The organism is Paenibacillus sp. J53TS2, from assembly GCF_018403305.1.
Taxonomy (GTDB): Bacteria; Bacillota; Bacilli; order Paenibacillales; family Paenibacillaceae; genus Fontibacillus; species Fontibacillus rhizolycopersici.
Map to the genome: position 1 here is coordinate 288,121 of NZ_BOSK01000001.1, position 57,671 is coordinate 345,791.

Sequence of the window (57,671 nt, forward strand, 5' to 3'; positions counted from 1 at the left end):
CTTCTCTTTCATTAATTCCTTCGCCAGCAGGGGAATTTCCTTCAAGCCTTGCCCGCTTGCTGCGTCCGCCTCAACAGCCAAATAACCTTCCTGCTTAAAAAAAGCGATCCATTGCCTTGTGACCGATGGATCCGCCAAATCGGATTTATTCAACACGATCAAACGGGGTTTCCCCTGTAAAATTTCATCGATCATCGGATTGCGGCTGGACAAGGGCAGGCGTGCATCAAGCAGTTCAATCACTACGTCAATCAGCTTGAGCTTCTCTTGAATCTGCCGGCGTGCCTTGGTCATATGGCCGGGAAACCATTGAATTGTCATTTTCCTTCACCTCATCTATCCCAAGAACGCGCCTTGACCTCACTGTATGCCCATTCGCGCAGAACTCGTCTAGTGCCGAATGAACTGGAGGTCCGAGAGCGGCCAGAACACCAGGTCCGCCCGGCCTACGATATCTCCGTAAGGAACGTAGCCGATCCTCCGGCTGTCCGTACTGTTCGAACGGTTATCCCCCAGTACGAAGACATACCCCTCCGGAACCGTTCCGTCCGGAACTAGCTCATTCGGAAAATTCGCTTCCGTATTGTACAGCTCATTATTATTATGCTTCTCAATTACAGCATCTTTAATGTAAGTTTCATCCACAACCTGACCGTTTACGGTAATCGTATCCCCTTCGACTTGAACCGTATCCCCTGGAACGCCGATAACACGTTTAATGAAATCGCGTCCCTCGGATGGAACGTGAAAGACGATGACTTCGCCATGTTTGGGGCCGCGGATATCGTAAATGATTTTGTTCACGATGATACGTTCCCCGGTATGGAAATTCGGCTGCATCGACGGGCCGTCAACGATAAACGGAGCAAAGAAAAGCCAACGAATCAGGAGAACCAGCACAACGGCGATCGCTATAGCTTTCAGCCATTCCAGTGCCTCGCTTTTTTCCTTCTTGCCCGCAGGCGGCGCCTGCACCGTTTCCGGCCCGTCAGGTAGTTGTTCCGCTCGTCCAGAAGACGGCGAAACATCCGGATAGTCCTGTTGTTCTTGCTTCTCCATGGAACGTGACCTCTCCTTATCTCAAAATATGTACTCAAGAAAAAAGTAAAGGGGCTTGATTGGATCCAAGCCCCCTGTTCGTTAACGGAAAATTAACGACGTACTTCTTTAATTCTCGCTGCTTTACCGCGAAGTTCGCGAAGATAATACAACTTCGCACGACGCACTTTACCACGGCGAGCCACTTCGATTTTATCGAGTTTTGGGGAATGAAGCGGGAAAGTTCTTTCCACGCCTACACCGTTGGAAATTTTACGAACCGTAAAAGTTTCGCTGATTCCGCCGCCACGACGCTTGATCACAACACCTTCAAACAATTGGACACGTTCACGAGATCCCTCGATAACCTTAACGAACACTTTCAAAGTGTCCCCAGGACGAAAGCTCGGAATATCCTTGCGAAGCTGTTCTTGCGTAATCGCTTGTACGATATTCATCTAGGACTCCCTCCTTCCACTCAGGTGTTCATGCCTCTTCCGGAGAACCCCTTGTTCTCCTTCATCATCCGCAGCGGACCACCGAATTCACAACAAATTGAATTGTACCATAATACCTTAACCATAGCAAGGAAAATATACTAAGTAACAGGGTTAACCGCGCAACTTCACCTGTTTTTATCCTATCCCGATTTTTCCAAAAAAATGCCTCCAATCCCTTGGAGGCTTAAGTTCTAATCTTAAATTAATGCGATCGCCAGCAGCGTAAACAAGCTGAGCGTCAGGATCTCCTCGTTAGCGCCATAAGGCCCGTAGCCGTAACCGTAAGGCGGAATAAACGCCGAGGTTTGCGCCCGGCCCTTCGCTGATCTTTTCAAATAAACGTTATCCCGGTCAACCTTCACGACCGTGCCTTCATAAACTCCGCCATCCCGGGTTAATATGCGAACCTTCTTGTTCATGCAATGCAGGCAATTATAATAGGCCTCTACCATTCCCCTTGTTCCCCTTCCTATGCAAGCTACTGCATAGTATGAGAACGATGGACGAACGGTATGGGCGACTAGCGGTTAAATGAGGCAACCAACTCGCTTTCTTTCGCGGTCATCTCGACCCAAGCCGGCCGAAATCCGCTTTTTATCGCATTGCGCACCGATTTCAGATTAGACCAGGCTGCACAGTAGAAAGGAACCTTCCCACGCTCCAGAATCTCAACGGCCAAGCGGCTTGTCAAGGCTGCGGCAATCCCCTTTCGGCGATAGGAAGGTAAGACGTCAACCCCGATTTGCCACATCGATTCACCGTCCGCAGAGCATCCAGCCAATCCAATCAGCTTGTTCCCGTCGTAAGCCGCGACCGCCAAGACATCGAGATGTTTTCGCTTTTCGCATAGGGCATTGCTCCATTCCGCCGTATACAAATCGGCAAAATCGTCAGGTCCCAACAATCGCGTCACGAAGTCACATTCTCCTGCCATTAACATCTGGATATCCGGAAGGAAGTATTCGGCCATAAAGCAAATTCGCCGATTTCTTCGCTGTAGTTCATCGTTGAGCACATGTAAATTTGGAGTCTCAAAGCAATGCTCAATGGGGTACTTGTTAATATAGGACTCTACGACCTCACGGATCTCCGGATGAACGGAAGCCACAATGTTATTTCCGTAAGAAATCAAATTGCAGTAGAAGGGTAAGGTCAAATATTTCCTGGCCTTTGGATGCTCCGTGGATAACACAACCTTGTTTTCCTGTAGATAGAAGTCTTCTTTGCGGCAGTTCGCATCGATGGCGGATTGCTGCATGGCAATATCCAATATCTCTTGATTCGTCATAGACAGAAGCCCTCGATTCGTTCTTTGGTTCTTTGATTATACTTGCCGCGCACAAAAAAGAAACAGACAAATTTCACGCCCGAATTTGCCTGTTTCATCGGTTTGCTCTGGATCGGAGTAGCGGGATTCGAACCCACGGCCTCACCCACCCCAAGGGTGCGCGCTACCTGACTGCGCCATACCCCGATATAGAAGGTGTTTCCATTATAAGCCATAGGCGCGCACCCTCGCAAGAGTCAGACACCTGCCTAAATTCAATTCAAATTGCCGACAAATCCGATGTCATTGGATAAACATCTGGGTAATATTTTTTAAAGACAATAGGTGATTGGAGGAATTATTATGAAAAAAATAGTGTTAGTCATTGCCGCCTGCGCCTTATTAGGCTCGGCATCGGTGGCGGCAGCGGCGCCTACGGCGAAGGCGGTCAAAGCCACCATTAAGTATTTCAATTTCGTGGTGAATGGCCAGACCAAGCTCACTGCCGATGCGCTGGTCTTTAACGGAGCGACTTACGTGCCGATCCGGGATGCCGCAAGCTTGTTCAATTATGAAACGACCTATCATGCAGCCACCAAGTCCATCTCCTTCAGCTCCAAGAATGACTGGATCACGCTGTCCGAGCTGGTCGCTTCGAACGCGCGACTTTCGGCATCGCAATCTGATGATACCCCCAATGTATACGTCATCAGAGCAGGGAATGAGATCGCCTTCAGTCTGAATACCTCTACCCTTAAGGACGGGGAATTCACTTCCGTGATTACGAATGGATCCCATTTGATAAGTGTCAAGAAGGAGCTGGGATCCGTTCTTTTAAGCAAAAAGGACGTCATCGCTGCCGGATATATCGTCCAATAATGGGATACAGAAAAACCCTCGGTTTGAATACCGGGGGTTTTGATTTACCTGGAATTACTCTTCTGATTTAACCGTAGCTTCCTCCTGCAACACCTTCAGCCAGCGCTTGTCCTTCTCTGTCAATTCAAGTCCCTCCAGCAAATCCGGACGGCGCTGCCAGGTCCGGCGAAGCGCCTCTTGCCGCCGCCATTCGTCAACATTGGCATGATGTCCGCTGAGCAGGATCTCCGGCACCTTCCACCCGCGAAATTCAACCGGGCGGGTGTAATGCGGATATTCCAACAAACCGGTACTGAAGGAATCCGTCACCGCACTTGTTTCGTTGCCCAACACGCCGGGTAGGAGACGCGTTACACTATCGATTACGACCATCGCGGGAAGTTCACCGCCGGTCAGCACGTAATCCCCGATGGACAACTCATCCGTAACCAAATGTTCGCGAATTCGTTCGTCATAACCTTCATAATGTCCGCAAATAAAGACGAGATGATCTTCCTGGGCTAATTCCTCCGCTTTCTTCTGGGTAAACGTCTCCCCTTGCGGACACATCAGAATAATGCGTGGTGCACGTTTAGGCGCTACTTGTATTGAGGGTTCGAAAGCTTCTTCGCTGGCTGGCTGTCCAAGCAAATCCTCAACCGCACGGAAGATCGGTTCCGGCTTGAGCACCATCCCCCCGCCTCCGCCATAAGGGGTGTCATCAACGCTGCCGTGCTTATTACCCGCGTAATCCCGAAAGTTGATGGCATTTAACGAAACGATGCCCTTTTCGCGGGCTTTTCCAAGAATGCTGCTGCCGAATACGCCGGCGAACATTTCCGGGAACAGGGTCAACACATCCACCCTCATGCTACAACAGCCCTTCCATAATATGCACCTTGATGGTTTTCTCCTTCACGTTGACGTCCAAGACGACGTCATCGATCACCGGGAGCAGCAGCTGTTTGCCGCTTGGCAGCTTGGTCACCCAAACGTCGTTGGCACCTGGCCGTAAGATTTCCACGATTTGGCCCAGATCTTCACCCTCATCGCTCACAACCTGACAGCCGATGATTTCATGGAAATAATATTCGTTCTCCGGTAACTCTACGGATTCCGTCTTGGGTACTTTCAGCTCACGGCCCTTAAGCGGTTCTACCTCATTAATATGGGAAAATTCAGCGAATTTCACGATGTACATCTGTTTGTAAGGCCGGGCCGTTTGTACGGTAACCTCGAGCCTTTCCCCGGTTTCCGGATGAATGATCAGAAGCCGATTTTTCGGAGCAAAACGCACCTCCGGAAAGTCCGTCTGCAGCAGCACTCGAAGCTCCCCGCGAATCCCGTGCGTATTCACGATTTTGCCTACCGACAATAATGAATCCGACATATTAACCTCCCAATAGATTTATCCTGTCATTCTTGCAGCTGAACCATCCGTCCGAAGGATCCTTCTGCTTCAGCATGTACGAAAAAGGGCTAGGACAAACATCCTAACCCACTTTCGTCTACCATTATGAAGTTACCGATCAAGACATGATATCCACGGTGACCCGCTTATCCATCTTGACCGCTGCCGATGCTACGACCATGCGGAGCGCCTTGGCGATTCTCCCCTGCTTGCCGATGACCTTCCCTACATCGTCGGGATGTACGGAAAGTTCATAAACGATCAGGTGATCCTTCTCCACGACCTCCACACGCACGTCGTCCGGATGATCAACAAGAGCCTTCGCGATAACGCCGACTAATTGTTCCATATACGACCCTCCGAATCAGCAATTATTTCTGCTGTCTAAGTTCATGGAATTTCTTCATAACGCCTGCTTTGCTCAGCAGATTGCGAACGGTATCAGATGCTTGCGCACCATCTTGGAGCCATTTCAATGCTTTTTCTTCATCGATGTTGACTACTGCCGGTTGTGCAACCGGGTTATAGTAACCAATCTCCTCGATAAAACGGCCGTCACGCGGGGAACGAGAATTCGATACCACGATACGGTAGAAAGGAGCTTTATGAGCACCAATACGTTTCAAACGAATACGAACTGCCACGAAATTCACCTCCTTCAAAGAATGAACATTTTAGAATTAACGGAAAGGAAAACGCATCCCTTTGCCGGCTTTACCTAACTGCTTCATCATCTTGTTGCCTTTGCCTTTCGGCCCCATCATATCGGAGAACTGCTTCATCACGCGGCGCATTTCATCAAACTGCTTGATCAAGCGATTGACATCGGCGAGCGTGGTCCCGCTGCCTGCGGCAATCCGTTTGCGCCGGCTATGATTGATCATATCGGGATGTTGCTTCTCCTCTTTGGTCATCGAATGCACGATAGCTTCCACTCGGCCCATTTGCTTCTCGTCAACCTTGACGTTCTGCATCTGTTTCATCTTGCCCATACCCGGAATCATATCCATGAGCTGATCCAGCGGCCCAAGCTTCTTGACCTGATCCATTTGTTCCAGGAAATCATCGAACGTAAACTCCGCATTGCGCATTTTCCGTTCCATTTCCTTCGCTTTTTCCGTGTCGATGTTGGCCTGGGCTTTCTCGATCAGCGACAGCATGTCGCCCATGCCGAGAATCCGGGAAGCCATCCGCTCTGGATGGAACGGCTCCAGCGCATCAATCTTCTCGCCAAGCGCGGCGAATTTGATCGGACAGCCGGTTACGGCTTTGACCGACAACGCCGCACCGCCGCGGGTGTCCCCATCAAGCTTGGTCAGCACAACCCCGGTCAGGGTTAGCTGCTGGTTAAAGCTCTCCGCCACGTTCACCGCATCCTGACCGGTCATGGCGTCCACGACCAACAGGACTTCATCCGGCTTTGTTACCTCATGGATTTGCCGCAGCTCCTCCATCAGCTCTTCGTCAATGTGCAATCGGCCAGCGGTATCGATCAATAGGTAATCGTTGCCGTTGTCCTTGGCATGCTGCAGAGCCTGACGAGCGATTTCAACCGGGCTGTTGCCTTCCGGCAGCGTAAAGACTGGCACTTTGATCTGCTCGCCGAGTACCTGCAGCTGCTTGATCGCCGCGGGACGGTAAATGTCACCCGCTACGAGCAGCGGCCGATGATTCTCTTTCAGCAGCAGTTTGGCCAGCTTGGCCGAGGTCGTCGTCTTACCGGCCCCTTGCAGGCCTGCCATCATGACGACCGTTGGCGGCCGATTACTGCGGGCTAGCTTGGCTTGGCTACCGCCCATGAGCTCAGTCAGCTCTTTGTTGACGATATCGATGATGACCATGCCCGGCGTAAAGCTGTCCATGACCTCCTTGCCGACCGCCTTCTCCTTCACCTTGGCGATGAATTCCTTGACGACTTTAAAGTTGACGTCCGCTTCCAGCAAAGCAAGCCGAACCTCGCGCATCGCTTCGTTGACATCGTCCTCCGATACCTTGCCTTTGCCTCGAAGCTTGCTGAACACACTTTGCAAGCGGCTTGTCAATCCTTCAAATGCCATATGACAGTCACCCCCATTCATTAAGGTAGTTCAGAATGCTGACTTTTTGAACTTGATTTAGCTGTATATCGTCATCTTACAATTGCTCCGCCTCGCGAAGCAAATTTCTTGCCGTTTCTTTATGTAACGGGGACATGCCGCTGTCTTCCATAAGTTGCTCCAGCCGGGACAACACGCCGCTCCGCGCTTCGTGTTTCTTCAATAAACCCAGCTTCTCCTCATATGTTTCCAGCATGCCTTCAGCCCGTTTAATATGCTCATATACCGCCTGGCGGCTAATCTCGAACTCGGCGGCGATTTCGCCCAACGAGAAATCATCGAGAAAATAATATTTTAAGAAGGTCTGCTGTTTCTCCGTAAGCAGCACTTCATAGAAGTCAAACAAAAGGTTGATCCGGTTCGTCTTCTCAAGCCTATTCTCCTGACTCATCTGGGCACCCCCTCCGTCAAGGAAAAACACTTTACAGCGCATCAACTTTTCCTATGATACCGAATGCCGTAGTGGATGTCAAGCATTTTTCCTTAACATGTATACAATTGCCTACCTACTCCATCACTTTGGCAAAAAAGCCGCTTTCCGAATCCTCGGAAAGCGGCTTGAACGTCAATATCAATCCATTAATGATGGGGCAGCAGATAAAGCAAAATCGCAAAGAAGTGTGTCACACTGCCGCCAAGCACGAACAAATGCCAGATCGCGTGGTGGTACGGAAATCCTCGCCATACGTAGAAAACCGTGCCAAGCGTATACGCTAGCCCACCCGCAACCAGCAGGACGATCCCTTGATGTGGCATTGCCACGGTCAGCGGCCCCCAGGCGATGACGATCAACCAACCCATGATTAAGTAGAAGATCGTCGACATGAACAGGAATCTTTTGACGAAGAACGCTTTGAATACGACGCCCAGTAAAGCAATCCCCCAAACGGTTCCGAACAGGCTCCAGCCGAGCGGCCCTCGAACGGCCACCAGCATGAACGGCGTGTACGTTCCCGCGATGTAAATGTAAATGGAGGAATGGTCAAAAAACTCGAACAGGTCTTTCAATTTCCCTTCTTTGAAGCTGTGTACGAGGGTGGAACACAGGTACAGCAGCAGCATGCTCGCTCCGTATATAGTAAAGCTGACGACATGCCAAGCCGTGCCCTTCATGCTGGAAAAAACGATCAGCAATACTAATCCCGCCAAGCTGAGCAAGGCGCCGATCCCGTGAGTGATCGCATTGGCGATTTCCTCGCGACGGTCGTAAGTATGCGTATTGGCCATCCTGTCACCTCCTAAAATCTCTATATAGTCTGTCTTGCCGGGCGTCTGCCTAGGATCATCATACGATGGAGCACCGCCACATGTTACTACTACCGGTTTAAGCCTCTTCCGCCTCTTCCTCATCCGCGATCAAGCCGGCAAACAAGCCATGTACGAACTGCTGGGAATCGAAGGGTTGGAGGTCGTCCATCTTTTCGCCGAGTCCAACGAATTTTACCGGAAGGCTCAGCTCCTGGCGGATGGCAATGACGATCCCGCCTTTAGCGGTGCCGTCCAGCTTTGTGAGCACCAGACCGGTCACGCCGCTCTTCTCGCCAAACAGTTTGGCTTGACTCAGCGCGTTTTGTCCGGTGGTCGCGTCCAGCACCATCAAAACCTCATGCGGAGCGCCTGGAATTTCCCGCTGAATGACGCGGTAAATCTTGTTCAGCTCCTCCATCAAGTTGGACTTATTCTGCAAACGTCCTGCCGTATCGCACAGCAGGATGTCTGCCCCGCGCTGCTTGGCGGCCTGAACCGCGTCGAACATGACCGCCGCCGGATCGGAACCGGCCTGCTGCTTGATCACGTCAACCTGGGCCCGTTTGCCCCAGACCTCCAACTGCTCGATCGCGCCTGCGCGGAACGTGTCCCCAGCGGCCAGAATGACCTTCTTACCCTGTCGCTTATAATAATGGGCCAACTTGCCGATCGTTGTCGTTTTGCCAACGCCGTTGACGCCGACGAACAAAATGACGCTGATCCCGTCCGTATTCAAATGCATTTCGCTGTCTTCATCACCGCGTAGCAGCTCAGTCAGCTTCTCCGACAGCAACGGCTGCAGCTCCGAAGCTTCCTCGATGCGGCGTTGCTTCACTTCCGCCCGCAGATCGTCGATCAGCTTCAGCACGGTGTTCACGCCGACATCGGCTCCGATTAAAATTTCCTCCAGCTCTTCGAAAAATTCCTCATCGATCTTTTTGCGTCGAGTGACGAGCTCCGTCACTTTTTCAACAAAGCCCTTACGGCTTTTTTCGAGCCCGTCCCGGAATTGTTTGGTTACGGATTCCGTTTTGGATGCAATGCTTTCTTTCAGTTTCTTAAAGAAACTCATAGGGATTATTTCCTCCTTCATCACTTCGAACTCATTATCGCATACCGCGAAGATCCAAGCAATTTCCTGCAACCTCGGCGCGAAAAATAAAAACGTGGCAGGAGAGCCAAGCCATTACCTTGACTCCCAAGCCACCGTAATTTGAATTTGCCTTACGCCTTGCTTAAGCAATTTCGACCGTCTCTTCGTCCTCCAGCTTCACGGAGACGAGCTTGGACACGCCGCCTTCCTCCATGGTCACGCCGTATAGCACATCGGCTTCCTCCATCGTCCCTTTGCGGTGGGTAACCACGATAAACTGCGTCTGTTCGGAGAATTCGCGCAAATACTGGGCGAAACGAGCCACGTTGGCCTCGTCCAACGCGGCTTCGACTTCGTCGAGCACGCAGAAAGGGACGGGTTTCACCTGTAGAATGGCGAACAGCAGGGCCATTGCCGTCAAAGCCCGCTCTCCACCGGAGAGCAGCTGTAAGTTCTGCAGCTTCTTGCCCGGCGGTTGGGCGACCACATCGATCCCCGTATCGAGCAGATTGTCCGGATCAACCAGAATCAGGTCCGCCCGTCCACCGCCAAACAGCTTCGAGAAGACGATCACAAATTCGCGGCGAATGGCATCAAACGTCGTTTTAAAGCGTTTGGACATCTCCTCGTCCATCTCGCGGATGACCTGATACAAGGTGGTTTTCGCTTCAACGAGGTCATCTTTCTGTTCACTGAGGAACTGGTAACGCTCGGATACGCGGTTGTATTCCTCAATCGCACCGAGATTCACATCCCCAAGCAAGGTAATTTGCCGCTTCAGCTCCTTGACTTCCGTTTGGGTTTGCGGCACATCCTCCGGTACGGCATAACGCTGCTTAGCCAATTCATAGCTAAGCTCATAATCCTCAGACAACTTACGCAGGATATTGTCCAGCTCCACGTCGAGACGGTTCGCCTGGATTTCCGTCTGGCGCAGTTGCTCCTCCACGGCCTTCAGCCCAAGCCGCTGCTCCTTCGTTTCGCTTTCGCCTTCCTCCAGCTTCTTCACGAGCACGGCGCGCGAAGCCCGTTCCAGTTCGAGCTGCTCGCTAGCGCGTTCCTTCTTCAGCTTGAAATCGTTGAGCTCTTCCCGTTGCTTGACGGTCTGTTCCTCATTTTGCTGCAAGTCCACTTCGATCGATTGCAAAATCGTGCGATTTTGCCCCAACTCACGCTCCTGAACCTTGAACTCGTTCTCCGCGCGGCGCAGCTGCTCGCGCAGCGACTGGCACTCCTGATCCAGCTTGCCTTCCCGAACCTTCAGATCGGTCAGTAAATCCTGGAGTTCCTCCTTGGCCGACTCGCTTGCTTTACGTGCGAATTCGGCCGCCCGGATCGATTGCTGGACGGTTTGCTCTTCTTTCTCCAGCTCTACGAGACGTTCTTCCGCAGCTTTCTTCGTTGCCTCAAGCTCCTCGAGCTCCTTCAGGTAGTGGCCCTTCTCTTGACCATACAGCTCAAATTGCTCGGAAACGTGACGCCATTCATGATCAACCTGCTTCAGGTCACCAGCGCAAGATTGCTCCTCAACCCGCTTGGCATCGCCGGCTTCGCGCAGTCGCGTCAGCTCGCTTTCCGCCTTAGCCAGTTGGCTGCGAACGTCGGTTATCCCTTTGCGCAGCTTATCCAGCATCTCCTCGCTCTCGCGAATGTCGCTGGCAAGCTGGTCGAGCTGACGTTTACGTCCCAGCAGGTTGCTGTTCTTACGATGCTGAGAGCCCCCGGTCATCGAACCGCCGGCATTCACAACGTCGCCTTCCAACGTCACGATTCGGAAGCGATATTGCAGCCTTGCCGCCATCTTGTTCGCTCGTTCCAAATCGCTGGCAAAGACGACGTTGCCGAGCAGGCTGCCGACGATATCCGCATACCGCGGCTCATAACCGACCAGTTCTGCGCCGATTCCGACGAATCCGTCCGCCTCTTCCAACTGGCGCTTGTCCGCCGCGGAAATTTGGCGCGGACGGATGACGTCCAGTGGCAGAAATGTTGCACGGCCCAGTTGCCGCTGCTTCAGGAAAGCGATCGCCTGCCGCGATACGGCTTCGTTCTCCATGACGATATGCTGCATAGCGGCGCCCAGCGCCGTTTCTACGGCCAGCTCAAGCTTTTCCGGAACTCGGATCAATTCGGCGACCGCGCCATGCACTCCGGATAATGCCGATTTTTTCGACGCCTTCAGGACTTCCTTAACGCCAAGGACAAACCCGTCGTAGTCGTCCTCCATCTCCTTCATCGTATCGCGCCGGGAAACCAAACCCTCGCGTTTCTGCTCCCATTTGCGGATATTGCTTTGGCTCTCTTCAACGAGCTTCTGCAGCGAATTCACGCGCTCGCTTTCCTGGATGTACTGTCCCCGCACTTCGGCAATTTCCTTGCCCAGCTTATCCAGCACCTTCTCCAACTCGGCCTTGCTGCCCTTGAGTCTTTCCAGTTCATCCGTCCATTTGACGCCTTCCTCTTCGGCACGTTCCATCCGGCGTTTGACGCTGTCTTTCTGCTGTTCGGCATAATGGATCTCGTTGCGGGATTGCGCCATCCGATTCATGATGTCGAGAAGTTGGCCTTTCAAGCCTTCCTCCTGCACTTGGCTGATGCCGCCGGTCACGCCGATCAGCTTCGCCTCTTCGGCCGCCAGTTCATTGCGCAGCTCGCTAAGCTGCTGTTCTGCTGCGGCGAACTTGGCAGCCATCTGCTCCATTTCTTGCTGCCGCTGGGCGAACCGCTCTTCACTAACCTCCAGAGATTGGCGAAGCTGCTCGCGATTTTGAGTCAGGTTCTTGGCGCGTTCCTTCAAAACCTCGCCATAACCTTCGCTTTTTTCATAGCTTTCGCTATATTCAAGCAACTGTCCTTGCAACAGCTCAATTTGGTCCTCCACCTGTCGAAGCGCCAGACGATCGCTCTCCAGTTTGGCATCGTGCGCGGAGACGACGGTTGACAAGGCCAACTGCTCCTCCTGGAGTTTGGCTAGCTTGGCATTGGCCTCGCTCCACGAAGCGTGGATTTGCTCAATCTGATGCACATATAACGAAATCTCTTTATTTTTCAATTGCTCGCGCAATTCCTTGTATATGATCGCTTTCTCCGACTGCTCCTTCAGCGGTTCGATCTGATCCTCCAGCTCAACCACTAAATCATTGATGCGCAGCAGATTTTGCTCGGTTTCATCTAACTTGCGGCGGGCGTCACGCTTACGGCTCTTGTATTTCACGATCCCCGAAGCCTCTTCGAAAATACCGCGGCGATCCTCCGAGCGCGTACTCAGAATCTCTTCGATCCGGCCCTGCCCAATGATAGAGTAAGCTTCCTTCCCGATCCCCGTATCCATGAACAGCTCGGTAATATCCTTCAGCCGACAGGACTGTTTGTTGATGAAATATTCACTGTCCCCGCTGCGATGGACCCGCCGGGTGACCGTCACTTCACTGAAATCGAGCGGTAACGCCTGATCGGTGTTGTCCAGCGTTAGCGACACCTCGCTGAAATTTACCGCCTTGCGCGCGTCGCTGCCGGCAAAAATGATATCTTCCATTTTCCCGCCGCGCAAAGATTTGGCGCTTTGTTCCCCGAGCACCCAGCGGATGCCGTCGGAGATGTTGCTCTTACCGCTACCGTTCGGTCCAACCACGGCGGTAATGCCGCGGACGAATTCCATCTCCGTCTTATCGGCGAACGATTTGAAGCCCGCTAACTCTATCCGTTTCAAAAACATACGTTCACTATCACCTCTACCGACTATTGTAACATACCCAAAGCTCCGGCGGACAGGCAATCCGTCTCGTGCAGAAGCCCGGGATGACGCATCCTTTGCTCGCTTGAAATTCGATTTCTTTTTTGCTAGTGTGATAGAAAATCCAAACTCTTATATCGGTAAAAGGAGCGCCCTTGATGAGCACGAAGAAACATTCTCGCCTGCCCGGACTGCTCTTCTTCTTATGCCTTGGCCTCGGATCCCTGCTCTCGCCAGCACTGCCGTTGGCTGCCGCCCAGCAGACGCAAGTGCTGGCCTCCGCGAAAGTGACCCTCGACGGGCAGGAAATGGCCTGGACGACTTCGCCGCTGATCCATCGCGGCGTAACCTTTGTACCGCTGCGCGAAGCAGCCGAGCGCCTGGGCGCAGAAGTGAAGTGGAATTCCGCCAAGCACGCTGCCGAGTTGCGAGCTCACGGAGACACGATCTTGCACCGCTCCGGCACGAATCTGTTCACCGTCAACGGGGATCCCCTCCGGACGGGCGGCATATCGATCACTCGCGGTGGCGCTACCCTCGTACCGCTGCGCGCTTTAGCTGAGGTATTAAAGACAGACGTCGGTGTCGTTACAACGGATGGAACGATGCACGTTAACTTGACACCGGACCCTGCGTCGATCACCTCTCCCGAGGCGGAGGTGGCCGACCGCTATTTCATCGCTCAGCGGTATTCCGGCATCGCTCTGATTGCCAAAGGAGATCGGATCCTGCTGCGCAAAGGTTACGGACATGACGGCGAGAACCATCTCGTTCGCGCTGACCGCAAATCGCGAATCGCTTCCCTAACCAAATCGTTTACGGCGGCGGCTGTGATGAAGCTGGTGGAAGAAGGACGACTCCGCTTGGACGACACGTTGGCATCGTACTATCCCGATTTTCCTTCCGGAGACCGGATTACCATTCACCTCTTGTTGTCGCACCTATCCGGCATCAACCCCAACTTTCCGCGAGAACCGGGCCTATCCTTGCAGGAAACGATTGAGGCCATCCGGGCCAAACCATTGCGTGTTGAACCGAACAGCAAGTTTATATACAGCAACAGCGGTTACGTCTTGTTGGCTGGGATCATCGAGAAAGCGTCAGGGATGCGTTACGGGGACTATCTGAACCAAAACATTTGGGAGCCTCTGGGCCTGTCCGATACCGGGGAAGCGAAGCCCTCCGTGCCGGTCATCCAAGGATACGTCAGCGCTGGAGATCAGCTGTGGGCACCAGCTGGCCCTTATCTCTCCCAATCCGGCACCGGCACGCTGTATTCTACTGTCGACGACATGCTGACCTGGATCGCCTCATTCGAAACGGAGCAAGTGCTCCGCCAAGCGTCCATCGCGCAAATGTTTACCCCGTATTCAGAAAAAAACTACGGGTATGGCTGGATGATCCGCCAGGAAAACGGAATTACGCGTGTCTTTCACAATGGCAGCGGCACCGGTTACGCCACCGGGATGTCCCGGGAACTTGGCGGCGGGTACACCATCATCTTGCTTGGCAATCACTCTGGCATGGACACACTGACCCATATGACGGAAATCCGCAAGCGATTGCCTTAGTGGAAGAACTAGATTGCCCTAAGGTATGAATTGTTGAGTTAAGTTGAATTGAATTAATCTGCGGCGATTTTCCGCTAACGCTTGCCAGGATGCTTATTGAGTCAAAAAGAACGGTGTTTTGTAGTTAACGCTGGCTAGCAAGCTTATGGACACCCAATAACCCCTTTTCGGGTAAAAAACTTGCGGATAAGCTTTCCCCTCAGCGTTACAGATTGCTATCCTGAATAAATGGATCACTAGCAACGCGGATCAGCGTTAGAGCCCGCAGGAATCCCCTCTTTCAAAAAAAAGGTCGTCCCGCAAGGTCAGCAAGACCTTGGGGACGACCTTCTTATTTGAGCTATGACTACATGATTAACCCTCAGGCTGAGCGTCCTTGAGCAGATCCAACGCCACGGCAGCCGCCTGTTGCTCGGCTTCCTTCTTAGATCTTCCCGTTCCCTGACCAAGCGAACGACCTTCCATGCAAACCTCCGCAACGAATTCGCGTTCATGCGCCGGTCCCCGTTCTTCAACGATCCGGTATTCCAACGCGCCCATGCCGTGATGCTGCGTCAGCTCCTGCAACTCCGTCTTGAAGTCGCTGGTTGCCAGCTTGCCGTCCAGGGTCAATTTAGGAAATACGTGGCGATGAAGAAACGCAGTGACGGCTTCCAGGCCCTGGTCCAGGTATAAAGCACCGATAAAGGATTCAAATACGTCCGCAAGCAGCGCCGGACGGGTCCGTCCTCCCGTGAGCTCCTCGCCTTTGCCCAGCAGGACGTATTGCCCAAATTCCAAACTTTCGGCAAATTTGACGAGCGACGGCTCGCAGACGATGGCAGCGCGCAGCTTGGTTAACTCGCCTTCAGGACGATCCGGAAATAACCGATATAAATGCTCCGAAACGGTTAACTCGAGAACGGCGTCACCCAGAAATTCCAGGCGCTCGTTATCCTCATATTGACTGAAGCGATGCTCGTTCACGTATGACGCATGGGTGAAGGCTTGTTTCAGAAGCTGCCGATTTTGGAATGCCAGTTCAAGTTTATTCTGTAACTGCTTCAGATCTCCATTCACCAGACTTAACCCCTTACGCTTCGTATTTCTTCATAATGATCGTGGCGTTATGTCCACCGAATCCAAACGAATTGGACATCGCTACACGCACGTCCGCTCGTCTGGCTTCGTTCGGAACGTAATCCAGATCGCATTCCGGGTCCGGATGCTCCAAATTGATCGTCGGCGGAATGACGCCATGCCCCAGCGTAAGCCCGCAAATGACGCCTTCTACGCCGCCTGCAGCCCCAAGCAAATGGCCGGTCATCGATTTCGTCGAGCTGATGGCCACCTTATAGGCATGGTCGCCAAGCGCACGCTTGATCGCAATCGTCTCTGAGCGGTCCCCCACCGGTGTCGAAGTACCGTGGGCGTTGATATAATCCACTTCCTCCGGCGCGATGCCGGCATCGCGGATCGCCATCTTCATGCAACGCTCCGGACCGTTAGGGTCTGGCTCCGTCATATGATGGGCATCCCCGCTCAAACCGTAGCCAATAATTTCACCGTAAATTTTGGAACCGCGCTTCAGCGCATGCTCCAGCGATTCCAAGATCAGTACGCCGGCGCCTTCGCCCATGACGAAGCCGTCGCGTTCCATATCAAACGGCCGGCTGGCTTTTTCCGGTTCATCGTTGCGAGTCGACATCGCCCGCATCGAGCAAAATCCCGCCATGCCGGTCGGACGGATCGTTGCTTCCGCGCCGCCGCAAATCATCACATCGGCATCACCCCGCTGGATGAGCTTGTACGAATCGCCAATGGAATGAGTTCCGGTCGCGCACGCAGTCACCGCCGTCGTGTTCGGGCCCTTTGCCCCGAACAAGATGGATACATGGCCTGAGGCCATATTGGCAATCATCATAGGAATAAAAAATGGGCTGACGCGTTTCGGACCTTTCTCCAGCAAGATATTGTGCTGGTCTTCCCAAGTTCCGAGACCACCGATCCCCGAACCGATCATGACGCCTACCCGCTCCGGGTCGGCCTGCTCGGCGATATTGAGTCCGCTGTCCTTCATTGCGTTAACCGCCGCAGCGGCTGCAAATTGGACGAAGCGGTCCATTTTCCGCGCTTCCTTACGATCAACATAATCCTCAGGATTAAAATCCTTCACGGAAGCGGCTATTTGCGTAGGGTAATCACTGACGTCGAACGCTTCGACTCTCGATACACCGGATTTCCCCTGAATCAGGTTATTCCACAGCGTATCAAGGTCATGGCCAAGCGCCGTCACGACCCCCATTCCCGTAACTACTACTCTATGCTTCAAACACACTCACCTCGTATGGACTTCATGTGTACATCATTCTTGGACTTAAGCACGAATGCTTATAGAGGGTAAAGATGAGGAGAAGTCCCGCCTGCTATGTAGGAGGTACGGGACTTTGGGATGACAATTAGGTATGAGATTGTATGTAGTTTACAACTTCACCTACAGTCGTAATCTTCTCTGCATCTTCGTCGGAAATTTCCAGATCGAATTCATCTTCCAATTCCATCACTAATTCAACTACGTCAAGCGAATCCGCACCCAAGTCGTCTTTGAAAGACGCTTCTAGCGTCACTTCGGCTTCATCAGCGCCGAGGCGATCGACCACAATGCGTTTTACGCGATCTAATACATCGGACATCCGGTTCACCTCCTCTTTGGTATTATAAGAGATTTGAAGTTAAAATGCCATAGAAGCGAAAGGCGCGATTTACATATACATTCCGCCGTCCACGTGCAGCGTCTGTCCGGTCATATAGGCCGCGCTGTCCGAGGCGAGGAATAGTACCGCGCTTGCGATTTCCTCCGGCTGTCCCAAACGGGCCAACGGGATGTCCCCCAGCAATTTCTGGCGATATTCCTCCGGAAGCTCCCCCGTCATATCGGTTTCGATAAATCCGGGAGCGACGCAGTTCACGGTGATTCCGCGCGAAGCCAATTCACGGGCCGATGCTTTTGTCAGACCAATGACTCCGGCCTTAGCGGCGACGTAGTTCGCCTGACCCGCGTTGCCGAGCACGCCAACCACCGAAGAAATGTTGATAATCCGTCCCGAGCGTTGCTTCATCATCGGACGGGTCACGGCTTTGATCCCGTTAAATACGCCCTTCAGGTTCGTCTCGATGACTTGATCAAACTCTTCTTCCTTCATACGCATAATTAAATTATCTCTTGTAATTCCTGCGTTATTCACCAGAATATCGATCCGGCCCCACGCTTCGAGTACGGACTTCACCATTCCCTCGAATTGCTCACTGTTGCCTACATGCGCTTTGGCAGCGTAAGATTTCACACCCAGCGCCTCGATTTCGGAAACGACGCGGGCGGCGGCTTCTTCATTCCCCGCATAGTTCACGACGACGTCGGCTCCTGCCTCGGCCAAAGCCAGCGCAATACTGCGGCCGATCCCGCGGGAGGCCCCCGTCACCAAAGCGGTTTTGCCTTGAAGAGGTTTGCTCATCGGTTCATCTCCTTTCGCCTTGTTTATGAGACGCATCCAAATCAAAACTCCGTCTTGCGGTAACAAAATCTCATCGCCATTCCTTGAGCCCAAACGGCACCTTTGCGGCGAAGGTAAATCCAGGCCCTCTCGGCCAATATTAATTCAGGGCTGCAGCCGTCTGTTCCAAACTCTCCAAGCTGCTGACATTAAAGAGCCGTACGGATTTATCGATTTTCTTAATCAATCCCGTCAAGACGCTGCCGGGGCCGATCTCCACGAAAGTATCCACTCCCTGTGAGAGAAGCCAGCCCACGCTATCCTCCCATAGGACGGGAGAATAAACCTGGCGCACCAGCAAGTCCTTGATCTCCGCCCCATTTTGCACCGGCCGAGCCGTTACATTTGCCACGACCGGAACCTCAGCGTCTCGGAAAGAGGCAGCGGACAACCGATCGCCCAGCCGCTCGGCTGCCGTCTTCATGAGAGAGGAATGGAACGGTCCGCTCACTTCGAGCAGAATCGCCCGCTTGGCGCCGATCTCCTTCACTCGTTCAACCACAAGGTTAACCCCTTCTTGGCTTCCCGAAACAACGATCTGTCCCGGGCAATTGACATTAGCCAGCTCTACCAGAGCGCCGCCAGCGGTTATGTCTTCACACAGCTGTGCGAGCGCTTCGCGTTCGCCGCCGAGCACCGCAGCCATTGCACCTTGTCCGCCCGGCACGGCTTGTTCCATGTATTCACCGCGAGCCCGTACGAGCTTGACAGCATCCTCGAAGCTAAGCACGCCAGCGGCCGTCAGGGCGCTGTACTCGCCTAAGCTGTGGCCGGCGACATAGTCCGGTTTGAAGCCCTTCGCCGTAAACGCCTCGTACAGCGCGACGCTGGTCGTCAACAGAGCCGGTTGTGTATTGGCCGTTTGCTTCAGCTCGGTGTCTGGCCCTTCGAAGATCAAGCCGCTGAGCGAAAAACCAAGCTGCTCATCAGCCTTTTCGAAACGAGCCCGAGCAGCTGGCAATGCATCATATATATCCTTGCCCATTCCTACGCTTTGGGAACCCTGTCCCGGAAAAACAAAAGCGATTTTGCCCATCCTGTGCACTCCCTATCGAAAAAAATCAGGTTTATCGCTTACAAACGGTCGCGAGTGGCAACCCGTTGAAGATGTGTCTTACCACACCAGCACAGACGCTCCCCAGGTTAATCCACCCCCGAAGCCAACCAGCAGGATGGTGTCGCCTTCCTTCATCCGGCCATCCTCCGCCGCTTCCACCAGTGCCAGCGGAATAGAAGCTGCCGATGTATTCGCGTATTTATCCACGTTGATGACGCATTTATCCTCCGGCAGGTTTAAGCGTTGCATGGCCGATTGGATAATACGGATGTTCGCCTGATGAGGGACAAACAGGTCGATGTCTTCTTTGCTCTTCCCGGCTTTGCGGAGCACTTCCTCGGTTGCCGAGCCCATCACGCGAACGGCAAACTTGAATACTTCACGCCCGTTCATGTAGATATAATGCTTTCGGTCGGCTACGGTAGCTTCCGACGCTGGCAAACGTGAACCGCCCGCCTCCAGTTTCAGCAATTCGCCGCCGGCGCCTTCCGCGCCCAGATCGAAGGACAAGAATCCACGGCCCTCCGATACTTCTCCAATAATGACGGCCCCAGCTCCATCCCCGAACAAAACGCAGGTGTTCCGGTCCGAATAATCCGTGATCCGGGATAGCGTATCCGCTCCAATCACCAGCGCGTTCCGGTACATCCCCGTCTGGATAAACCCATTCGCCGTCGCCATTCCATACACGAACCCCGAGCAGGCGGCGGACAAATCGAAGGCTGCTGCTTTTTTCGCGCCAAGCTTATCCTGCAAAATGCAAGCCGTCGACGGAAACGCCGAATCCGGCGTTACGGTGGCTACAATAATCAGATCCAGCTCATCCGCCGTAAGGCCAGCGGACTTCAAGGCACGAACAGCCGCTTCATAAGCCAGATCGGAGGTTGCTTGCTCCGGCGCGGCAATATGCCGTTCTTTGATCCCCGTACGAGAAACGATCCACTCGTCGTTCGTATCCACTATTTTCTCCAAATCGGCATTCGTCAACACTTTCTCCGGCACGTATTTCCCGGTACCGATAATCCCTACCGAACGTAAATTATTCACTCTCGTCACTCACTTCCCGCTGATTTCCCGTGCTATGCTCTCCGTCAGTTGGCTTTGCAACGCTGTCCGCGCTTGGCGAACGGCATTCTTGATCGCGCCGCCGTCCGAGGACCCGTGTCCTTTTACGACCAGACCGCTAAGGCCAAGAAGGGGGGCGCCGCCATGTTCTTTATAATCCAGCGTCTTCTTCAAACCGCGCAGCGACGGCATCAGTACAGCCGCGGCCAGCTTGTTCTTCAGAGATTTCGAAAATTCCTTTTTTAGAATCGAAAACATTGTGCCCGCCGTACCTTCCAGCGATTTCAGCAAGATGTTACCGGCAAAGCCGTCGCACACGAGTACATCGCAAGCGCCGGTCAAGATATCCCGTGCCTCCACGTTTCCGACGAAATGAATCGGCAATGCCTCAAGGAGCGGATAAGCCGCTTTGGTCAGCTCATTTCCCTTCATCGCTTCCGTGCCGACATTAAGCAACCCCACTCGTGGCTTGGCGATTCCGTGAACCTTTTCCCGGTAAATGCTGCCCATTAACGCATATTGCGCAAGATGCTCCGGCTTGGCATCCATATTAGCGCCTAGATCAAGCGCCAGCACTCCGCGTTCGTCGACCGTCGGAATCATCGGCGCCAACGCCGGCCGTTCGATTCCTTCCATCCGTCCGACCACCAGCAAGCCCGTTGTCATCAGTGCCCCGGTGTTCCCGGCGGAGATCATCGCCTCGGCTTCCCCTTCGCGAACGAGCCGCCCGGCTACGACCATGGACGCGTCCTTTTTGCGGCGTACGGCTTTAACCGGCTCATCCTCCGCATCGATCACCTCGGAAGCGTGTTGTATCCGCAAATTCGCCGGAGCGTCTTGCAGCATCGGCGCAAGCACCTGCTCGTCGCCGACCAGAATGATTTCAGTGTCGCCCCATTCCTTGGCTGCGGCCAACGCGCCTTCGACCGTGCTTTTCGGCGCGTGGTCCCCGCCCATGGCATCAATGGCGATTCTCATGCTGACTTCCTCCTTCTGGATTGTCGTCTCCGGTGGACCGGTAGATGACGAAATTCCCCTGGAATACCATTTCTTCGCCTACGTAGGTAAACACCTCGACCTTAGCTTTGCCTTTGTGGCCGGAACTTGGCCTTACGTAAGCTTTCGCAATGCATTTCTCCCCCAGATGAACCGATCGAACAAACCGGATATCCGCAGAGAACGTCAAAGCGATTTCATCGTTAATTACGGCCACGGCCAAAGAATTGGCCTGCGCAAACACATGATGTCCCCGGGCGATTCCCGTCCGGGAGAACACGTGCTCCTCGCGGATTTCAAAGATGGAGATCCCGCTCTTGTCCAATTGCAGATCGACGATTTCCCCGATGACTTCATGCAGCGGCAAGGAACGAACCTGATCGTACGACCGTTCGGCCATCAGCTTCATCCGTTCCCGGAGTTCGGGGATGCCCAGCTCCATCCGGTCAAGCCGGATCGTCTGGATGCTGACCTTCAGCTGACGGGTGAGCTCTTGGTCCGTAATAAACGGATTCGTTTCTATCATTTGGACGAGTTGCTGCTGCCTCGCCCGCTTTGGCAAACGTTCGATGGGTATCTCCCCCCTGATGATTAACCAAACCATTATGAGTTATCTATAGATCAACGATTCATATATGTAAAATTTGGCGAAGTTCTTTAGAACCTGGTACTAAAATGTAGTATAAAGCATCCCGACCCAAAAGAAAAGCGAAATTGCCATAAACCTTGCGTGAAGCGAGACCACAGAAGGCAAAAAAAATAGCACCTCACCGAAATGAAGTACTACTTTGAGTTGAGTGCCTAAAGCTTATTGGCCAATAATTTCTCTCGATTTGTATGTTCCGCAAACTTTGCATACGTGGTGAGCAAGCTTCAATTCTCCGCATTGTTCACATTTTACCATGCCCGGCACAGCCAATTTGAAATGCGTGCGGCGTTTGTCGCGGCGCGTTTTGGACGTTCTCCGTTGAGGTACTGCCATGGTTCCCACCTCCTTATTCAAGTCAACCCTAACCGGGGCTTTATTCCTTGTTTACTTGCTTATTTTTGAAAAAATCGCCGAGCGCTGCGAGCCGCGGATCGATCACGTCCGTATTGCAGCCGCATTCCTGTTCGTTCAGAACGGTCCCGCAATTCGGGCAAAGCCCTTTGCAGGATTCCTGGCACAAAGCAGCATACGGAAGATGAAGCAACAGCGTTTCTTCCACATACGGCACCAAATCGACTTTGTCGTCGGCGACATATTGCAAGTCTTCGTCTTCTTCCTGCGTCTGCATGTCCGTCTCAGGAGCCTCGCCTTGTTTGAAGCTTTCTGCAAACTCCGCTTGTACGACCTGCTTCAGCGGCTTCAAGCACCGAGAACAAGTCATATCGAGCTCCGCCGTCAGCCTGCCCTTGACATCGACTACGTCTCCGCCAGCGGGTTCCGCCTGCAAATCGACTTGCAGCGGACTCATCGCGAGAATATCCCTGCGACCTTTGACAACACGGCTTACGTCCAAAGTCTGATGAATCTTCACCGGAGCTTCGGACGAGGTCACCTGACGCAAATTAATAAACATCAGCATCACTCCAAACAAACAAAAATTATTATACCGATTTTAAGTAAGTTTTGTCAACAATAAAGCTGTTCTTTCGGTGAAAATGCCGCTGACGGCTCCATCCTTTTAGCTCCGCTATCTTTTCATGGTATATTCATAGGTGAAGAATCCACCCAAATCCCTGGAAAATAAGGAGTAGAACCCTTTGAATATCGTTGGTATCATTGTCGAATATAATCCGCTGCATAACGGTCACGCCCATCATTTCGCTGAAGCCAAGCGGCTTACCGGCGCCGACGCGGTGATCGCCGTGATGAGCGGCGATTTCCTGCAGCGCGGCGAGCCGGCACTCGTCGACAAGTGGGCACGGGCGGAGATGGCTCTCCGCCTCGGAGTCGACGTCGTGCTGGAGCTGCCGGTCGCTTATGCGGCCCAGCCGGCCGAGTGGTTCGCATACGGCGCAGTGGCCTTATTGGATGCGACGGGGGTCACGACGCATCTATGCTTCGGCAGCGAAGCCGGCGCGCTTACGGCGCTGCGGCCGCTGGCCGAGCGGCTGGCCGCCGAGCCGCAGGCGCTGCAGGCGGCCATCGCGGAGGAGCTCGCCACCGGGGCGAGCTACCCCGCGGCCTACGCCGCCGCGGCCGCGCGCACGCTCGGCGGCGATGCCGCCGCAGCGCGATCGCTATTGGAGCAGCCCAACAACAGTTTGGGACTGCACTACCTGATCGCGCTGCGGCGGCTGGGCAGCGGCATCGCGCCGGCCACCGTCGGGCGCCGGGCCGCAGGGCACGGCGATGTCGCGCCGAAGGACGCGAACATCGCCAGCGCCACCGCCGTGCGGCGGCTGATCGCCGGCGGCGGCCTCGCCGCAGCCGCGCCGTATCTCCCGCCGTACACGGCGGAGATCCTCGCCCGCGAGTTCGCGGCGAGCCGCGGGCCCGTGACGTGGGAGAGCTTGGCCGCGCCGCTCTTCCACCAGCTGCTCCTGGCCGCGCCGGAGCAGCTTGCCGCCCTTCACGAGGTGACGGAAGGGCTGGAGTACCGGATCAAAAAAACGCTGCCCCGCCTATCCCAGCCAACGGTTGCCGAGCTGCTTACGCAGCTTAAAACCAAACGCTATACCCATACGAAGCTGCAGCGCATGCTTTTGCATATTCTCCTGCAGCATTCCCGCGAGCTGTTGGCACCCGAGGCGCTCGCTCAAGGCCCGGGTTATCTGCGAGTGCTTGGCTTCAGCGAAGCCGGACAACAGTTGCTAAAGCGGATGAAGCAAACGGCACGGCTGCCGATCATCACAAGAGCCGCCGAGCTCGATCACCCACAGTTGACCCTTGACATCCGGGCGGCTGCCGCCTATGCCAACGCGATGCCGCAGCGCCAGATGGACGAGCTGCTGCGCGAATATCGCCAGGCACCTCTACGTATAGAGGCGGATTGCCCTGGATTAGGAAGCCTTCGGCTCCAATGAAGCTAAATAATTCAGGGCGTCGTCCAGCTTTTTCACCGGTACCAGCTTCATCTTCGAGCCGATTTCCTCCGCTTTCGCTTTGGCGTCTTTATAGTTTGCCTCCGGCACGAAAAATATTTCCGCCTTCTCCCGGTCCGAAGCCACGATTTTGAACTGGACTCCGCCGATGGCCCCAACCGTCCCGTCTTCGGCAATCGTTCCGGTGCCGGCCACCCGGTAGCCATGACTCAAATCGCCTGGAGTCAGCTGATTGTAAATCTCAAGCGTGAACATCAGACCCGCGGAGGGACCGCCGATCCGCGTGTCTGCAAACTGCACTTCCTTGGCTTGATCGGCCGCCTGTACCTTGCGGAGCTCACCTACCGTCACGCCCAATCCGGCTTTACGTCCTCCGTCGGCCGCTTTGATCTCCACGAGTTCCACCTGCTGATCCAGGGATTTGCCTCCACGCTCCAGCTGGAGTTTCACCTGATCCCCGGGCTGATCGTCTTGCAGCAAGGCGCCGAGATCCTCAAATTGCTTCACCGGCTGACCGTTCACTTTCCGAATGATGTCCCCGGGATGGAAATCCCCTTTCGGCTGGCTTTCCTTAGATAAGCCGACGATAAATACGTACTCCGAGACGACGTCGTATTTAACGCCTGCCTTGTTGTAAGCGGCCAAGATCGCGTTCGACTGTGAGCTGCTCATATAATAGCGCTGCTGAGTTTCGTACTCCTCATCATTTCGGTCCGGTTCCTTGCGGACGATTTCGGCATGCTTGTTGAAGCGCGCAGTCGCCAGCATCCACACATTGGCGTAGCTGACCGAAACAGTCGTCAGCATAAACGTCCCTTTTTCCTCCGAATCCCCCGACTTAATCGAGACCATCGGTTTGATTTCCTCCGCCGTCCCCGGTTGATTGATCATGTACGGGGTTGACATGTACACGACGACATATACGATCACCGCGATCGTTAGGACGTACAGCCCCGATTTGATCGCTTTGGCTCTGGATTGCCGCATTCGGTTCTCCTCCCTTCCTGTACAGCGGCGGAAGAACCTTGTCTTCCGTCCGCATTCGTCTTTATGCGAGGCTTCGCTCCATGAAACGGGGTAGTCTGTCCTTAGCGGTTGATGCATAGCATGTACTATGCGCTGATTTGCTATCGGTCTTTATCTAATGACAAAGAAGGTGAATCTATACATATGAATTTCCGACGTTTGGCCACCAGCCCGTTGTCTACGTTGTTGACCGGATTTTTGGCCGTTTTAGTCGTTATTTGCGTCGTTTATGCCCCCGGAGAAGCGTTTAAAGCTTCCGGCGATGGCTTGGCGATCTGGTGGCGGATCGTCTTTCCGGCCCTGCTGCCGTTTGTCGTTCTCTCGCAAATGCTGCTAGCCGCCGGGTTCGCCCACGGATTGGGCACGCTGCTCGACCCTTTCACCCGCCGTGTCCTGGGACTGCCCGGATCTTTCGGCTGGGTGCTGCCGCTTGGGATGACCGCTGGCTTCCCCGCCGCGGCCGAAGCGGCCGTCACGCTGCATAAGCAAGGCAAGGTGACCGCGAGGGAAGCCGAGCGGCTCGCGGCTGCAGCCCATTTTTGCAGCCCGATGCTGCTCGTCGTGGTGATCGGCGCAGGCTTCGTAGGCAGGCCCGAATTCGGTCTGCTCCTGTTGGCAGTGCACTGGGCTGCGGGTCTGGCTGCGGGCCTTACGCTGCATTTGGTGTTTCCGGACCGCTCCGCGTCCACTGCGCCTACGGAAGCACACTCTGCAGCCAAGCCGCGCGTTCCCTTACTGCGCTTGGCCCTACGCCACATGGAGGAGGCTCGCCGCGAGGACGGCCGCAGCTTTGGCAAGCTGCTTGGCGACTCGGTAGCCTCCGGCGTCCAGACGCTGATGATCACCGGAGGATATATGCTTATTTTCGCAGTCGTCATCCACGTTATTCTGTTGGCACTCCCCGACCAAGCATTTGCGGTTGCCGTAAAGGGTGCACTGGAGGTCCATTTGGGTTCCTATTCGATTTCCGGATTGGCCCCGTCTCTTCCCCCGGCCCTTCTCGCTTCCCTGCTAGGAGCGGCGCTTGGGTGGAGCGGTTTGTGCGCTTATTTGCAGGTGCGAGCCATCCTTGGACCGGCTGGCATCGGCGAGCGAACGTTTCTACTGAATCGCCTTCTGCATGCGGCCTATGCTTATGTCCTTACCTTGCTGCTATGGAAACCGTTCACGCGCTGGGTCCCAGGTGTGCTCCCGGTTTTTGGCGGCAGCGAAAGGGTTCCCTCAGGAAGCGACACCCCGGCCGCCCTGCCTAACTGGCAGCAAGCGTTCGGGGTGATGGAATGGCAGCTATGGATGCTGACTTTGCTCACGTTTGGATTGTTGTCCATCGCGCTTCTATGGCGGCGTCAAGACGAGACCTAAGATCAGGCTCCTAACTTGGCCCTAGCTTCTCCTTGAACTTCTCACGCATCGCCCTCTCCACCTCTGGCGGAACGAGATCGCTGACATCCCCATGGAAGCTAGCGATCTCTTTAACGACACTGGAGCTTAAATAGGAATATTTCGGATGCGTCATCATAAAGATCGTCTCGACTTCACTGTTCAACTTATGATTGGTAGACGCCAACTGCAGTTCATATTCAAAATCGGTAACGGAGCGGATGCCCCGGACGATGACATGGGCCTTTTTATAATCCATGTAATTAACCAGCAGATCCCGAAAGCTGTCGATTTCCACGTTCGGCAAATGGCCGGTAACCTGTGTGAGCAGTTCTTTCCGCTCCTCGACCGTAAATAACGGCTTCTTGCTCAAATTGTTCAACACCGCCACAATCAGCCGATCAAACTGGCGCGAGGCCCGTTGGATAATATCCATATGCCCTTTCGTCACGGGATCAAAGCTGCCTGGATAAACCGCTACCCGCGGTTGCCGCTGTTCGTTCATGTTGTTGCTCCTCCTTGATCGTCGGTTTGAACCGCGTCCGTCTCGGAATCGTAGGTATAAATGGAAACGGCCGTTTCTCCGTATTCCGCTTTGCGTATCTGGTTAAAATGCCCAAACCGCTCAGGATAAGCATACGACGATTCGTATTCGAGCACGATCGTTGCCTGCGGTGCGAGCACCTGCAGCTCGTCCATTTGCTCCATCAGCGCATCCCCATTCTTCATGCGGTAAGGCGGATCCAGGAACACCAGATCGAACACCACATCTCGTTTCGCCAGGGCTTTAAGCGCCCTCTCGGCATCGTTTTTGTACACTTCGGCTATCGCTTCGAATCCAGTTGTCTTCAGGTTTTGACGGACCGTCTCCAAGCTCTTGAAGTCTTTATCGATGAAAACAGCCTTGTCCATGCCGCGGCTTAGGGCTTCGATCCCGAGACCTCCGGTACCCGCAAACAAGTCTAACGCTAGTCCCCCGTCAAAATAGGGCCCAATCATGCTGAATATCGCTTCTTTGACTTTGTCCGTCGTCGGCCTTGTCCCCATGCCGGGAACGGCCTTTAACGCTCTGCCCCGGGCAGTGCCCGAAATCACTCTCATTGGGTTTGTTCACACACCTTTATTATGCCTGGAAAATTCCTGTCGATATCGTACCATAATCCGCCTGGGATTGAAAAACGAAAAAAATCATACGAAATTTTGCGCACCTGAGGTATAAAACCCCACGTCCCGGACAAACTTAGATTATCGACATCACCAAATGTCGTAGACAACCGCGGAGAAGACTTACGTTTCCCCATAAGCTCTTCGTCCGGTTTCTCCTCTCCCATGATGGGCGTCCCGCAAGGGATGCCCGGACAAAAGCCCTTGTAGCTGTTATTTCTACGAGGGCTTTTGTCCTTTTTTTAGTTTCGCTAGAAGTTCCAGCGCTTCTTCTCCGGACGTGGCGGGCGCTGCCAGAAGTACTTCTGCTTCGGAGTATTGCGGGTTTGTAAGCTCAGGTGGAAGATCGGATTGCGGCATAAGCCAGACGAGGCGACCCATCCCTTCATCGTAATAGATCTGCCCGAGACGAATCAGGGTTTCCCCCTCATAACGACTAACCAGGAAACCACTTGCAAGATAGCAATCGGGATATACCTGTCCGTTGATCCGTATGGTACCTCTAAATAGATCGTCTCCCTGGTCATAGTAACCGTCCAGAGAAATTTGAATCGGCGGGCTGTACGTCGGGTCTTCCTCCAACCAAGCCACTCCCTCAAGGGTTTTCGTCATTTTAACCGGAGATACGTTTTCGATATACCACCACGTATACATCGCCGCCAGCAGTGCTAGCCCGGCAGTCGCAGGAATCCATAAACTCTTCCGAATCGAAATCCCTCCTTGACGCAGTCCCTTAATCTTCCAACCCATCGTACCACCGCAGCCGCTTGAAAACAACAGAATGGGGTATGCCGCGCCCCCAAATCCAGCTCACTAACTCTTCTTATCGAACAACCCCCGACGGTGCATCACGGTGATGATCCGGTAGAAGTCAACGCTGCCCTGCTCCGGGTTTTGCAGCAACGGCTCCTCCTTGCTGTAATTCACGGCCGCATTCACCGCCTCCTTAGCCCAAGCAGGAATGCCTGGACGAGTCCATTTCTCCAGATCGGCGATCTGTTTCGCCTGGGCAAGAACCGTTTCCTGAAGCGCGTCAAATTGCTTCCTCTCCTCCGCCGTCATCGGTTCATCTCCTTTCGCTTCATCATATTGAGTCAAGTTATAGGAATCCATGAAACGGATCAGTTTGTTCGCATACTGCGGGTCTGAGGCGTATCCCGCTGCGGCAACTGCCCGCGCCGCTTCAGCCCCAATCTTTCGAAGCACCCCGGTATACCGTTTAGCCGATAATAATCGGGCGTGGTCCGCAATGGATTCCGCCCAGGACGGGTACTTACGAAAAGCCGCGTTTACCGTTACCGCTCTTCCACCTCGGTATTCGGTTGTGGGCAGAATCAAGCTCCCTCCCGGACCGCTGCCCTTAATACCAAACAGATTATGAGCTTCGGTGGCTAATCGACTGGCTCCAAAGTTCGATTCCAAAGCCGCCTGGGCAATCGTCAGCGAGGCCGGAATGCCGCTTTCCTCCGCGCTGGCGACGGCAAGCGGAGCGATTTTCTCGATAAACTCGTTTTTGTCCATTCGCTTATCACCTCCACCTATAGTTTATGAACCCGTTCGGACGAGGGATTGGACCTTTACCTTCTCATCATCCGAAAGATGCATAGCCGAAAGTCCGGAGGGTACCCTAACCATGGTTTCACAACCTAACCTATCTTGAGGAGGTTTTTCATCTTATGTACAACAATGTCAGTCAACAAGTCCGTGAAATTGAACAAACGATGCGCCAATTGGAACAGCAAACCCGCCAAGCTACAATGATGTACCAACAAATGCTGCAGCAGGAGCAGCAAAACGCGATGCAGCTGGAGGAACTAGCTCAGCGCGAGCGCAGAGCGGTTCAAACGATTCAAACCGCCCTGCACGGGCATCAAACCGCAATGCAGCAGTTCCAACGTGTAGCGCAAATTGCCGGGCAACTGGAACATAGCGTGAACTCGATGTCCGGAATCGGAACCAGCTATACTCAGCCTAACGTCGGACAAACCTCCTATAGCACCCAAGGCATTGGTCAAAGCAGCTACAGCGGTGGCAGCATCGGAAGCTTTGGATCGGCCATGAACACCCACATTCCAAGCTCGCCAAGCCCGGGATCGTATAGCCCTATCGGCTCCGGCTCCACAGGCGCTATGAGCTCGATGAGCTCACAAGCCACAGGTTCGCTTGGCTCCGCAAGTTCAATGCGAAGCTTCCAATAACAAGCATCATTACACGGCCGCCTCCAGGGCGGCTGTTCTCTTGTTCCCTCGTCCTCCTTACATTGTGATATAATTGGAAATTATGATGTCATGGGTGGAGGATTTGAATGAGTAAGGTATTCCTGTTTCTGTTCTTATCATGGCTGCTGGGCAATCCTTTTCTCGCCATTATTGTCTTGCTTTTCATCGTTTACTTCATCGATCGGCGTTATGTTGGTTTATTCCCGAGCCTGAGCAAGCCATTGAAACGCGGCCGCAGCATTTCACGGCTTCGCCAGCAACTGGCCGCAAGCCCTTTCGACGTTTCCGCCAAACGCGAGCTTGCTCGGCTGCTGCTGGAGCGCAAGAAGTATGCCGAGGCCCATCGGCTACTGGAGGAGGCTAAGGAGGCTTCCGAGACGTCGGCGGAGTTTTGGGACGATCTAGGGACGGCCTGTCTGGGACTCGGACGGATCGAGGAAGGCGAGGCCCATATGTTGCACGCCTTAAGCTTGAACGAACGCGTCAAGTACGGACAACCTTATCTGCGGTTAGCTTCCGCCTTCCGTGAGCGCGACCCGCAGAAAGCCCTGCAATACGCTGCCCGTTTCGGCGAGATCCAATCCTCTTCCAGCGAAGCTTATTATTTGCTGGGCAGCCTTTATCAATTGTTGGGCAGCAAAGAGGAGGCCAAGCAGGCTTTTGACGAATCGATCGCGATCTATCGCTCCTTGCCGAAATATAAGAAACGTCAAGAGCGGAGATGGGCGCTACGCAGCTACCTCAAGCGAGGGACGTTGGGTTAAAATCTGTTAAACACAAAGAACGCCGGCTTCTCTCCTGTTGGAGAAGAAGCCGGCGTTTTTTGATATGCAATTTACAGATTTACGCTGTTTCCTTGTTCGGAGTTCTTGCCGATACGGCGATGGAACGGCCACCAGTTGCCTTGCCCGAACATCTTCACCATGACCGGGATCAGGAACGGCAGGACGATCACCGAGTACAAAGCCAAACCGGAAAGCACAAGCGTGGCGATTTGCAGCATCGACATGACGCCGGACGGATACATCGAAGCCATCGTGCCGCCAAGAATAATCGCAGCGGACAAAATGACCGTTCCCATGTTGCGCATCGAATGCAGAATCGCATCGCCGACGTTCCACTCCTTATTTTCGTTAAAGCGGTCCATCAGGAAGATACTGTAGTCGACGCCCAACGCGACCAGCATGACGAACCCGAAGAACGGTGTCGCCCAGCTTACGCCCGAGTAACCGAAGATGTCAACGAAGACCCATTCCGTAAATCCGATCGAAGCGTAGAACGTCAACACCAACGACAGGATAATGTATACCGGCATGACCAGCGAACGAAGCAGCAGCACCAGGATAATGAAGATCCCGGCCAGCATCAGGATCACCGTGCGTGTATAGTCATTGCCCGAAATGTTTTTGAGGTCATTAAACGTACTGGATACGCCGCCGATCGCAACTTTGGCGTTTTCCAGCTGCGTCCCTTTGACTGCGGTCTGTACGGCGGATTCTACCTCACCGATCCGGTCGATGGCTTCCCGACCGTAAGGATTGCTGGAGAAGACCACTTCCAGTTTCATGACTTTGCGGTCTTCGGACAGGTACGTATCAAACACCTGAGTGATCTGTTCGTTCTCAAGCGCTTGCTGCGGAACGTACCAGCCATCCAGCCCATTATCTGTGCTGCCTACCTCCGTCAGGTAATCCTTTGCGGTGTTTAAACCGCCGGACACCTGCTCCAACCCGTCTACGCTCTGGTCCAAACCATCGGTTAATTGCGTGATTTGACCGGAGAACTGGCTGAACCCGGTTTGAATCTGTTCTTGCCCGTTTTGAATTTGCGCCAAGCCCGATTCGACCTCCGGCAATTGACCCACGATCTTTCCTTGCCCGTCAGCCGCCTGTACGAGGCCCGATTGCAGCTTCGCCAAACCGGCGACGATCTGGTTCAGACCGCCGGCTAACTGTTTCCCACCGGCCGCCGCTTGAGCATATCCTTGGTTGGCTTGGTTCAGTCCAGCAGCCACTTGCCCGAGCTGTTGTTCCGCTTGCTGCAATCCGGCAGTCAATTGGCCTAAGCCTTTGCCGGTTTCAGTAACCGTACCGCGAATCGTTAAATAATCTTGATCCGCGGCCAATTCAGGGAACTTGCCCTCCAGGCTTGCGAACCGCGCGGTCAATGCGGTTAACCCCTGCGAGGCCGCGCCCAAAGGTTCACGGATCTGTGTGAGACCACCGCTCAGGCCGGAGACGCCTTGAGCCAATTGCTGATACGATCCAAGCAATTGCTCATGGGCGTTCGCCAGGTCCTCGGCGCTTTTTTGCGCCTGCTGCAGCCCCTGCTTCAGCTCGCCTGCACCAACAGAACCCTCACGGATCCCTTTCTCGATCGCGGTTAAACCGCCGGAAAGCTGAGAAATCCCGTCCTTCAGCTTGGCGGTACCGTCTACCAGCTTGCCGGTGCTATCCGCGGCTTCCTTGAGCTTTGGTGCGTTTTCGGACAGCGCCTGACTAGCATCGGACAATCCGTTTTGGATTTTTCCTAAGCCTTCTCCGCCTTCACCTAGCCCTTCACCAACCGTCTTCACCTGATTACTCAGAGCGAAATCCTTGAGGACCTCGCCCGTCGGACGGCTCATGCCGCGAATGCTTGCCACCCCGTCCGTCTTCTCCACCTCACGGCTGATCTTTTCGGATAACGCCATATACTCTGCATTATCCATACGTTCGTCATTTTTGATGACGATAGTGGACGGCAACGACTCGCCAGGCTCGAAGCTCTCGGAGATAATGTTGTAGGCCTTGACCGATTCGTATTCATCGCCGATTTCCTCCATGCTGTTGAAGGAAACGTTGCCGCTATAGGAAATCAGAAACGGCACCGTCACTGCCGCAACGATCAATAACGCCGCCCATGGACGTTTCAAGGAGAAACTTCCAATCGCGCCCCAGAATCGATTTTCCTTATGCTCCAGCGAACCACGCACCGGCCAGAACAGTTTCGTCCCCAGCACTGCCATGAAGAAAGGAACTACAGTTACCAAAGCCAAGAGCATGACCGCAATGCCGACAGCGACAGCGACCGCCGAGCGGTACAGCATAAATTGCGATAAGCCGATCGTCGAGAAGCCGACCAAGACCGCCAGTCCGGAGAAGAACACCGTTTTCCCCGCCTTGCGGTACGTCTGGATAATCGCTTCCCATTTGTCGTCCGTATGCTGCAGCTCTTCCTTAAAGCGGCTGATCAGCAGAATACAATAGTCGGTCCCAATCCCGAACATGACCGCGACCATAAAGATCTGCGTATACGTCGAAATCGGGAAATTGACCGAATCCACCAGAAACGCGACGATGGATTGCGACACCAGATAACTCAGTCCGACGGTTAGCAGCGGAATGAACGGCGCTACCATCGAACGGAAGACCACGAATAGGATCAAGAGAATAAAGATGACCGTAAAATATTCCGATTTCTTCAAGCCCTGCTCCGAGCTGACCACCATATCCTCGTTGATCTGCTTTTGCCCGGTCAGATAATGCTCCACCTTGACTGAATCCAGGCTTTGGTGAATATCCTGTTCGATCTCCTTGAGCGGACGCTGCTCGTCGAGCACTGACAAGGAGGTCAACACTGTATTTCCGTCCTTCGAAATCAGCTTATCCTTCGCTTCCGGCGTGCCAAACGGATCGGTAATCGAAGCGATGCCGATGTCCTCCATATGGTCACGCAGTGTAGTAATTCCTTGTTCAATCTCTTTCTGGTCGGCATCGTCGATGCCTTGTTTGTCATGAAAAACAAGGGCGATTTGTGTCTCTTTCGCTCCGCCTTTCATCTCGGCCACTTCCTTCAAAATAGCGGAGGCTTCGGAAGAGGAATACCCCTCCGGAACGGTAATTTCCCCATTCTCCCGCACCAAATCCCCCATGGGAGGTGCCGTTAACATCAATGTGGCCGCTAAAGCGATCCACAGCAGCAAGATCCACCATCTTGCCTTCAGTATGAATCTCATTTCCCTGTACTCCCTTCGCCGATCAGTCTGGCTAATTTCTCAAAAGCGCTGATAAACCCTTCCACCTCATCCGCATCGAAATGGACTAGATACGTCGAGACCGTGTTCATGATTTGCTCCTGAACAACGTCGTAATTGCGTCTTCCCTGCTCCGTCATGGTCAAGTAAACGACACGCCGATCCTCTTCATCCCGAGTCCGGTGCAAAAAACCTTTATCGACCATCCGCGTGATCATCGCGGTGATGGAACTTTTTCCGACGGCAAACGTATCAGCCAGTTCCGTTGAGGTGCACCTGCCACGGGGGGCGATATACTTCAAAATTTGAAATTGCTCCATGGTGATATCCTCTTGAATAATATCGCGGATTTGCCCGTTTAGTCGTTTGGTAACCTCGAAATAAGCCGCCATATAACGCTCGATCAGCTGCTTCGACTCCAGATTCACCTCCCGAATCCCCCCTGTCTTGGAACAAGAAACTCGTCCTGTTAGTTCTATAGTAAAATAGTTCGACAATGAAACTATAGGCGATTGCCCACCGAAAGTCAAATATCTTTTGGATTGAATTGTCCCCGCAATAAAGAAAGGCTACAGGGTATAACCCCGCAGCCTTTCGAGTCTATTCCTCGTCGTCTTCGTCCACTTCATAAAAGCAACGAAATCGTTCTTCCCCGGATGTTTCATCTTGAAAGCCGGTAATCTGAAATCCGATGCTGCGAAAAAAATCCGCCCCTGCTTCATCGGTAACGGCCTCCATCCGCTCCGGCCCGGCTTCCGTAAGGGCAAGCAGAACTAAGGCACGTCCAAATCCTTTCATCCGCTGTTCCGGATGGACGGCGAGATGCTCGATTTCTAGCGTTCCAGAAGCGTTTACGCGAAATCCGATGATGCCGGCAATCCCGCCTTCTTCTTCATAACCGTATAGCTTATAGGTATCGCCTTCCCGGTACAAACGGGCCGCCGTTTCCGGCGCATCCGGATCGAACACGACCGCGCATTCCAACAACTCCCGAATCGCCGGTTCGTCGACCCTCGCGTTTATGGGTTTAAACATGGAGCCTCCTTAATTTCCGTACGACCGTCTTCATACCCGATCACGACCGTTTGTGCGATTCCGACAAACAATCCATGCTCGACTATTCCCGTCATCGCTTTCAACTCCTCGCTCAAGCGGGCGGGGTCGGCGATTTGGCCAAAAGCCGCATCCACGATGTAGTTCCCGTTATCGGTGACGTACAGCTGATCTCCTTGCATCCTCAATTCGAACGGCACGTCATAGCGACTCTTCAGCTCCCGCAGCGTCCATTCATAGCAAAAAGGGACCAACTCGATCGGCAGCTTGAAACGCCCTAGGTTAGATACCATCTTCCCCTGGTCGGCTATAACGATAAATCGATCGCTATTGATGGCTACCAGCTTCTCCCGAAGCAAAGCTCCGCCGCCGCCTTTAATCAAGGCCATCTGCGGATCAACCTCATCGGCCCCGTCAATCGCCAGATCCAGCCTGTCCACATCCCCTGCTTGAATCAGTGGAATCTGATATTTCTTGGCAAGCTCTTCCGAAGCATTGGAGGTTGCAATCGCACGGATCCGCAAACCGTTCCTTACCCTCTCGCCGATTTTCTCAATCGCATAATAAGCGGTTGACCCCGTACCGAGGCCTACTGTCATTCCGTCCTTGACCCATTCTGCTGCGCGGTAACCCGCCGCCTGTTTGGCATTCATGTCTACCCCTCCAAAATCATGACGATTCGTTCCTTTATCCGCTGAGCTACTCATCTGTCCAGCGACACTCAGCTCCTATCATACCAAAAAAGCCCGGACAATAGAACAGCAGCGTGCCCCTGAAGGGACCGCTGCCGCGAAGGTGCGAGAGTCGGGTTCTGCTCAGCCTTGATGCAAGGGTCTCGCCACTTTGGGACGTCTCCGGGGCTCCTTCGGCTTGATTGCCCCACCGCGCCCTGATTCCGGTTTGACCAGGGTCAAGAGCAGTATGACCGCCACCAACGATACGCCAGCGATGACGAAGAACATCGTCATATGACCGGCCTTCATCAGCAGCGACATCACGGGCGGTCCCGCAGATACGCCAATAAACCGCATGCTGCTGTATAACGAAGTAATCGTACCGCGCATCTCCTTATCGATTCCCTCGGTGATCAAGGCATCCGAGCTGGGCAGTACGATGCCGATGCCGGATCCGCAGACGATCAGACAAGCGATTACAAAATAGATATTACTGAAAAAACCGATACCGAACAAAGCGCCTGTGGACAAAATCAACCCGGCAACGCCGGACCATTTCATCAGCTTTTTGTCTTTGCCTATCTTTTTTCCAGTAATAAAGGAGGCTAGACATAAAGCTGCCAGTGGAATCGCCAGCACCAGTCCCTTGATCACTCCGTTCAGACCGTGCTTCGTCTCCAATTGCTCGGAGAGATAAAACAGGACGCCAAACAGCAGAAACATGGAGATACAGCCAATTGAAAATATGGCATACAACCAGCGTCCCTTCTGCTTTAAGACCTCTTTGACGGCGGAAACGAACTCACGCAACGGTTTGGCTTGCTCCCGTTTCTTGGGTTCATGCACCAGAAAGAGCACAAGCAGTACCGAAATGAGGCAGAGTGCCGGAATGGACAAAAGCGGCGCGTACCAAATCCAAGCGCCAAGCAGGGCGCCTAAAATGGGGCTCAATACTTTACCGAATGTGTTGGAAGTTTCAATCACACCCAGATTGTGGCTGACTTCTTCTTCGCTTTCAAACAGGTCGCCGACAAGCGGCAACACGATTGGAAAGGCGCCGGCCGCACCGATGCCCTGAAGGAAACGCCCCCCCAGTATCAGCCAATACACAGCTAGCCCATCCGCGAACCAATCCGCTACCCCCGATACGCAGCCTCCGATTCCGGCGATAATCAGGCTGGGTACGATGATTGCTTTACGGCCGAATTTATCGGAGAGATAGCCGGCTATCGGAATCAGCAAGATGGCTACAACGGCATATACGGTGATAAGCATGCTTACTTGAAAGGAGGTAACGTGAAGCTCGCGGGCAATTTGGGGTAAAATCGGAATCAGCATGGAGTTCCCCAGCGTCATAATAAGCGGTATGGATGCCAATGCAATCAAATCGCCACGTTTGCCGACCATCTAACCATCAGGCCACCCTTCACGAAAGAAGTTTAAAACAGACCCGGTTAGTGTGATTCATTTTGCCGAAATTATACCGCTCGTTACGGAAGCAAAGTATAGGTCGATTTTGCCGCTTCCCGGATAAATCGGCTGGGTTCACCGATCGAATAGACTCGCAGCAGGTGCATCGCTCTCGTGCAGGCCGTGTAAAACAGCTTTCTTTCGGCTTCCCTCGTGTATTTACGATCGGACCCGTCATAAATCAGCACCGCGTCGAATTCTACGCCTTTGGCCAGATATGCCGGAATCACATGGACACCCTTCTCGAAGGATAAGGTCGTTTTCTTGATCAGCTTAGCCGGCAGCTTGGCGCTCAGCCGCTCATACGCGTCTAGGCTTTCCTCCGCCGTTTTACAAATGACAGCAATCGATTCGTACCCGTCCGCGCGCAGTTGACCGATGGTTTCCTCCAGTGAAGCATGAAGCTCGGTAACATCGCCAACGAGACGAACCTCCGGCTTCGCCCCCTCCCGGTTGAACGGAAGAATCGCTTCCCCGCCGGGAATCATTTCTCGAGTGAACTCGACGATTTGACGCGTGGAACGGTAGCTTTGCTCCAGCGTAATCAGTTCGCTCTCGTCCGCTCCATATAAGTCGCTGAGCACGGAGGATTGCTGAAGCACGGAGGCATGGGCATATATGGCCTGATTCAAATCGCCAAGCGCCGTCATTTTGGCCCTCGGGAACAATCGCTTCAGGAAGAACAGCTGGAACGGCGAATAATCCTGCGCCTCGTCGATGATCACATGACGCATCGAGGTGTTGGATCGGAAACCGAGCAGCAACTCTTTTAAATAGAGGAATGGCGTAATGTCTTCATAAAAAAGCTCGCCGTCCGCAATTTTTCGCAGCGTTTGTTCGCAGATTTCTTCCCAATGCTCGGGCAGTCCTTCCGGATTGACCTCGCGAATCATGGACATGTCGCTAAACAGCTGCGTATACAGCCGCGTCACGTCTACGAACCGCAACGATTTGACCCATTTGCGAAGTGGCTTGAGACGGTCGCTGACCACCATTTTGGCAAGGATGGTCTTCTCATCCTCATAGTCACTAAACGAGGTACCTTTCCCTTGCTGCTGCCGCCGCATGCGTTGGTAAGCCCGCTGATAATCCTCCGTATCCAGCAACTGAATTTGTTCTTCCACCCAAGGCTGATCCAGCTCGGATTTCCCGAAGGCAGCAATTTCCTTCAGCAACGACTCCTTCAGCAGCTCGCAACGGTTCGCCAGCCGGATCGCCGGATCAAAGGCATAAAATTGCCGGGCAATTTGTTCCGCGCCAACGATTTCCCTTCCCTGGAAGCGCAGCGGTTTGAAGATCATACCTTTCTGCTCCAGCAGCTCCTTATACCGCGTGATCGCATGCAGAAACTGCACCGACGATTTAAATCGGATGCCGTTGACCCGCGCTCGATAAGCTTCATCCTCCGGCGCGGAAAGCACGTATTCAATCTGAACGAAAGGATCCTCGAGCTGGAACTCTCTTCCCAGCCGGTGTTCCAGATATTCCTGGAACGTCGTTTGCTGCATGTTTTCCTCGCCTAGTTCAGGAAGCACCGTCGATACGTAACTATTGAACATCGGATTGGGCGAGAACAAAATCATCTGGTCGGCTTGCAGCACCTCCCGGTGCTTGTAGAGCAAGTAGGCGACCCGCTGCAGGGCGGCTGACGTCTTGCCGCTCCCGGCCGCCCCTTGTACGATCAGCATCCGGCTGCGATCGTTGCGGATGATCTTGTTCTGCTCGCGTTGAATCGTTGCCACGATGCTCTTCATTTGCGCATCGGAGCTGCGGCTTAATACTTGCTGCAACAGCTCGTCTCCAATCGTGACGCCGGTGTCGAACATCAGCTTGATGTTGCGACCGTGAATCACGAACTGACGTTTCAGCGACATCGTCCCCGTGATCGTGCCGGAGGGCGTTTCATAGGAAGCCGGCCCAGGTACACTGTCATAATAGAGGTTTGAGATGGGCGCACGCCAATCATAAACGAGGAACGTTTCATCCCCCTCCTCGAGCAACGAAGCGATCCCAAGATAGATGGCCTCTTCCGGTTCGCCATCTTCAGCGAAATCAATCCGTCCGAAATAAGGGGATTGCTTCAGCCGTTTCATCTTTCCCAATGCGATGGATGCATGCTGATGGCTTTTCTCCCGCTCCGCAAGCACCTGGGACTGCTGCCGCAAACTGGTGGACGTTTCGCCAACATCGTCCGCTTCACTGAAGTTCACCGTTACCTCGTCCCAGAAATCTTTCCGCATCTCTACAACGTCTCCGCGAACACTGCCAACCTCCCGCTCGAGCTTACGGATCCGGGCATCGATTTGATCGGCCACGTACTCCACGCGACGTTGTTCTTCCTGCCAAGCCTGATCTGTATGATCCAATTGAATCGCTCCCTTGAATGGCATCTATAACATCCACATACGATATATTGACAATCAACAAGAAATGTGGTAACATTGACTCAGGTTGATTGTATCTACGAATAAGTAGAATGCAGTCTATTTTTTATTGTATCAAGAAGATCATTACTTATCAATCTATGTTTGCACGATAGGTGACATGAAAGTCCTGCCCAAAAGGCAGGACTTTTTCTTTTGTATCGATTAATCGCCTGCCCCTGCCGCGGAATGGTCGGCTAGCCGGTTAAGACGCTCCAATTGGTGACCATATTCGTACATCTCGGCCGACACGATGGATAAGCGCAGGACGCCTGTCCGCTCTGCCGCATACCGGTCCAGCATCCGCCGCAGGAACTCGTCGTTTTCTGTTTCAAATTGCATAGATTCGCTGTAGCCTGGCTTCAGTTTGTCATCGAACTTCAGCATGACATGCTCGTGAAACTTGGTCAGCTTCTCCAGATGCTCGTCGAATTCCTGGTTTAACTCCGGCGTACGGGCTGCTTGGAAATAATGTTGCTCCACCGCATCCAGCACTTCGAACCCTTTGCGAAGCGTGCGCAGCATCTGCTTGTACACGACCAGTAAACGATGATCGCTAAATTTCGGAGCCTTGATTTTTTTCTGATCTTCCTCCATCAGTTTGTATTTCTCTGCCAGTTGGGCAATCGTATCCTCCAGATCTCGCTTATCGGAACGAAAGACCGCTTCTTTGATCTCGTCGGAAATGGCCGTTCGCAACAACAGTGACAGCCGATCGAAGGTTTGCCGGACTTGCTGCTCGAATTGCACCTTCGGTTTAGGCGGAAACAGAACAATATTGATAATAAAAGCGGAAAAAATACCAATCAAGCTAAGCAAAAATCGGTTCAAAGCAAATTCCCACTGGCCTGATGCCTCCATAACGGAAACGACCGTAACCAGCGTAATGCCGATCGTATCCCCCATCTTCAACTGCAGACAGATCATGATAACCAGAATGCAAACCAGACCAACGGCGATCGGTTCGTTGGAGAACACCATGCCCCCAAGCATAGCCAGGATGGCCCCTAACGTATTCGTCTGCAATTGATCGATCAAGTAACGCCAAGAACGATAAATCGTTGGCTGCATGGCAAAAATCGCGGCGATCGCCGCGATGACCGGCGAAGATAACCCCAGTAGAACGCCAGCGTAAAGAGCCAGTGTAACCGCGACCCCCGTTTTCAGCATTCTTGCACCAAATGTCACTTCCATTCCCCCTACGTTCCACGACACATTCCATTATTTTAAGCGAATTTTTAAGAAATATTAAGGTTCGTTTCAGATATCCTGCGATTTTTTGGTCAAGACTGAAGAAGGCAAGGACCAAATTATTCTAAACGAAGAGGTGAAAAATGTCCATGTTTATGGAGAACTTGAAACCAATAGCCGGCAAATTGACCCTTGCTCTCCTGATTGCTGCCGGATCAACTGCCACGGCAGGCTCCGTGTATGCGGAAACGGGCGTACCGGCGGATCAACCACCGCAGGCGAATCCAACTCCGTCTCAGATGGAAGCGAATCATCGTCACCCGCACGGTCATTTCCGCGGCGGTCATATCGTGAAAGATACGGCCGAAATGCTAGGTATTGAACCGAAGGCGCTGGTAGGGCAATTGAAGCAGGGCAAAACGCTGCTTCAAATTGTACAAGTCCAAAAAGGCTGGAGCGAAGCCGAATACTTGAAGAAGCTGACCGAAACGGCGAACCGCAATATCGACCAAGCGCTTGCAGAGGGGAAAATCGACAAGGAGAAGGCGGACAGAATCAAGTCCAAGCTCCCTGACAAGCTGAAGAAAGTCATTAACCGCTCTTGGAAGGACCGCGAACCGGGACAGCCTACAGCGGATTACCAGAACAATCAGGTTAATTGGAGCCACCTGCCCCATTGACCCAAAGCATAAACTACGGTTGATCCGCAAAAAAACCGCTGGGCTACCTATACGGTCAGCTCAGCGGCTTTTACGTTTATCAAATCGTTTGATCTTCGCTATTTATTTCTCTGCCGGCGGTTCCGGTTCTGCCCCAATCTTCACCACCGCAGGGGGATGGACCCCAACAGGAACCTCGACGATATCCAGCATAAAGATAAAGATCGGAACGCCGACTATTAATCCCCAGATCCCAAGGAAATGCTCGGAGACCAACAGGATAAGGAAGGTGAAGAAAATCGGCAAATGGGTTTTGTTGGACATGAATTTCGGATTCAGGAAATACGTTTCGACCGCATGAACAACGGCGACCATAATCAGCACATATACGATTTTGATCAATCCGCCGATTTTAAAGGCGATCGCGCAGAGCGGGATCAATGAAATGATGACGCCCATGACTGGGACCAGCCCCAACAGAAAGATCATGATCGCCAAGGCAATCAGGTTTGGAAATCCTAATATCCATAAGAAGATCGTCGATAATGAAGCATTGACCAGAGCAATTAAGAATTGAACCTCAATGACTTTACCGAAGGATTGAACAAACTTCCGTCCAAAGTATTCCAGCTCCTTGAACAGTCCGCCGATCCGACTTTCGCGGAACAGAACGGTAAAATTGGTCACCTTCTCTTTTTCCAGCAACAAGAACAAGCTGAGCACAATGGCGATAAACAAATTCAAACTCCATTCGCCGATATCGGTCAGCGTACTGAGCAAGAAGTCAAAACCGTTGTTGATATAAGCCGATAGATCGATATCTTTCAAATATTCAACAATGTAGTTCAGAATCGGGTTATCCATCAGCACCGGAGGATTAGAATAAAAGGATATCACCTGGTTAACCAAATCGGTTAGTTCGGTGAGCAGCACCGGCATATAGTAGTAGATTGCATAGCCAAGCAGTGCGATCAACACGACGTAGATAAACAGGACGGTTACGGTTCGGTTGACGCGAATCACCTTGGCCACATTCCGGCTGATGAAATTGTGCAGCCGATTAATTAAATACGTCAGAATAAATGTGATTAGCAGCATATTGAGCATACTTCGAACGAAATACAGGACGATCACGACAAACAGCAGGGCTAACACCCTACGGAATCCCGCCATTTGAAACAATTCCCTAAAAAACGTCATGAGTCACAACCGGCTCCTTCATGTTTACTGAATAAAAATCCCCTGCGTTAATCTTATGCGAGCCTCTGGTACATTGCAAATGAATCCTTTTAGAACCACACCGGCTTCACGCATACCGGCTTGGATACAGATACGGTCCTGTCGGTAAACGTCAATCGTCCGCTCTCCGGCTCTACCGAAAAAACCGCCAGCAGATTGTCATCCCGGTTCGCTGCAATCAGATACATACCGTCCGGCGTAAGCGCAAAATGCCGCGGATGCCCACCTTCGCTGGAGACATGTTCAACGAGCGTAAGCCGTCCGTTCACCGGGTCGATCGTGAAATGCACCAAGCTGTCATGGCCTCGGTTGGAGCCATAGAGATGATGGCCGTCCGCTGAAATAGCTACCTCCGCCGTCGTATTTTCCCCTGTGTATTCAGCCGGCAAAGTTGGCACCGTGTCCTGTAGTGCCAATTTACCGGTCGCCGCATCGTAATGAAAAAACGAAATCGATGAATTCACTTCATTGATGGAATACAACCATTGCCCGTTTGGATGAAAGGCCAGATGGCGCGGACCCGCCCCCGGTGGAGTAGAAGCTTCGCTCTGGTAAACCAGCCGTCCGGTTTCCGGTTCAAACGAATACACCACAAGGCGATCCAATCCCAAATCAGCAACCAACGCGAACCGATTGTCCGGGCTGAATGCCACCGAGTGGGGATGCGGACGATCCTGACGCACCGGGTCGGCACCTTGGCCTTCGTGCTGACGCTCGTCGACCAAGCGGCCCACCGATCCGTCTGCTTGAAGCTCCACAAGGCCGACATTACCGCCGTGATATCCCGACACAACGGCAAAGCGACAGCTTCGGTCGAGCTGGATATGCGAAGAAGAAGGGCGAATTGTAACCTCACGATTCAATTCGCGCAGCTTGCCCACGGCGTCGACATCAAATGCGATGACCTCGCCGATTCGCTCCCCTTCCTTGGTCGTTTCGGAAATGGCGTAAACCTTGCGGTGCTCTGCATCTACGCCAAGAAAGGTAGGGTTCTTCAACCCGGTGGCTTGATCCAGAAGACGAATCTCCCCATTGACCGAATCCATTTCATATACATAAACTCCAGGATCGCTTGTTTCGGCGTACGATCCTACAAATAACAGCAATCGAGGTTGTGAAGCTGACAATTGAATATCCTCCTTCAGGAAAGCTCGTTTGGAATAACATCCTTTATATTTTTTCGTAAATGGACTTAAAAGTCCAGTCTCAACCGAAAAAAGATAAAATTTTTAACATGAATCGGTCACCTACCCAAATTGGTTAAAATATGATATACTGTAAGCGCTTCCGAAAGCATCTTCTAAAGGGGGATTTGGAATGATGAACGTCGGACTCGAAGAAAGGGGTGTCTATGAGGACCTCAATCCTTACGAGACGTATTTCTTCAAGATCGGAGCTCACGGACTGGTTTGCTTTCATGGACGGAATTACAGTATTAAACAGAGATTATCCGCCGAACAGACCTCGAAGCTGATCTCAGACCCTCGCTTTTACCGCATCAGCACGAACTGCTATGTCAACCTGTCCCAGGTCTCCGAAATTCGCGACAATGTCGTATGGTTCCGGGATGAACGGCACGGCATCAAAACGATTCATGTGCCCAGACGCAATCTGGAGCAAATGAAGCGGCTGATCCCGTCACTGCGCGGCAAGGTAACTGCCGGGGTCAATTAACTCTCCGCCCAATGGGATCAGGCCTAACGGCCAAAGAAAAAGCAGCTGACTCGCGTCGTCTCAGACGGCCGGTCGGCTGCTTTTTTCATTGGACTAAGTTATTTCACGTACAGACGGGAGCGTTCCTCCCAAATCTCGCCTGGAAGCAGGCTGAACAATCCGATTTCTTCTGCCGGCAATTCCGCCTTTGGCGCATTCACCAGATTGATTTGCGGCTCTGGGCAGAAGAAGCCTTCCGTTGCGCCGTTATTCCAAATCATCCATTGCTTGTAGGAGGTTCCCACGTCATAAACGAGGGTTTTTCCTAGTTTCGTGTCGGTCAGCTCCATCCGATTTCTGCCGTTTTGCGGCACGGCCGTATAGTGATTATCCATAGAAGCGAAGAACGGAAACACACCCTCCCCCTGCATCTGCAGCTCTTCAGCCGTAAGAGGTTGATAGGATCCAGTTGGGAGCATCCGCTCGCTCATTTGCCAACGCTGTCCGATCGTCAGCTTCACCCGGTAATCCTTCGCTGTACTCTCCGGCGCAAACGGCGCATTCACCGCCGTATGGAAAGCCAACAAGCAAGGCATCTCCTTGTCGCCGTCATTGCGAACGAACACCTGCTGGGCTAAGCCATCGTCGCTTAAAGTGTACTTTAAACGGGCCGTAAATTTGAATGGCAGGTAACGGTACACCTCATGGCTCTCGTTAACGGTTACCTTAACCGTGACATAGCTTTCAAACGGCGTTTGGCCGAAATCCTCGACCTCCCAGGCCGTCGTATGTAAAAATCCATGCAAATGGTTGTGAGTTGCCGCCTCGTTTACCGGAAACTTCAGAACCTCGCCTTTCCATGGAAACAATCCGTCCTCATAGCGGTTTGGGGGAAACAGCACCGGAATGCCGTGTACACCCGGGTTGCTCTTGAAAGCTTCCATCTCGCTCTCGCCAGGTTCGCGCAAAAAGCGGTAACCGCTTTCGACATCGCGGAAAGCGATCAAATTGCCGCCGATTTCCGGGAGCATGATCGCCTCATACCGCCCGGATTTAAGCCATACTGCTTTTTCACCTTGATAGGTACCTTCGTAAGCCGTTCTTTGTGCCATGTATGATAATCTCCCTTCATTGCTTAGCTACTCAACTTGTAATATACCTTAAAGCGCCTCCAAAAGTCACCCCTGTCCGTCACAACGATGCCCCATTCCGCTGGAATCGTCGCCCTCACACATCGCGCAAAATTCGCCGGCCCAAACTCGCGGCCAACACAATCATCGCCGCCCCGACGACCAACTGCATACCGAACACTTGCGTCCAGGTCGGCCAACCTTCGATCCATTCCAGCACCTGACCGCCTACTAGCGGGCCAAAGAAAGAAGCGACGCCGGTAATGGCCGAGTACATCGCCATGTACATCGGACGTTCTGATTTGGGGGTGTCGCCGATCATAAAGTTAAAGGCCAATTGGTTAAAGCCGCCGACCCCTACCCCAAATATCATATGAGCGAGGAAGAGCACGGGCAGCATCGGCAAGAAGGACAAGCCGCCCCAGCAGAGAATCGCTAGCGCAATGATCGGCAGCGTCCAGAACAGCAGGCGGCGATTGCTGTAACGCGCGTTCAGGTTCCCCCAAACGTAAAAGCTCGCCATCATAAATACCGTCTGCGTCACATTCAGGAGCGAGATGGTCTGGTAATTGATGTGCAGCAATTCCAGCATCACATACGAATAAAGCGGAACGACGAGGTTCTGCAGGAGCAGGAAACCGGCCAGGAACAACGTCGCCTTCATGAAGGCTCCATCGCGCAGAGGTTTACGCAGCATCGGGAGAAACTTGCTTTCCGCTGAACGCTCGAAGGCCATGTCCGGATAAAACGAAAACACGACGATATTGGCTATAGCACTGATCCAGATCACGATATACAAATAGAAGAACCCTTGTGCCGCCGGATAATGATCCAATACCATCCCGCCCAAAAACATGACCAGTGTGCTAAGTGCATTGAGGAACGTATTCCGGATCCCGAAATATCTCCCTCTGACCCGTGCCGGTACAATATCGCTTATCAGCGAGTTCCACAGTATCGCGCCAACCGTATTGAACATAAACGCGACGATATACAGTCCGATAAATCCGGCAACCCAATAACGATGCGGAAAAACAAACGGAACCAAGCCCGTCGCTCCCCACAGAATTCGGTGCATCCCAACGAACAGCACCAGCGCCCATTTGCGGCTGGTTAATCGTTGAATCAGGAAGGCGACCGCGATTTGGGCAATATTCACAAAGGTCGTAATCGCGAGGACGAAGCCGATTTGGGCGGAGTTCGCCCCCAAATATAGCAGAAATCCGGTCAGGAACTGACCGCCAAGCAAGGTTTGAAAGATCGTGGAAGGGACGCCCTCCCAGGTCGCGATCGCCAGGTTGCGGCGCTGGCGTGACGGCTTGCGCTGCACTTGCGTTCTTTGCATGAGGCTGCTCTTCATGATGATGGTAGCTCCTTTAGCTCCTGCCCGAATAGTTCTATCTCTTTTTTTACATACTTCAAGTGTCTCGCTAATCTGAATGAATGGAGTGCTTCTCACCCTATGCGCTATACCTTGAAGTTTGGATTGTTCCTTGCTTGTATGGCCCTGTCGCTCATGCTTGTCACCTCATGCGGCCAGCCGGACCGGCTCCGCTCGAATTCCGTCCCTCCTTCCGATGGATCGCCAGTTAGAACGGAAGCGGTTACGGACGCGGGCGGCACGAGCTGGGTTCCGCTGACGCAAGTGGCTCAAAGCCTGGGCCTGCGGTTGCAAGAAACGGGCGACACGGCCAACCTCGGTTTTTCCGATGTGATGTTTACCGTTCAGCCCAGTCAAAGACATGCCATTTCCTTTGGACAGCCGATTTCCCTGCCCCAGGCGCCAGTGCGCGAAAACGGCCAATTGTATATGACGATGGATGCCGTATCGGCCTTGCTGCAAACGAAAGCCCAAATCGATACGCGTACGGGGGCTTTGACGTTTGACCGCATTTCCCCGGCGGGCGGCCGCATTCCGCCGCAAACCGGGACCAGCCGCTACGGGATTCTCGGAGTCGCCGATCATCGCGATGAGATGGTCGCCTATGCCAAGCAGTATTTGGGCGTTCCTTATGAATTTGGCGCTTCTCCTTACGAGCAGTCCAAAACGTTCGATTGTTCGTCCTTTACCCGCCATGTCTTCAAAAAATTCGGCCAAGACCTGCCGCGGTTGGCCCGCGATCAAGCCCAAGAAGGCATATCGGTGACGCGCGACCATCTTCAAGTCGGAGACTTGATCTTCTTCACCGTCCCGGGCCGGTTTAAATCCGACAATGTCGCGGGTCATGTCGGCATCTATATCGGCGACGGCAAGTTCATTCACACTTGGGGCGCCCCGGGCGTTCAAATCAGCCCACTAGATAGCGGCTATTGGAGCGACGTCATCATTTCCATGCGCCGGATTCGTTAGCAGAAGGGCTTGGGCCCTCCTAATCATAGGCCGGGGAACTGCTGGGTTCACCCGGCTTTTTTTATTGTCGACAAGCGATTTCCCTTCGTTACAAATACAAAGTATAATAAATGTATGCATCACTTTCCATATAATATTTATACATCAAAACCCGATGGATTCAGAGGAGAAAGACGATGGACAAGGACAATTTAAAACAGGATTATGAACTGCTGGGGTTACCCGAAAACGCTTCCCGCGAAGAATTGGAGAAGGTATTTGACATTTTGCTCCGTAAATCCCGCTCCCGCCATCCGAGCCCTGGCGAAGCCGAGGAAATCGAACGAAAAATCCAAGCCTACAAGCGGATCGTGGAGACGGAGGAACAGCGAAAAATCGCGGAGTTAAACCAGAAGCGCTATGCGAAGTGGGGCAAATTGGCCGGAACTGCCGAGAAAGTCGACGATTTTTTCCGACTTTACCGAGCTTACGTGATCATTGGACTTATCGCTGTTGTCGCCATTATCTTCGGTACGAACGCTTATCTTGATCACCGCGAAGAACAAAAACGGCTAGCCGCCCTGCCCCCCATCGACCTATCGATCATGATGGTTGGCAATTTTATGACCGACGACCAAAATGGCGGTGTCGACGCCCTAGAGCAAGCCATGACGGCACAAATCACTGGCTTCAAGCGGGTGGAGATTGAGAATGTGTATTTGCCGCCTCAAGGGGAAGCCGGCGCGAGTTCGGCGGATATGGCCTACCAGCAAAAAGCGATGGCTGTTATAGCTACATCCAGTCCGGATATTTATATTACCGATGCCCCGACCTTCGATTGGCTGTCGAATGGCGGCGCTTTTCTCAGCCTCGACGACGTGGCGAGCGGCGAGCTTAAAGATCTCCTGACCGATGACAACCTCGTCAAGGATGTATCCGACGAAGACAATACCGAGCACGTGTACGGGATTAAGGTCACCGACAGCACCCTGGTGAAGGAACTTCCGCTCGGGATGACGGACATGATCATCTCCCTCCGTTCCGACACGAAGAACAAAGACAAAGCGATTCAAATGATGAAGGAGTACTTGGAGAACATCCCTAAGGCGGCGAAATAGCCGTCTTATTTTCGTGCATTTTTCGGAATTGATTAATTTCAGAGGATGCTATAAAATAACCCTATAAACGCGCGTTTACGAAAGTGGGGACCAACCTTATGCGCAGCGAAGACATAGCTAAACTGGCCGGGGTGTCCCGCAGCACCGTTTCACGGGTAATCAACAATTATCCGAACGTTCCGGAAGCAACACGGGCCAGAGTGCTCCGCGTCATCGAGCAGCACCACTATGAACCTAACAGCTTTGCCCGGGCTCTGGCCGGTAAACGGACGGATACGATCGGCCTGTTCGCCATCAGCATGACCGAGAAGGAAGACACCAGCCGCATCTATCAGAACAGCTACTTTGCCCCGATCGTCGACATGGTCGTCGATACAGCCAATGCCCGCGGATTTTATGTTCTGATTCATACCGTCTATTCGCCGGGTGATTTTCAGAAGGTAAAGCAAGCCTTCCAACAGAAGCGGATCGACGGCGGGATTCTGGTCGGCACCCAAAAGGACATCGAGCTGGTTCGGGAAATGGTGGACCAGGAAGCGCCGCTGGTGCTCGTTGATTACGACATCGCGGAGATCATGGCGGAGCGGCTGAACAAGAACCACTTGGCCGTCATAAACTCCAATGACTACGAGGGCACGGTCCAGGCGATCGAATACTTGATCGAGCTGGGGCACCGGGAAATCGGCATCTTGAAAGGCAGCATGAATACGTTTTCGGGGCGTGAGCGATACTTAGCCTATGAGCACACATTACAGAAGCACAATTTGCCGTTGCCCGAGGCTTTTGTCCTTGAAGGCGAGTTCCTGAAGGAGAGCGCTTATCGCGAAACCCGCAAGCTCATTGAGCAAGGAACCTTACCGACAGCGCTGTTTTGCGCCAACGACGACATGGCTTTTGCGGCGATGGAAGCGTTTGCGGAAAGCGGGGTTCGTGTGCCTGAGCAGTTATCCGTCATCGGCTTTGACGATGTCCAACTAGCCTCTCGGATCACGCCCAAGCTGACCACTGTTCGCCTGCCCGTCGACGAGATGGCAAAGGCCGCCGTATTAAAGGTGCTCGAGCTTTGCGAAACGGAGCAGCCCACGTTCAGCACGGTCAGCTTTCCAACCCGCCTGGTGATCCGGGATTCCTGCCAGCCCCCGACGGAATAAGCCGGCGCACCTCCTCCTACAATACGATCAACGATTGTTGGGAGGAATCTTTTTTCAACGAAATAAACGCGCGTTCACAAACGAAGGGAGAGTTCCTATTCATGAAATTCGGAGCATTTGACGATCAACGCAAAGAGTATGTGATCAATACGCCGCAAACCCCTTACCCATGGATTAACTACCTTGGCAATGAGCAATTTTTCGGATTAATTTCCAATACCGCCGGCGGCTACACGTTCTACCGGGATGCACGCCTGCGTCGGTTGACCCGGTACCGCTACAACAACATTCCTCTCGATACCGGCGGACGTTATTACTACCTCCGCGACCATGACAACGGCGATTTCTGGACACCGGGCTGGATGCCGGTGAAGCGCGAGCTGGATTTTTACGAATGCCGTCACGGTTTGGGGTATACCTCGATTACCGGGGAACGCGGCGGGATTTCGGTAACGCAGCTGGCGTTTATTCCGCTTGGCTATAACGGCGAAGTGCATCGCCTGACGGTAAAAAATACGAGCAACGAGACGAAGAAGGTCTCCCTCTTCTCTTTTGCCGAGTTCTGCCTTTGGAACGCCCAGGACGACATGACAAATTTCCAGCGCAACCTGAGCACCGGCGAAGTGGAAGTGCTGGATTCGGTCATTTACCACAAAACCGAATACCGTGAACGCCGGAATCATTATGCGTTCTATTCCGTCAACCGTGACATCGACGGCTTCGACACGGATCGCGAATCCTTCGTCGGACTATATAACGGCTTACACGAGCCGCAGGTCGTCGTGGCTGGCAGAGCCTCCAACTCCGTGGCCAGCGGCTGGTCGCCGATCGGCTCGCACGAAGTGACGATGAAGCTTGCTCCGGGTGAAGAACAAAGCCTGATCTTTGTTCTCGGTTACGTTGAATTGCCGGAAGAAGAGAAATGGGAAGCCCCAAGCGTGGTCAACAAAAAACCTGCGCTTGAGATGATCGACAAATTCGCCACGGACGCTGACGTCGACCGGGCCTTGGCCGAACTGGCTACGTATTGGGACGGCCTGCTGTCCAAATACCAAATCCAAAGCGGCGACGACAAGCTGAACCGCATGGTCAACATCTGGAATCCGTATCAATGTATGGTAACCTTCAACATGTCGCGTTCCGCTTCCTATTTCGAATCCGGAATCGGCCGCGGTATGGGCTTCCGCGACTCCAACCAGGATTTGCTCGGTTTTGTGCATCAAATTCCGGAACGTGCCAGAGAGCGGATTCTCGACATCGCCGCGACCCAGTTTGAAGACGGCAGCGCGTATCACCAATATCAACCGCTGACCAAAAAAGGCAACAACGAGGTCGGCAGCGGCTTCAACGACGATCCGTTGTGGCTGGTGTCCGGAACCGCCGCTTATATTAAGGAAACCGGCGATCTCAGCATTCTCGACGAGCAAGTGCCATTCGACAGCAACCCGGATAACACCGCAACGCTGTTTGAGCATTTGAGACGTTCCTTCTACCATGTCGTACACAACCTGGGACCGCATGGTTTACCGCTGATTGGCCGCGCGGACTGGAACGACTGCCTGAACCTGAACTGCTTCTCCAAGGAGCCGGGTGAATCGTTCCAAACGACCGCGAACATCGAAGGCCGCGTCGCCGAATCCGTATTTATTGCCGGCTTGTTCGTCTTCGTAGGCCCGGACTTCGCTGAAATTTGCCGTATGCGCGGGTTGGACGCCGATGCGACAGATGCGCTCGACTGGATCGAAAAAATGCGCAAAACAACGCTGGAGCACGGCTTTGACGGCGACTGGTTCCTGCGCGCTTACGATCATTATGGCGAAAAAATCGGCAGCAAGGAAAACGCGGAGGGTCAAATCTTCATCGAGCCGCAAGGGATGTGCGTCATGGCTGGCATCGGCGTTGAAGAAGGTTTGGCAGCTAAAGCGCTCACTTCCGTTGAAGAGCGTCTCGATACGAAATACGGTATCGTGCTGCAGCAACCGCCGTATTCGAAGTATTATCTGAACCTGGGCGAAATCTCCAGTTACCCGCCAGGGTACAAAGAAAACGCCGGGATCTTCTGTCACAACAACCCGTGGATTATGATCGCTGAAACCGTATTGGGCCATGGCGATCGGGCGTTTGAGGTCTATTCGAAAATCGCTCCGGCGTACCTCGAAGAGATCAGCGAAGTCCATCGGATGGAGCCATACGTCTATTCGCAAATGATCGCCGGTAAAGACGCGGTACGTCACGGCGAAGCGAAGAACTCCTGGCTCACCGGCACGGCAGCCTGGAACTACGTGGCGATCACGCAGGCGATTCTCGGTATTCAAGCCGACTTCGGCGGCCTGAAGGTTGATCCTTGCATTCCATCCGCTTGGGATGGATACGAAATCACCCGCGTCTTCCGTGGCGACACGTACGTGATCCGCGTGAGCAACCCGAACCATGTGGAAAAAGGCGTAGCCCGCATCACGGTTGACGGCCAGCCGATTCAGGGTAACGTTATCGCCCCGGTTGGCGATGGCGGCGTGCATCAAGTTGAAGTTGTTCTCGGATAAAAAACTTACTACTTTTTCCGACCCAAAAAAGGTACAACCGCTCAGAAATCCTGAGCGATTGTACCTTTTTGATTACAATGAGAAATCTAAGCCTTGGCAGGCTTCATGCCGTTTTCCTCATTCCCCGAGTCCTGACCTTCTATATTTACCTGGACTTTGCGAATAAAGAACGCCAAAACGAAGGCGACCAGCGTAATTCCCGTCGCCACGACAAAGGCAAAATCGATTCCGTTAATCGTCGCGTCTCGGGTGATCAGAGCCACTTGCTGCGCATTAGAGGGATCCTTAGGATTGATCCCGGCCGTGAGGATCATCTCCGTCGCCTTCTCCTTGGCGCGAGAGGACATGATTGTCACCAGGAGCGCGGTGCCCAGCGCTCCTGCAATCGTCCGGAGCGTATTTGACATCGCCGTACCATGTGCGTTAAGCCGCGCCGGCAGCTGATTGAGGCCAGCTGTCTGGATCGGCATCATCAGCATGGACATCCCGAACATTCGGGCCGTATACATCAAAATGAGATGCGTATAGGTCGTGCTGTCGGTCAAATTGCTGAATTCCCATGTCGTCACCGCCGTAATCCCCAGCCCAACCACCGCCAGCCAGCGCGCGCCGATTCGGTCGAAGATCATCCCGGTAATCGGGGACATGATCCCCATTAGAATCGCCCCAGGCATAAGTAAAAGACCCGATTCGAGCGGCGAGAAGCCGCGAATCTTCTGCAGGTAAATCGGCAGCAGAATCATTGCCGCGTACATCGCCATCGTAACCACAACGTTAATTATCGTAGTTAACGAAAACATATCGTATCTAAACACGCGAAATTCCAGCAGCGGTTTATCCGATCTCATTTGGCGCCACAGGAATACCCCGAGGGAGACGACGCCGACAATCAGGCTGACGACAACTTCCGTCTCGCCCCAACTGGTGCTGCCGGCTTCGCTAAAGCCATACAAGACGCCGCCAAACCCAATCGTCGATAAAATGATCGACAGAACATCCAGCTTCGGTCGGCCGACTTGGGTTACATTTTTCATAAAGATAAAGCCTAGAAAAATGGACAAAATCGCAAACGGAAAAATGATCCAGAACAAGACGTTCCACGGATGATGTTCAATCACCCATCCGGAAAGCGTTGGACCAACCGCCGGGGCGAAGATCATGGCGATCCCCATCATCCCCATCGCCTGACCGCGTTTCTCAATTGGAAAAATCGTCAGGAATACGACGGTCATCAACGGCATCAGTACGCCGGCTCCGGCAGCCTGGACCAACCGTCCGGCGAGCACTAGCTCGAAGCTGGAACCGATTCCGCAAATAAATGTACCGGCCGAAAACAAAATCATCGCGGAGATAAACAGCATCCGCGTCGTGAAACGTTCCATCAAAAAGGCGCTGATTGGGATCAAGACGCCATTCACCAGCATAAATCCGGTCGACAGCCATTGGATGGTAGTTGCTCCCACACCCAAGTCGTCCATCATCTGTGGTAGGGCAACGTTCATTAAGGTTTGGTTCAAAATCGACACAAACGCCCCGATCAGGAGCGCCATGACGATGGGCCATCTCTTGAAATTCACGTCCTGTACAGCCGCTTCATGGTTCATGGGTTTCTTCTCTCACTTTCTCTAATGACTCTATAATTTTGTGATGCGTTTGCAGCATATGGTCGATGTCTCTCCCGGATGTCTCCAGAACGGTTGTGATTGCCTTCGTATATTCAAGGTCCGTCAGCTGATAAACCTCCATCCCTTTGTCCGTAATCTGCAAGGCAACCGATCTTCGGTCGCTATCCAAACGTGCGCGCACCACCAGTCCTGCTTTCACCAGACGATCGATCACTCCGCTGACCGTACTGTTCCCCATCCGCATCTGATCGGCAAGCTCGGTAACACCGATTTGCGGGTTGTTCTGAATCCTTTTCAACACCATGAATTGGATACCAGTAATGCCGAAGGGCTCGGCCTGTTTGGATAACAGTTGGTAAAACGCTCTTTTCACCTCGCGAAAGGATTCCACGATCTCATGCATGCGTTGCTTTTGATCCAAGCAGCTCTCATCCTTTAAATTTTTGTTTTATAATTTAATATTTCGTATACGAAATATTTCATGACTATATTTAACAAAGGTTCAAGTTTATTGTCAATAAGAAAATTACAAGCCCCAAGGTTCGGCATAATAAGAACTTTTTCAACTTTGGGTTAGCATTTCTCGGAATATTTCGTCCTATACCCCTGACGTCATGGATGATATAATTATGGTAGAATTCACCTATTACTTAAGGAGGACATGAATCTCATGACATGGTTCAACAGACTTCCCTTATCCGGAAAGATCTCCGCCGCGTGTTATCTCGTGGCTGCGCTCTTTGCCGTCCCATCGCTGATCGTCTTCATCCTGCTGGGACACATCGTCATCGGCATCTTAATGATCGCCGTATTGGCAGCGCTTACTTTCCCGCTTTCGCGCTATCTCCAGAAAGCGCTTACGGGTTCGTTCGATGATATCACCAGCGCTTCCGCAAAAATCGCCAAAGGCGATTTTACCAGCCGAATCTCGGAATCCGGAGGCATGGACGATCTCAGTCGCTCCTTCAACAGCATGGTGGACAAGCTGCGCAAAATCCTGCAGGAGACCTCGGATATCACTCGCAAGGTAATGGACTCCAGCCGGAGCATTTCCGACCGCAACCAAGAGCTGATCGAAGTCATGACCCAAGTCACCCACTCCTCCAGCGAGCTGGCGCTTGGCGCGAACGCCATCTCCGAAGACGTCAGCGGCATGAAAGACGCGATCGGCGAGATTGAACAGAAGGTAAGCAATTACACCGATTCTACCCGTGAAATGAATCAACGGTCCGACGAAATGATTCAACTGGTGGAGCGCGGACGCGAATCCGTCTCGCGGCAAGCGAATGGCATGCGCAAGAACATTGAAGCGACCGAGAAAGTTGCCGATTCCATCGAAGCTTTGGCCAAAAACGCGCAAGGCATTACCAAAATTACCGCGACCATCTCGGAAATAGCCGAACAGACCAACTTGTTGTCATTGAACGCCTCCATTGAGGCTGCACGGGCAGGCGAGCACGGAGCCGGATTTGCAGTGGTTGCCCACGAGGTTCGTAAGCTGGCCGAGGAATCGACCGCATCGACCAAGGAGGTATTCAATCTGGTCCGCAGCATCGAGCTGGATGTGAAGCAGGCGGGGCAAAACATCAAAATCAATGAAGAGGTCGTCCGGCAACAAAGCGAAATGATCCGCGAAGCCGAGCAAATTTTCCAAGAGATCGTCCAAAGTGTACAATACATCAGCGGGGAAATTGCTGCGTTCTCCAAAGAAAGCGAAGCGATGCTGGAAAGCGCACAGAATATCTCCTCTTCCATTCAGAACATTTCCGCCATTACCGAAGAATCCGCGGCGGGCACTGAACAGGTATCGGCATCCATGAACGAGCAAATCACTTCGATCCGGGCCATGGCCGAGGAATCCGAAGCGATGAAAAATGCGGTGTTCCAGCTGCAAAAGACGATACATATCTTCAAGTTCTAACCGATCACTGCCAAAGCCCAGCCCTTCACTCAAAAGGGGCTGGGTTTTTTTCATTTTTTCGGTAAGATAATAGATAGCGAATCGCAAAGAACGGAGGATAGGCAACCATGTCGACGTCTGCCCAATTGGCTCAGTATTATCAAGAATACCGCCACTCGATGACCGCCCTCTCATACCGACTGACCGGATCTTGGTCAGAAGCAGAGGATATCGTGCAGGAAGTGTTCACCGACCTGCAGCAAAACATACAAGCCGACCGTATTCGTCAACCAAAATCCTATTTGATGCGTTCCGTCGTGAATCGTAGTCTAAACGCATTAAAGTCACCTCGTTTGTCTCGAGAGCTTTACACCGGACCCTGGTTACCCGAACCCGTCTTTGATCCGCTTCCGGAGACGCACCTCGACCGCTTGTTGCGGGAGGAGCAAATTTCTTACGCGTTTATGGTGTTGCTGGAACGCCTGACCCCCGACGAAAGAACCGTGTTTGTTCTAAGGGAATCTTTTGCCATGGAGTACGAGGAAATCGCCGAGATTCTGGGGAAAAGTGCGGTAGCCTGCCGGAAGCTGCTGAGCCGAGCTCGGAACAAGATCAAAACCGACCGGGATGCGGCTCCGACTCCTGCTGATGAAAAAACCGTAGCGAAATGGACCGGCGAATTTTTGAAAGCGGCAAAGACCGGAGAGTTTGGCCCGCTCCTCCATTTGATTCGGGAAGATGCGGTACTGATTTCAGACGGAGGCGGCAAAGTACGGGCAGCCATCAATCCCATCCTGTCCAAGGAGCGCGTTATTGCATTCTGGCAAGGGATTCAGGCCAAAGGTTCACTGCAGGGTGAACTGGTTCCTACGCGGATCAACGGGGAAATCGGACTGGTCCATTACCGCGATGGACACGTTATTCACGTGATTCTGTTCGAAGGCGATGCGCACGGACGTATCCTTCGTTTCTACTTGATCAGCAATCCCGATAAAATCTTCAGAGCTCCGTCGGTTTAGTTGTCACAACTCGCTCCCTCCCCTTGTCTTACCTACGTAAGAACAAACAACATCCAATGGAGGGATTCGATATGAAAGTCAGAATGGACCACTATCAAGCCAACCCGAACGTTTACCAGGCGATGAGTCGGTTGGAACGGCAAGTGACCGAGAGCGGACTTGACCGGGTTTTGTACGAGCTGATCAAAATACGCGCG

Annotated in this window: 57 protein-coding genes and 1 tRNA gene (2 of these 58 only partly in view); 15 read left to right on the forward strand and 43 right to left on the reverse strand. The window is 53.0% G+C overall.

What is annotated here, in order from left to right; genetic code table 11:
- The 6 genes from ylqF to KJS42_RS01385 form a co-directional block, all read right to left on the reverse strand.
- Window positions 1-321, reverse strand: partial view of a ribosome biogenesis GTPase YlqF gene (ylqF, locus tag KJS42_RS01360; RefSeq protein WP_155607335.1) — the 5' portion only. Its footprint begins 543 nt before the window's first position; only the first 321 of its 864 coding nucleotides appear in the window; its start codon is at window positions 319-321; the stop codon falls past the left edge of the window.
- Window positions 322-390: 69 nt separating this feature from the next.
- Window positions 391-1,059: a signal peptidase I gene (gene lepB, locus KJS42_RS01365; protein ID WP_213621738.1), complete on the reverse strand. Its 669-nt coding sequence runs from the start codon at window positions 1,057-1,059 to the stop codon at window positions 391-393.
- A gap of 92 nt (window positions 1,060-1,151) precedes the next feature.
- Window positions 1,152-1,496: a 50S ribosomal protein L19 gene (gene rplS / locus KJS42_RS01370; protein WP_155607337.1), complete on the reverse strand. Its 345-nt coding sequence runs from the start codon at window positions 1,494-1,496 to the stop codon at window positions 1,152-1,154.
- A gap of 239 nt (window positions 1,497-1,735) precedes the next feature.
- The gene (locus KJS42_RS01375; RefSeq protein WP_155607338.1) at window positions 1,736-1,990 is read right to left on the reverse strand and encodes a hypothetical protein; all 255 of its coding nucleotides are present in this window, start codon (window positions 1,988-1,990) and stop codon (window positions 1,736-1,738) included.
- A 68-nt stretch (window positions 1,991-2,058) separates the two neighbouring features.
- Entirely contained in the window at window positions 2,059-2,826 is a 768-nt protein-coding gene (locus tag KJS42_RS01380) for a GNAT family N-acetyltransferase (RefSeq protein ID WP_213621739.1), read from the reverse strand.
- A gap of 108 nt (window positions 2,827-2,934) precedes the next feature.
- Window positions 2,935-3,013, reverse strand: a tRNA-Pro gene (locus KJS42_RS01385).
- Between the two features lie 155 nt (window positions 3,014-3,168).
- Between KJS42_RS01385 and KJS42_RS01390 the strand changes: the two genes are divergently transcribed.
- On the forward strand, window positions 3,169-3,684 hold the full coding sequence (locus KJS42_RS01390; RefSeq protein WP_193415194.1) for a stalk domain-containing protein: 516 nt from the start codon (window positions 3,169-3,171) through the stop codon (window positions 3,682-3,684).
- Window positions 3,685-3,738: 54 nt separating this feature from the next.
- Here the strand turns inward: KJS42_RS01390 and trmD are convergent, their stop codons facing one another.
- From trmD to smc, 9 genes are all read right to left on the reverse strand, one after another.
- Window positions 3,739-4,533, reverse strand: coding sequence for a tRNA (guanosine(37)-N1)-methyltransferase TrmD (gene trmD, locus KJS42_RS01395; RefSeq protein WP_155607363.1), 795 nt, complete (start codon window positions 4,531-4,533; stop codon window positions 3,739-3,741).
- 1 nt (window position 4,534) lies between these two features.
- Complete coding sequence (gene rimM / locus KJS42_RS01400; RefSeq protein ID WP_155607364.1) at window positions 4,535-5,053, reverse strand: ribosome maturation factor RimM; 519 nt, start codon at window positions 5,051-5,053, stop codon at window positions 4,535-4,537.
- Between the two features lie 139 nt (window positions 5,054-5,192).
- Entirely contained in the window at window positions 5,193-5,423 is a 231-nt protein-coding gene (locus tag KJS42_RS01405; RefSeq protein ID WP_213621740.1) for a KH domain-containing protein, read from the reverse strand.
- Window positions 5,424-5,445: 22 nt separating this feature from the next.
- Window positions 5,446-5,718: a 30S ribosomal protein S16 gene (gene rpsP / locus KJS42_RS01410; RefSeq protein WP_059045412.1), complete on the reverse strand. Its 273-nt coding sequence runs from the start codon at window positions 5,716-5,718 to the stop codon at window positions 5,446-5,448.
- Window positions 5,719-5,754: 36 nt separating this feature from the next.
- Window positions 5,755-7,131: a signal recognition particle protein gene (ffh, locus tag KJS42_RS01415; RefSeq protein WP_155607366.1), complete on the reverse strand. Its 1,377-nt coding sequence runs from the start codon at window positions 7,129-7,131 to the stop codon at window positions 5,755-5,757.
- Window positions 7,132-7,207: 76 nt separating this feature from the next.
- On the reverse strand, window positions 7,208-7,561 hold the full coding sequence (locus KJS42_RS01420) for a putative DNA-binding protein (protein WP_155607367.1): 354 nt from the start codon (window positions 7,559-7,561) through the stop codon (window positions 7,208-7,210).
- 188 nt (window positions 7,562-7,749) lie between these two features.
- Window positions 7,750-8,397 (reverse strand): PAQR family membrane homeostasis protein TrhA, encoded by a 648-nt coding sequence (trhA, locus tag KJS42_RS01425; RefSeq protein ID WP_155607368.1) that lies wholly within the window; start codon window positions 8,395-8,397, stop codon window positions 7,750-7,752.
- Window positions 8,398-8,494: 97 nt separating this feature from the next.
- Window positions 8,495-9,490, reverse strand: a complete 996-nt coding sequence (gene ftsY, locus KJS42_RS01430; protein WP_213621741.1) for a signal recognition particle-docking protein FtsY — start codon at window positions 9,488-9,490, stop codon at window positions 8,495-8,497.
- A gap of 163 nt (window positions 9,491-9,653) precedes the next feature.
- Complete coding sequence (gene smc / locus KJS42_RS01435) at window positions 9,654-13,226, reverse strand: chromosome segregation protein SMC (RefSeq protein WP_213621742.1); 3,573 nt, start codon at window positions 13,224-13,226, stop codon at window positions 9,654-9,656.
- A gap of 176 nt (window positions 13,227-13,402) precedes the next feature.
- On the opposite strand from smc, the gene KJS42_RS01440 reads away from it, so the two are divergent.
- Window positions 13,403-14,815: a serine hydrolase domain-containing protein gene (locus KJS42_RS01440; protein ID WP_213621743.1), complete on the forward strand. Its 1,413-nt coding sequence runs from the start codon at window positions 13,403-13,405 to the stop codon at window positions 14,813-14,815.
- Between the two features lie 354 nt (window positions 14,816-15,169).
- On the opposite strand, the gene rnc is transcribed toward KJS42_RS01440, so the two are convergent.
- The 10 genes from rnc to KJS42_RS01490 form a co-directional block, all read right to left on the reverse strand.
- Window positions 15,170-15,874: a ribonuclease III gene (gene rnc, locus KJS42_RS01445; protein WP_193415189.1), complete on the reverse strand. Its 705-nt coding sequence runs from the start codon at window positions 15,872-15,874 to the stop codon at window positions 15,170-15,172.
- Between the two features lie 13 nt (window positions 15,875-15,887).
- Window positions 15,888-17,126 carry a beta-ketoacyl-ACP synthase II gene (fabF, locus tag KJS42_RS01450; RefSeq protein ID WP_213621744.1) on the reverse strand — a complete coding sequence of 413 codons (1,239 nt, stop codon included), beginning with the start codon at window positions 17,124-17,126 and terminating at the stop codon, window positions 15,888-15,890.
- Window positions 17,127-17,253: 127 nt separating this feature from the next.
- The gene (acpP, locus tag KJS42_RS01455) at window positions 17,254-17,487 is read right to left on the reverse strand and encodes an acyl carrier protein (protein ID WP_018750834.1); all 234 of its coding nucleotides are present in this window, start codon (window positions 17,485-17,487) and stop codon (window positions 17,254-17,256) included.
- A 69-nt stretch (window positions 17,488-17,556) separates the two neighbouring features.
- Entirely contained in the window at window positions 17,557-18,306 is a 750-nt protein-coding gene (fabG, locus tag KJS42_RS01460) for a 3-oxoacyl-ACP reductase FabG (RefSeq protein WP_155607374.1), read from the reverse strand.
- Window positions 18,307-18,445: 139 nt separating this feature from the next.
- Window positions 18,446-19,381, reverse strand: a complete 936-nt coding sequence (gene fabD / locus KJS42_RS01465) for an ACP S-malonyltransferase (RefSeq protein ID WP_213621745.1) — start codon at window positions 19,379-19,381, stop codon at window positions 18,446-18,448.
- 78 nt (window positions 19,382-19,459) lie between these two features.
- Window positions 19,460-20,449, reverse strand: a complete 990-nt coding sequence (locus KJS42_RS01470; protein WP_193415187.1) for a beta-ketoacyl-ACP synthase III — start codon at window positions 20,447-20,449, stop codon at window positions 19,460-19,462.
- Between the two features lie 9 nt (window positions 20,450-20,458).
- Complete coding sequence (gene plsX / locus KJS42_RS01475) at window positions 20,459-21,445, reverse strand: phosphate acyltransferase PlsX (protein WP_155607376.1); 987 nt, start codon at window positions 21,443-21,445, stop codon at window positions 20,459-20,461.
- Entirely contained in the window at window positions 21,429-22,025 is a 597-nt protein-coding gene (gene fapR, locus KJS42_RS01480) for a transcription factor FapR (RefSeq protein WP_193415186.1), read from the reverse strand. Before fapR ends, plsX begins: the two co-directional genes overlap by 17 nt.
- A 246-nt stretch (window positions 22,026-22,271) precedes the next feature.
- Window positions 22,272-22,445, reverse strand: coding sequence for a 50S ribosomal protein L32 (gene rpmF / locus KJS42_RS01485; protein ID WP_009222962.1), 174 nt, complete (start codon window positions 22,443-22,445; stop codon window positions 22,272-22,274).
- Between the two features lie 40 nt (window positions 22,446-22,485).
- Entirely contained in the window at window positions 22,486-23,025 is a 540-nt protein-coding gene (locus KJS42_RS01490; protein ID WP_213621746.1) for a YceD family protein, read from the reverse strand.
- 184 nt (window positions 23,026-23,209) lie between these two features.
- Here KJS42_RS01490 and KJS42_RS01495 point away from each other — a divergent pair, with 184 nt between their 5' ends.
- Window positions 23,210-24,475 carry a nucleotidyltransferase gene (locus KJS42_RS01495; protein WP_213621747.1) on the forward strand — a complete coding sequence of 422 codons (1,266 nt, stop codon included), beginning with the start codon at window positions 23,210-23,212 and terminating at the stop codon, window positions 24,473-24,475.
- Here the strand turns inward: KJS42_RS01495 and KJS42_RS01500 are convergent.
- Window positions 24,452-25,480, reverse strand: coding sequence for a SepM family pheromone-processing serine protease (locus tag KJS42_RS01500; RefSeq protein WP_213621748.1), 1,029 nt, complete (start codon window positions 25,478-25,480; stop codon window positions 24,452-24,454). The two genes, KJS42_RS01495 and KJS42_RS01500, sit on opposite strands and share 24 nt — an antisense overlap.
- A 183-nt stretch (window positions 25,481-25,663) precedes the next feature.
- Here KJS42_RS01500 and KJS42_RS01505 point away from each other — a divergent pair, with 183 nt between their 5' ends.
- Window positions 25,664-26,881 (forward strand): nucleoside recognition domain-containing protein, encoded by a 1,218-nt coding sequence (locus KJS42_RS01505; RefSeq protein ID WP_244868344.1) that lies wholly within the window; start codon window positions 25,664-25,666, stop codon window positions 26,879-26,881.
- A gap of 10 nt (window positions 26,882-26,891) precedes the next feature.
- Here the strand turns inward: KJS42_RS01505 and coaD are convergent, their stop codons facing one another.
- The 4 genes from coaD to KJS42_RS01525 form a co-directional block, all read right to left on the reverse strand.
- Entirely contained in the window at window positions 26,892-27,404 is a 513-nt protein-coding gene (coaD, locus tag KJS42_RS01510) for a pantetheine-phosphate adenylyltransferase (protein ID WP_155607381.1), read from the reverse strand.
- Entirely contained in the window at window positions 27,401-28,000 is a 600-nt protein-coding gene (rsmD, locus tag KJS42_RS01515) for a 16S rRNA (guanine(966)-N(2))-methyltransferase RsmD (protein ID WP_213621749.1), read from the reverse strand. Before rsmD ends, coaD begins: the two co-directional genes overlap by 4 nt.
- Window positions 28,001-28,282: 282 nt before the next feature.
- Entirely contained in the window at window positions 28,283-28,813 is a 531-nt protein-coding gene (locus KJS42_RS01520; protein ID WP_213621750.1) for a hypothetical protein, read from the reverse strand.
- A gap of 63 nt (window positions 28,814-28,876) precedes the next feature.
- On the reverse strand, window positions 28,877-29,584 hold the full coding sequence (locus tag KJS42_RS01525; protein WP_213621751.1) for a glycoside hydrolase family 73 protein: 708 nt from the start codon (window positions 29,582-29,584) through the stop codon (window positions 28,877-28,879).
- A 155-nt stretch (window positions 29,585-29,739) separates the two neighbouring features.
- On the opposite strand from KJS42_RS01525, the gene KJS42_RS23055 reads away from it, so the two are divergent.
- Together KJS42_RS23055 and KJS42_RS01535 are read left to right on the forward strand one after the other, a co-directional pair.
- Entirely contained in the window at window positions 29,740-30,261 is a 522-nt protein-coding gene (locus KJS42_RS23055) for a hypothetical protein (protein WP_240908769.1), read from the forward strand.
- Window positions 30,262-30,368: 107 nt separating this feature from the next.
- The gene (locus KJS42_RS01535; RefSeq protein WP_213621752.1) at window positions 30,369-31,046 is read left to right on the forward strand and encodes a tetratricopeptide repeat protein; all 678 of its coding nucleotides are present in this window, start codon (window positions 30,369-30,371) and stop codon (window positions 31,044-31,046) included.
- 71 nt (window positions 31,047-31,117) lie between these two features.
- On the opposite strand, the gene KJS42_RS01540 is transcribed toward KJS42_RS01535, so the two are convergent.
- From KJS42_RS01540 to KJS42_RS01570, 7 genes are all read right to left on the reverse strand, one after another.
- Entirely contained in the window at window positions 31,118-34,279 is a 3,162-nt protein-coding gene (locus KJS42_RS01540; protein ID WP_213621753.1) for an MMPL family transporter, read from the reverse strand.
- Entirely contained in the window at window positions 34,276-34,725 is a 450-nt protein-coding gene (locus tag KJS42_RS01545) for a MarR family winged helix-turn-helix transcriptional regulator (protein WP_244868345.1), read from the reverse strand. The genes KJS42_RS01540 and KJS42_RS01545 overlap by 4 nt, the downstream gene beginning before the upstream one ends.
- Before the next feature lie 172 nt (window positions 34,726-34,897).
- A complete protein-coding gene (locus tag KJS42_RS01550) occupies window positions 34,898-35,332 on the reverse strand; it encodes a GNAT family N-acetyltransferase (protein WP_213621754.1) in 435 nt (144 codons plus the stop codon).
- Window positions 35,317-36,003: a ribose-5-phosphate isomerase RpiA gene (gene rpiA, locus KJS42_RS01555; protein WP_213621755.1), complete on the reverse strand. Its 687-nt coding sequence runs from the start codon at window positions 36,001-36,003 to the stop codon at window positions 35,317-35,319. Before rpiA ends, KJS42_RS01550 begins: the two co-directional genes overlap by 16 nt.
- 162 nt (window positions 36,004-36,165) lie before the next feature.
- On the reverse strand, window positions 36,166-37,431 hold the full coding sequence (bcbE, locus tag KJS42_RS01560) for a bacillibactin exporter BcbE (RefSeq protein WP_213621756.1): 1,266 nt from the start codon (window positions 37,429-37,431) through the stop codon (window positions 36,166-36,168).
- Between the two features lie 83 nt (window positions 37,432-37,514).
- A complete protein-coding gene (helD, locus tag KJS42_RS01565; protein ID WP_213621757.1) occupies window positions 37,515-39,884 on the reverse strand; it encodes an RNA polymerase recycling motor HelD in 2,370 nt (789 codons plus the stop codon).
- Between the two features lie 198 nt (window positions 39,885-40,082).
- Entirely contained in the window at window positions 40,083-41,105 is a 1,023-nt protein-coding gene (locus KJS42_RS01570) for an FUSC family protein (RefSeq protein ID WP_244868346.1), read from the reverse strand.
- 146 nt (window positions 41,106-41,251) lie between these two features.
- On the opposite strand from KJS42_RS01570, the gene KJS42_RS01575 reads away from it, so the two are divergent.
- Window positions 41,252-41,788, forward strand: a complete 537-nt coding sequence (locus tag KJS42_RS01575; protein WP_213621758.1) for a hypothetical protein — start codon at window positions 41,252-41,254, stop codon at window positions 41,786-41,788.
- Between the two features lie 102 nt (window positions 41,789-41,890).
- Here the strand turns inward: KJS42_RS01575 and KJS42_RS01580 are convergent, their stop codons facing one another.
- Window positions 41,891-42,967: an AI-2E family transporter gene (locus KJS42_RS01580; RefSeq protein WP_213621759.1), complete on the reverse strand. Its 1,077-nt coding sequence runs from the start codon at window positions 42,965-42,967 to the stop codon at window positions 41,891-41,893.
- An 89-nt stretch (window positions 42,968-43,056) separates the two neighbouring features.
- Window positions 43,057-44,133 (reverse strand): lactonase family protein, encoded by a 1,077-nt coding sequence (locus KJS42_RS01585; protein WP_483311265.1) that lies wholly within the window; start codon window positions 44,131-44,133, stop codon window positions 43,057-43,059.
- Window positions 44,134-44,323: 190 nt separating this feature from the next.
- Here KJS42_RS01585 and KJS42_RS01590 point away from each other — a divergent pair, with 190 nt between their 5' ends.
- Complete coding sequence (locus tag KJS42_RS01590; protein ID WP_193415171.1) at window positions 44,324-44,680, forward strand: LytTR family transcriptional regulator DNA-binding domain-containing protein; 357 nt, start codon at window positions 44,324-44,326, stop codon at window positions 44,678-44,680.
- 98 nt (window positions 44,681-44,778) lie between these two features.
- Here the strand turns inward: KJS42_RS01590 and KJS42_RS01595 are convergent, their stop codons facing one another.
- Window positions 44,779-45,771, reverse strand: coding sequence for an aldose 1-epimerase (locus KJS42_RS01595; RefSeq protein ID WP_155607397.1), 993 nt, complete (start codon window positions 45,769-45,771; stop codon window positions 44,779-44,781).
- Window positions 45,772-45,886: 115 nt separating this feature from the next.
- Window positions 45,887-47,149 carry an MFS transporter gene (locus KJS42_RS01600; RefSeq protein WP_213621760.1) on the reverse strand — a complete coding sequence of 421 codons (1,263 nt, stop codon included), beginning with the start codon at window positions 47,147-47,149 and terminating at the stop codon, window positions 45,887-45,889.
- A gap of 102 nt (window positions 47,150-47,251) precedes the next feature.
- Between KJS42_RS01600 and KJS42_RS01605 the strand changes: the two genes are divergently transcribed.
- The 4 genes from KJS42_RS01605 to KJS42_RS01620 all read left to right on the forward strand — a co-directional run bounded on the left by KJS42_RS01605 (window position 47,252) and on the right by KJS42_RS01620 (window position 52,930).
- Window positions 47,252-48,139, forward strand: a complete 888-nt coding sequence (locus KJS42_RS01605) for a C40 family peptidase (RefSeq protein ID WP_213621761.1) — start codon at window positions 47,252-47,254, stop codon at window positions 48,137-48,139.
- A gap of 176 nt (window positions 48,140-48,315) precedes the next feature.
- Complete coding sequence (locus tag KJS42_RS01610) at window positions 48,316-49,236, forward strand: molecular chaperone DnaJ (RefSeq protein WP_213621762.1); 921 nt, start codon at window positions 48,316-48,318, stop codon at window positions 49,234-49,236.
- Window positions 49,237-49,334: 98 nt separating this feature from the next.
- Window positions 49,335-50,387: a LacI family DNA-binding transcriptional regulator gene (locus KJS42_RS01615; protein ID WP_213621763.1), complete on the forward strand. Its 1,053-nt coding sequence runs from the start codon at window positions 49,335-49,337 to the stop codon at window positions 50,385-50,387.
- A gap of 101 nt (window positions 50,388-50,488) precedes the next feature.
- On the forward strand, window positions 50,489-52,930 hold the full coding sequence (locus KJS42_RS01620; RefSeq protein ID WP_193415165.1) for a glycoside hydrolase family 94 protein: 2,442 nt from the start codon (window positions 50,489-50,491) through the stop codon (window positions 52,928-52,930).
- A gap of 86 nt (window positions 52,931-53,016) precedes the next feature.
- Here the strand turns inward: KJS42_RS01620 and KJS42_RS01625 are convergent, their stop codons facing one another.
- Together KJS42_RS01625 and KJS42_RS01630 are read right to left on the reverse strand one after the other, a co-directional pair.
- Window positions 53,017-54,534 carry a DHA2 family efflux MFS transporter permease subunit gene (locus KJS42_RS01625; RefSeq protein WP_213621764.1) on the reverse strand — a complete coding sequence of 506 codons (1,518 nt, stop codon included), beginning with the start codon at window positions 54,532-54,534 and terminating at the stop codon, window positions 53,017-53,019.
- Window positions 54,524-54,976, reverse strand: coding sequence for a MarR family winged helix-turn-helix transcriptional regulator (locus KJS42_RS01630; protein ID WP_239483643.1), 453 nt, complete (start codon window positions 54,974-54,976; stop codon window positions 54,524-54,526). The genes KJS42_RS01625 and KJS42_RS01630 overlap by 11 nt, the downstream gene beginning before the upstream one ends.
- Before the next feature lie 249 nt (window positions 54,977-55,225).
- On the opposite strand from KJS42_RS01630, the gene KJS42_RS01635 reads away from it, so the two are divergent.
- From KJS42_RS01635 to KJS42_RS01645, 3 genes are all read left to right on the forward strand, one after another.
- On the forward strand, window positions 55,226-56,476 hold the full coding sequence (locus KJS42_RS01635; RefSeq protein ID WP_155607404.1) for a methyl-accepting chemotaxis protein: 1,251 nt from the start codon (window positions 55,226-55,228) through the stop codon (window positions 56,474-56,476).
- Between the two features lie 107 nt (window positions 56,477-56,583).
- Entirely contained in the window at window positions 56,584-57,474 is an 891-nt protein-coding gene (sigJ, locus tag KJS42_RS01640; RefSeq protein ID WP_213621765.1) for an RNA polymerase sigma factor SigJ, read from the forward strand.
- A 71-nt stretch (window positions 57,475-57,545) separates the two neighbouring features.
- Window positions 57,546-57,671, forward strand: the start of a protein-coding gene (locus KJS42_RS01645; protein ID WP_193415162.1) for a carboxymuconolactone decarboxylase family protein. 327 nt of this gene lie beyond the right edge of the window; the window shows 126 of its 453 coding nt (coding positions 1-126); it begins with the start codon at window positions 57,546-57,548; its stop codon lies off the right edge, out of view.

Coding starts and splice junctions, on each gene's coding strand:
- plsX (WP_155607376.1), bottom strand. CDS start 21,445: ATGAGAATCGCCATTGATGCCATGGGCGGGGACCACGCGCCGAAAAGC.
- KJS42_RS23055 (WP_240908769.1), top strand. CDS start 29,740: ATGTACAACAATGTCAGTCAACAAGTCCGTGAAATTGAACAAACGATG.
- KJS42_RS01580 (WP_213621759.1), bottom strand. CDS start 42,967: ATGACGTTTTTTAGGGAATTGTTTCAAATGGCGGGATTCCGTAGGGTG.
- ffh (WP_155607366.1), bottom strand. CDS start 7,131: ATGGCATTTGAAGGATTGACAAGCCGCTTGCAAAGTGTGTTCAGCAAG.
- KJS42_RS01590 (WP_193415171.1), top strand. CDS start 44,324: ATGATGAACGTCGGACTCGAAGAAAGGGGTGTCTATGAGGACCTCAAT.
- smc (WP_213621742.1), bottom strand. CDS start 13,226: ATGTTTTTGAAACGGATAGAGTTAGCGGGCTTCAAATCGTTCGCCGAT.
- KJS42_RS01550 (WP_213621754.1), bottom strand. CDS start 35,332: ATGTTTAAACCCATAAACGCGAGGGTCGACGAACCGGCGATTCGGGAG.
- sigJ (WP_213621765.1), top strand. CDS start 56,584: ATGTCGACGTCTGCCCAATTGGCTCAGTATTATCAAGAATACCGCCAC.
- KJS42_RS01600 (WP_213621760.1), bottom strand. CDS start 47,149: ATGAAGAGCAGCCTCATGCAAAGAACGCAAGTGCAGCGCAAGCCGTCA.
- lepB (WP_213621738.1), bottom strand. CDS start 1,059: ATGGAGAAGCAAGAACAACAGGACTATCCGGATGTTTCGCCGTCTTCT.
- helD (WP_213621757.1), bottom strand. CDS start 39,884: ATGCCATTCAAGGGAGCGATTCAATTGGATCATACAGATCAGGCTTGG.
- KJS42_RS01525 (WP_213621751.1), bottom strand. CDS start 29,584: ATGGACAAAAACGAGTTTATCGAGAAAATCGCTCCGCTTGCCGTCGCC.
- KJS42_RS01535 (WP_213621752.1), top strand. CDS start 30,369: ATGAGTAAGGTATTCCTGTTTCTGTTCTTATCATGGCTGCTGGGCAAT.
- KJS42_RS01520 (WP_213621750.1), bottom strand. CDS start 28,813: ATGGGTTGGAAGATTAAGGGACTGCGTCAAGGAGGGATTTCGATTCGG.
- bcbE (WP_213621756.1), bottom strand. CDS start 37,431: ATGGTCGGCAAACGTGGCGATTTGATTGCATTGGCATCCATACCGCTT.
- KJS42_RS01540 (WP_213621753.1), bottom strand. CDS start 34,279: ATGAGATTCATACTGAAGGCAAGATGGTGGATCTTGCTGCTGTGGATC.
- ftsY (WP_213621741.1), bottom strand. CDS start 9,490: ATGAGTTTCTTTAAGAAACTGAAAGAAAGCATTGCATCCAAAACGGAA.
- KJS42_RS01375 (WP_155607338.1), bottom strand. CDS start 1,990: ATGGTAGAGGCCTATTATAATTGCCTGCATTGCATGAACAAGAAGGTT.
- trmD (WP_155607363.1), bottom strand. CDS start 4,533: ATGAGGGTGGATGTGTTGACCCTGTTCCCGGAAATGTTCGCCGGCGTA.
- rpmF (WP_009222962.1), bottom strand. CDS start 22,445: ATGGCAGTACCTCAACGGAGAACGTCCAAAACGCGCCGCGACAAACGC.
- KJS42_RS01440 (WP_213621743.1), top strand. CDS start 13,403: ATGAGCACGAAGAAACATTCTCGCCTGCCCGGACTGCTCTTCTTCTTA.
- trhA (WP_155607368.1), bottom strand. CDS start 8,397: ATGGCCAATACGCATACTTACGACCGTCGCGAGGAAATCGCCAATGCG.
- rimM (WP_155607364.1), bottom strand. CDS start 5,053: ATGTCGGATTCATTATTGTCGGTAGGCAAAATCGTGAATACGCACGGG.
- KJS42_RS01595 (WP_155607397.1), bottom strand. CDS start 45,771: ATGGCACAAAGAACGGCTTACGAAGGTACCTATCAAGGTGAAAAAGCA.
- KJS42_RS01620 (WP_193415165.1), top strand. CDS start 50,489: ATGAAATTCGGAGCATTTGACGATCAACGCAAAGAGTATGTGATCAAT.
- KJS42_RS01605 (WP_213621761.1), top strand. CDS start 47,252: ATGCGCTATACCTTGAAGTTTGGATTGTTCCTTGCTTGTATGGCCCTG.
- rsmD (WP_213621749.1), bottom strand. CDS start 28,000: ATGAGAGTGATTTCGGGCACTGCCCGGGGCAGAGCGTTAAAGGCCGTT.
- KJS42_RS01405 (WP_213621740.1), bottom strand. CDS start 5,423: ATGGAACAATTAGTCGGCGTTATCGCGAAGGCTCTTGTTGATCATCCG.
- KJS42_RS01610 (WP_213621762.1), top strand. CDS start 48,316: ATGGACAAGGACAATTTAAAACAGGATTATGAACTGCTGGGGTTACCC.
- rplS (WP_155607337.1), bottom strand. CDS start 1,496: ATGAATATCGTACAAGCGATTACGCAAGAACAGCTTCGCAAGGATATT.
- rpiA (WP_213621755.1), bottom strand. CDS start 36,003: ATGAATGCCAAACAGGCGGCGGGTTACCGCGCAGCAGAATGGGTCAAG.
- KJS42_RS01625 (WP_213621764.1), bottom strand. CDS start 54,534: ATGAACCATGAAGCGGCTGTACAGGACGTGAATTTCAAGAGATGGCCC.
- KJS42_RS01615 (WP_213621763.1), top strand. CDS start 49,335: ATGCGCAGCGAAGACATAGCTAAACTGGCCGGGGTGTCCCGCAGCACC.
- KJS42_RS01635 (WP_155607404.1), top strand. CDS start 55,226: ATGACATGGTTCAACAGACTTCCCTTATCCGGAAAGATCTCCGCCGCG.
- coaD (WP_155607381.1), bottom strand. CDS start 27,404: ATGAACGAACAGCGGCAACCGCGGGTAGCGGTTTATCCAGGCAGCTTT.
- acpP (WP_018750834.1), bottom strand. CDS start 17,487: ATGTCCGATGTATTAGATCGCGTAAAACGCATTGTGGTCGATCGCCTC.
- fabD (WP_213621745.1), bottom strand. CDS start 19,381: ATGGGCAAAATCGCTTTTGTTTTTCCGGGACAGGGTTCCCAAAGCGTA.
- fabG (WP_155607374.1), bottom strand. CDS start 18,306: ATGAGCAAACCTCTTCAAGGCAAAACCGCTTTGGTGACGGGGGCCTCC.
- KJS42_RS01505 (WP_244868344.1), top strand. CDS start 25,664: ATGAATTTCCGACGTTTGGCCACCAGCCCGTTGTCTACGTTGTTGACC.
- KJS42_RS01490 (WP_213621746.1), bottom strand. CDS start 23,025: ATGTTTATTAATTTGCGTCAGGTGACCTCGTCCGAAGCTCCGGTGAAG.
- KJS42_RS01380 (WP_213621739.1), bottom strand. CDS start 2,826: ATGACGAATCAAGAGATATTGGATATTGCCATGCAGCAATCCGCCATC.
- KJS42_RS01390 (WP_193415194.1), top strand. CDS start 3,169: ATGAAAAAAATAGTGTTAGTCATTGCCGCCTGCGCCTTATTAGGCTCG.
- KJS42_RS01420 (WP_155607367.1), bottom strand. CDS start 7,561: ATGAGTCAGGAGAATAGGCTTGAGAAGACGAACCGGATCAACCTTTTG.
- KJS42_RS01500 (WP_213621748.1), bottom strand. CDS start 25,480: ATGCGGCAATCCAGAGCCAAAGCGATCAAATCGGGGCTGTACGTCCTA.
- KJS42_RS01575 (WP_213621758.1), top strand. CDS start 41,252: ATGTCCATGTTTATGGAGAACTTGAAACCAATAGCCGGCAAATTGACC.